The sequence below is a fragment of the Streptomyces sp. NPDC018610 genome (genome assembly GCF_044391765.1).
Taxonomy (GTDB): domain Bacteria; phylum Actinomycetota; class Actinomycetes; order Streptomycetales; family Streptomycetaceae; genus Streptomyces.
In genome coordinates, this window is record NZ_JBISAL010000003.1 from 284528 (window position 1) to 342198 (window position 57671).

General features: G+C 73.8%; 43 protein-coding genes (2 of these 43 running past the window's edge). 14 read left to right on the forward strand and 29 right to left on the reverse strand.

Annotated elements, in window-relative coordinates:
- Positions 1 to 814: the 3' portion of a D-alanyl-D-alanine carboxypeptidase family protein gene (locus tag ACH5A8_RS10780; protein WP_399000259.1), read on the forward strand. 38 nt of this gene lie to the left of the window's left edge; only the last 814 of its 852 coding nucleotides appear in the window; its start codon lies off the left edge, out of view; the stop codon is at positions 812 to 814.
- A 225-nt stretch (positions 815 to 1039) separates the two neighbouring features.
- Here ACH5A8_RS10780 and ACH5A8_RS10785 read toward each other — a convergent pair whose 3' ends face one another.
- Genes ACH5A8_RS10785 through pdhA (ACH5A8_RS10795) form a run of 3 tightly spaced genes read right to left on the reverse strand, consistent with a single transcriptional unit; the run spans position 1040 to position 4733 of the window.
- Entirely contained in the window at positions 1040 to 2479 is a 1440-nt protein-coding gene (locus ACH5A8_RS10785) for a dihydrolipoamide acetyltransferase family protein (RefSeq protein ID WP_399000262.1), read from the reverse strand.
- An 11-nt stretch (positions 2480 to 2490) separates the two neighbouring features.
- The gene (locus ACH5A8_RS10790) at positions 2491 to 3501 is read right to left on the reverse strand and encodes an alpha-ketoacid dehydrogenase subunit beta (protein WP_399000264.1); all 1011 of its coding nucleotides are present in this window, start codon (positions 3499 to 3501) and stop codon (positions 2491 to 2493) included.
- Between the two features lie 2 nt (positions 3502 to 3503).
- On the reverse strand, positions 3504 to 4733 hold the full coding sequence (gene pdhA / locus ACH5A8_RS10795; protein WP_399000266.1) for a pyruvate dehydrogenase (acetyl-transferring) E1 component subunit alpha: 1230 nt from the start codon (positions 4731 to 4733) through the stop codon (positions 3504 to 3506).
- Between the two features lie 529 nt (positions 4734 to 5262).
- Here pdhA (ACH5A8_RS10795) and ACH5A8_RS10800 point away from each other — a divergent pair.
- Positions 5263 to 6279, forward strand: coding sequence for a phosphotransferase (locus ACH5A8_RS10800; protein ID WP_399000268.1), 1017 nt, complete (start codon positions 5263 to 5265; stop codon positions 6277 to 6279).
- 117 nt (positions 6280 to 6396) lie between these two features.
- Here the strand turns inward: ACH5A8_RS10800 and ACH5A8_RS10805 are convergent, their stop codons facing one another.
- On the reverse strand, positions 6397 to 8091 hold the full coding sequence (locus ACH5A8_RS10805; RefSeq protein WP_399000270.1) for a protein kinase: 1695 nt from the start codon (positions 8089 to 8091) through the stop codon (positions 6397 to 6399).
- A 441-nt stretch (positions 8092 to 8532) separates the two neighbouring features.
- On the opposite strand from ACH5A8_RS10805, the gene ACH5A8_RS10810 reads away from it, so the two are divergent.
- Positions 8533 to 10185 carry a protein kinase gene (locus ACH5A8_RS10810; RefSeq protein ID WP_399000271.1) on the forward strand — a complete coding sequence of 551 codons (1653 nt, stop codon included), beginning with the start codon at positions 8533 to 8535 and terminating at the stop codon, positions 10183 to 10185.
- 252 nt (positions 10186 to 10437) lie between these two features.
- On the opposite strand, the gene ACH5A8_RS10815 is transcribed toward ACH5A8_RS10810, so the two are convergent.
- Together ACH5A8_RS10815 and ACH5A8_RS10820 are read right to left on the reverse strand one after the other, a co-directional pair.
- Entirely contained in the window at positions 10438 to 10977 is a 540-nt protein-coding gene (locus ACH5A8_RS10815) for a bacterial proteasome activator family protein (RefSeq protein ID WP_399000273.1), read from the reverse strand.
- Positions 10978 to 11083: 106 nt separating this feature from the next.
- Positions 11084 to 11707 carry a PadR family transcriptional regulator gene (locus ACH5A8_RS10820; RefSeq protein ID WP_399000275.1) on the reverse strand — a complete coding sequence of 208 codons (624 nt, stop codon included), beginning with the start codon at positions 11705 to 11707 and terminating at the stop codon, positions 11084 to 11086.
- A gap of 257 nt (positions 11708 to 11964) precedes the next feature.
- On the opposite strand from ACH5A8_RS10820, the gene ACH5A8_RS10825 reads away from it, so the two are divergent.
- Complete coding sequence (locus ACH5A8_RS10825) at positions 11965 to 12669, forward strand: hypothetical protein (protein WP_399000277.1); 705 nt, start codon at positions 11965 to 11967, stop codon at positions 12667 to 12669.
- Positions 12670 to 12700: 31 nt separating this feature from the next.
- Here ACH5A8_RS10825 and ACH5A8_RS10830 read toward each other — a convergent pair whose 3' ends face one another.
- From ACH5A8_RS10830 to pdhA (ACH5A8_RS10860), 7 genes are all read right to left on the reverse strand, one after another.
- The gene (locus tag ACH5A8_RS10830; RefSeq protein WP_399000279.1) at positions 12701 to 13681 is read right to left on the reverse strand and encodes an NAD(P)H-quinone oxidoreductase; all 981 of its coding nucleotides are present in this window, start codon (positions 13679 to 13681) and stop codon (positions 12701 to 12703) included.
- 168 nt (positions 13682 to 13849) lie between these two features.
- A complete protein-coding gene (locus tag ACH5A8_RS10835; protein WP_399000281.1) occupies positions 13850 to 14947 on the reverse strand; it encodes a potassium channel family protein in 1098 nt (365 codons plus the stop codon).
- Entirely contained in the window at positions 14944 to 16332 is a 1389-nt protein-coding gene (locus ACH5A8_RS10840) for a molybdopterin molybdotransferase MoeA (RefSeq protein ID WP_399000283.1), read from the reverse strand. Before ACH5A8_RS10840 ends, ACH5A8_RS10835 begins: the two co-directional genes overlap by 4 nt.
- Positions 16329 to 17387, reverse strand: a complete 1059-nt coding sequence (locus ACH5A8_RS10845) for an NTP transferase domain-containing protein (protein WP_399000285.1) — start codon at positions 17385 to 17387, stop codon at positions 16329 to 16331. Before ACH5A8_RS10845 ends, ACH5A8_RS10840 begins: the two co-directional genes overlap by 4 nt.
- 70 nt (positions 17388 to 17457) lie before the next feature.
- Positions 17458 to 18957, reverse strand: coding sequence for a dihydrolipoamide acetyltransferase family protein (locus tag ACH5A8_RS10850; RefSeq protein ID WP_399000287.1), 1500 nt, complete (start codon positions 18955 to 18957; stop codon positions 17458 to 17460).
- On the reverse strand, positions 18957 to 19961 hold the full coding sequence (locus ACH5A8_RS10855; RefSeq protein WP_399000289.1) for an alpha-ketoacid dehydrogenase subunit beta: 1005 nt from the start codon (positions 19959 to 19961) through the stop codon (positions 18957 to 18959). Before ACH5A8_RS10855 ends, ACH5A8_RS10850 begins: the two co-directional genes overlap by 1 nt.
- Complete coding sequence (gene pdhA, locus ACH5A8_RS10860) at positions 19958 to 21097, reverse strand: pyruvate dehydrogenase (acetyl-transferring) E1 component subunit alpha (protein WP_399000291.1); 1140 nt, start codon at positions 21095 to 21097, stop codon at positions 19958 to 19960. Before pdhA (ACH5A8_RS10860) ends, ACH5A8_RS10855 begins: the two co-directional genes overlap by 4 nt.
- Positions 21098 to 21288: 191 nt before the next feature.
- Here pdhA (ACH5A8_RS10860) and ACH5A8_RS10865 point away from each other — a divergent pair, with 191 nt between their 5' ends.
- A complete protein-coding gene (locus ACH5A8_RS10865; RefSeq protein WP_399000658.1) occupies positions 21289 to 21771 on the forward strand; it encodes an Lrp/AsnC family transcriptional regulator in 483 nt (160 codons plus the stop codon).
- A gap of 100 nt (positions 21772 to 21871) precedes the next feature.
- Here the strand turns inward: ACH5A8_RS10865 and ACH5A8_RS10870 are convergent, their stop codons facing one another.
- Entirely contained in the window at positions 21872 to 22462 is a 591-nt protein-coding gene (locus tag ACH5A8_RS10870; RefSeq protein WP_399000293.1) for a TetR/AcrR family transcriptional regulator, read from the reverse strand.
- The gene (locus ACH5A8_RS10875) at positions 22459 to 23973 is read right to left on the reverse strand and encodes a 3-hydroxyacyl-CoA dehydrogenase (RefSeq protein WP_399000294.1); all 1515 of its coding nucleotides are present in this window, start codon (positions 23971 to 23973) and stop codon (positions 22459 to 22461) included. The genes ACH5A8_RS10870 and ACH5A8_RS10875 overlap by 4 nt, the downstream gene beginning before the upstream one ends.
- A 193-nt stretch (positions 23974 to 24166) precedes the next feature.
- On the opposite strand from ACH5A8_RS10875, the gene paaN reads away from it, so the two are divergent.
- Entirely contained in the window at positions 24167 to 25861 is a 1695-nt protein-coding gene (gene paaN, locus ACH5A8_RS10880) for a phenylacetic acid degradation protein PaaN (RefSeq protein ID WP_399000296.1), read from the forward strand.
- A 6-nt stretch (positions 25862 to 25867) separates the two neighbouring features.
- Here paaN and ACH5A8_RS10885 read toward each other — a convergent pair whose 3' ends face one another.
- The 3 genes from ACH5A8_RS10885 to ACH5A8_RS10895 are packed head-to-tail and all read right to left on the reverse strand — an operon-like array spanning position 25868 to position 28970.
- The gene (locus tag ACH5A8_RS10885; RefSeq protein WP_399000298.1) at positions 25868 to 26641 is read right to left on the reverse strand and encodes a TrmH family RNA methyltransferase; all 774 of its coding nucleotides are present in this window, start codon (positions 26639 to 26641) and stop codon (positions 25868 to 25870) included.
- Positions 26638 to 27867, reverse strand: a complete 1230-nt coding sequence (locus ACH5A8_RS10890; RefSeq protein ID WP_399000300.1) for an HTTM domain-containing protein — start codon at positions 27865 to 27867, stop codon at positions 26638 to 26640. The genes ACH5A8_RS10885 and ACH5A8_RS10890 overlap by 4 nt, the downstream gene beginning before the upstream one ends.
- Positions 27864 to 28970 carry a DUF5819 family protein gene (locus tag ACH5A8_RS10895; RefSeq protein WP_399000302.1) on the reverse strand — a complete coding sequence of 369 codons (1107 nt, stop codon included), beginning with the start codon at positions 28968 to 28970 and terminating at the stop codon, positions 27864 to 27866. Before ACH5A8_RS10895 ends, ACH5A8_RS10890 begins: the two co-directional genes overlap by 4 nt.
- A gap of 434 nt (positions 28971 to 29404) precedes the next feature.
- On the opposite strand from ACH5A8_RS10895, the gene paaA reads away from it, so the two are divergent.
- From paaA to ACH5A8_RS10920, 5 genes are read left to right on the forward strand one after another with little or no spacing between them, the layout of a single operon-like run.
- Positions 29405 to 30439: a 1,2-phenylacetyl-CoA epoxidase subunit PaaA gene (gene paaA / locus ACH5A8_RS10900; RefSeq protein ID WP_399000304.1), complete on the forward strand. Its 1035-nt coding sequence runs from the start codon at positions 29405 to 29407 to the stop codon at positions 30437 to 30439.
- Positions 30436 to 30723: a 1,2-phenylacetyl-CoA epoxidase subunit PaaB gene (paaB, locus tag ACH5A8_RS10905; RefSeq protein ID WP_399000306.1), complete on the forward strand. Its 288-nt coding sequence runs from the start codon at positions 30436 to 30438 to the stop codon at positions 30721 to 30723. Before paaA ends, paaB begins: the two co-directional genes overlap by 4 nt.
- Positions 30720 to 31439: a 1,2-phenylacetyl-CoA epoxidase subunit PaaC gene (paaC, locus tag ACH5A8_RS10910; protein ID WP_399000308.1), complete on the forward strand. Its 720-nt coding sequence runs from the start codon at positions 30720 to 30722 to the stop codon at positions 31437 to 31439. The genes paaB and paaC overlap by 4 nt, the downstream gene beginning before the upstream one ends.
- Positions 31433 to 31984: a 1,2-phenylacetyl-CoA epoxidase subunit PaaD gene (gene paaD, locus ACH5A8_RS10915; RefSeq protein WP_399000310.1), complete on the forward strand. Its 552-nt coding sequence runs from the start codon at positions 31433 to 31435 to the stop codon at positions 31982 to 31984. The genes paaC and paaD overlap by 7 nt, the downstream gene beginning before the upstream one ends.
- A complete protein-coding gene (locus ACH5A8_RS10920) occupies positions 31984 to 33048 on the forward strand; it encodes a 2Fe-2S iron-sulfur cluster-binding protein (RefSeq protein ID WP_399000312.1) in 1065 nt (354 codons plus the stop codon). The genes paaD and ACH5A8_RS10920 overlap by 1 nt, the downstream gene beginning before the upstream one ends.
- Before the next feature lie 186 nt (positions 33049 to 33234).
- Here ACH5A8_RS10920 and ACH5A8_RS10925 read toward each other — a convergent pair whose 3' ends face one another.
- From ACH5A8_RS10925 to ACH5A8_RS10935, 3 genes are all read right to left on the reverse strand, one after another.
- The gene (locus ACH5A8_RS10925; RefSeq protein ID WP_399000314.1) at positions 33235 to 33564 is read right to left on the reverse strand and encodes a rhodanese-like domain-containing protein; all 330 of its coding nucleotides are present in this window, start codon (positions 33562 to 33564) and stop codon (positions 33235 to 33237) included.
- A 139-nt stretch (positions 33565 to 33703) separates the two neighbouring features.
- Positions 33704 to 34552, reverse strand: a complete 849-nt coding sequence (locus ACH5A8_RS10930; RefSeq protein ID WP_399000316.1) for a hypothetical protein — start codon at positions 34550 to 34552, stop codon at positions 33704 to 33706.
- A gap of 77 nt (positions 34553 to 34629) precedes the next feature.
- Positions 34630 to 36150: a DUF2252 domain-containing protein gene (locus ACH5A8_RS10935; RefSeq protein WP_399000661.1), complete on the reverse strand. Its 1521-nt coding sequence runs from the start codon at positions 36148 to 36150 to the stop codon at positions 34630 to 34632.
- 476 nt (positions 36151 to 36626) lie between these two features.
- Between ACH5A8_RS10935 and ACH5A8_RS10940 the strand changes: the two genes are divergently transcribed.
- Positions 36627 to 37517, forward strand: coding sequence for a carbohydrate-binding protein (locus tag ACH5A8_RS10940; protein WP_399000318.1), 891 nt, complete (start codon positions 36627 to 36629; stop codon positions 37515 to 37517).
- Positions 37518 to 37788: 271 nt separating this feature from the next.
- Here ACH5A8_RS10940 and ACH5A8_RS10945 read toward each other — a convergent pair whose 3' ends face one another.
- Both ACH5A8_RS10945 and ACH5A8_RS10950 read right to left on the reverse strand, forming a co-directional pair.
- Positions 37789 to 38448 carry a response regulator gene (locus tag ACH5A8_RS10945; RefSeq protein WP_399000663.1) on the reverse strand — a complete coding sequence of 220 codons (660 nt, stop codon included), beginning with the start codon at positions 38446 to 38448 and terminating at the stop codon, positions 37789 to 37791.
- Complete coding sequence (locus ACH5A8_RS10950; protein ID WP_399000665.1) at positions 38421 to 39692, reverse strand: sensor histidine kinase; 1272 nt, start codon at positions 39690 to 39692, stop codon at positions 38421 to 38423. The genes ACH5A8_RS10945 and ACH5A8_RS10950 overlap by 28 nt, the downstream gene beginning before the upstream one ends.
- Before the next feature lie 663 nt (positions 39693 to 40355).
- Here ACH5A8_RS10950 and ACH5A8_RS10955 point away from each other — a divergent pair.
- Both ACH5A8_RS10955 and ACH5A8_RS10960 read left to right on the forward strand, forming a co-directional pair.
- Positions 40356 to 41093, forward strand: a complete 738-nt coding sequence (locus ACH5A8_RS10955) for an ABC transporter ATP-binding protein (protein ID WP_399000320.1) — start codon at positions 40356 to 40358, stop codon at positions 41091 to 41093.
- Positions 41087 to 43543: an FtsX-like permease family protein gene (locus ACH5A8_RS10960; protein WP_399000322.1), complete on the forward strand. Its 2457-nt coding sequence runs from the start codon at positions 41087 to 41089 to the stop codon at positions 43541 to 43543. Before ACH5A8_RS10955 ends, ACH5A8_RS10960 begins: the two co-directional genes overlap by 7 nt.
- Positions 43544 to 43720: 177 nt before the next feature.
- On the opposite strand, the gene ACH5A8_RS10965 is transcribed toward ACH5A8_RS10960, so the two are convergent.
- The 6 genes from ACH5A8_RS10965 to ACH5A8_RS10990 form a co-directional block, all read right to left on the reverse strand.
- Positions 43721 to 44932: a cytochrome P450 gene (locus ACH5A8_RS10965; RefSeq protein WP_399000324.1), complete on the reverse strand. Its 1212-nt coding sequence runs from the start codon at positions 44930 to 44932 to the stop codon at positions 43721 to 43723.
- A 94-nt stretch (positions 44933 to 45026) separates the two neighbouring features.
- The gene (locus ACH5A8_RS10970) at positions 45027 to 45812 is read right to left on the reverse strand and encodes a thioesterase II family protein (RefSeq protein WP_399000326.1); all 786 of its coding nucleotides are present in this window, start codon (positions 45810 to 45812) and stop codon (positions 45027 to 45029) included.
- Positions 45809 to 46747 (reverse strand): beta-ketoacyl-ACP synthase III, encoded by a 939-nt coding sequence (locus ACH5A8_RS10975; RefSeq protein WP_399000328.1) that lies wholly within the window; start codon positions 46745 to 46747, stop codon positions 45809 to 45811. The genes ACH5A8_RS10970 and ACH5A8_RS10975 overlap by 4 nt, the downstream gene beginning before the upstream one ends.
- A gap of 229 nt (positions 46748 to 46976) precedes the next feature.
- Positions 46977 to 48437 (reverse strand): MFS transporter, encoded by a 1461-nt coding sequence (locus ACH5A8_RS10980; protein ID WP_399000330.1) that lies wholly within the window; start codon positions 48435 to 48437, stop codon positions 46977 to 46979.
- Between the two features lie 40 nt (positions 48438 to 48477).
- Positions 48478 to 56829, reverse strand: a complete 8352-nt coding sequence (locus tag ACH5A8_RS10985) for a type I polyketide synthase (RefSeq protein WP_399000332.1) — start codon at positions 56827 to 56829, stop codon at positions 48478 to 48480.
- A gap of 50 nt (positions 56830 to 56879) precedes the next feature.
- On the reverse strand, positions 56880 to 57671 hold the 3' portion of the coding sequence (locus ACH5A8_RS10990) for an alpha/beta hydrolase (RefSeq protein ID WP_399000334.1). Its footprint extends 72 nt past the window's final position; only the last 792 of its 864 coding nucleotides appear in the window; its start codon lies off the right edge, out of view; the stop codon is at positions 56880 to 56882.

Consider the following 57671-nt stretch of genomic DNA (forward strand, 5'->3'; position numbering starts at 1 on the left):
CACCGTGCCCGCGCAGGCCGTCACCGCGCCGTCGATCGTGGCCAAGGGCGGCTACGCGATGAACAACGCCAACGGCGCGTCGCTCTACACGAAGGCCGCGGACACCAAGCTGTCCACCGGCTCCACCACGAAGATCATGACCGCGAAGGTCGTGCTGGCGCAGAAGAACCTCAACCTCGACGCCAAGGTCACCATCCAGAAGGCGTACAGCGACTACGTCGTCAGGAACAACGCCTCCCAGGCGCACCTCATCGTCGGTGACAAGGTGACCGTCCGTCAGCTGCTGTACGGGCTGATGCTGCCGTCGGGCTGCGACGCCGCGTACGCGCTGGCCGACAAGTACGGCACGGGCTCGACGATGTCCGCGCGCGTGAAGTCCTTCATCGGCAAGATGAACACCGCCGCGAAGGACCTGAAGCTGAAGAACACGCACTTCGACTCGTTCGACGGCATCGGCAACGGCAAGAACTACTCGACGCCGCGCGACCTGACGAAAATCGCCAGCAGCGCGATGAAGAACGCCAACTTCCGCGCCATCGTGAAGACCAAGTCGTACACGGCCAAGACCATCACCAAGACGGGCAGCACCCGCAAGATGGCCACGTGGACGAACACGAACACGCTGCTGAGCAGCTACAAGGGCGCCATCGGCGTGAAGACCGGATCGGGCCCGGAGGCCAAGTACTGCCTGGTCTTCGCCGCGACCCGGGGCAGCAAGACCGTCATCGGCACGGTCCTCGCCTCCTCGTCCATCAACCAGCGCTCCACCGACGCCACCAAGCTCCTCAACTACGGCTTCGCCCGCCTGGGCTGAGCCCGAGGACGCACCGCGAAGGGCCTGTCGCCGACCGGCGGCGGGCCCTTCGCCCATCAGGCCGGATTCTCCGACCGCCGCGCCGGGCGACTGGCGGCAGCGGCACTCGACCGGTCCTGACCCGCGGCCCGCTCGGGCCGGCCCGGGAACGGGAAGGAGGGGGCGGCCGCAATCCGACGTTGCGGCCGCCCCCTCCAGGCGCTCCAGGTCACGCGGTCGGCGCCGTCACGCCCAGGTGATCAGCCTCTTCGGCTGTTCCAGGACCGCCGCCACGTCCGCCAGGAACTTCGAGCCCAGCTCGCCGTCGACCAGCCGGTGGTCGAAGGAGAGCGCCAGGGTGGTGACCTGACGCGGCTTGACCTTGCCCTTGTGCACCCACGGCTGGAGCTTGATCGCGCCGACCGCGAGGATCGCGGACTCGCCCGGGTTGAGGATGGGCGTACCGGTGTCGACGCCGAAGACGCCGACGTTGGTGATGGTCACCGTGCCGCCCTGCATCGCCGCCGGGGACGTCCTGCCCTCGCGGGCCGTCGACACCAGCTCGCCGAGCGCCTGGGCGAGCTGCGGGAGCGTCTTGGCGTGGGCGTCCTTGATGTTCGGGACGATCAGGCCACGGGGGGTGGCCGCGGCGATGCCCAGGTTGACGTAGTGCTTGAGCACGATCTCCTGGTTGGCCTCGTCCCAGGACGCGTTGATGTCCGGGTTGCGCTTGACGGCCACCAGCAGGGCCTTGGCGATCAGCAGGAGGGGGTTCACGCGCAGGCCGCTGAACTCCTTGTCCTGCTTCAGCTCCTCGACCAGCTTCATCGTCCGCGTCACGTCCACCGTCACGAACTCCGTGACGTGCGGCGCCGTGAACGCGGAGCCGACCATCGCCGCCGCCGTGGCCTTGCGGACGCCCTTCACCGGGACGCGCGTCTCGCGGGCGCCGTCGTACGGCTGTGCGGGCGCCGGGACCGCCGGGGCAGCCGGCGCCGCCGGGGCGGCCACCGGTTCCGGCGTCTGCGCGGGGGCGGACGCCGCGGCCACCGCCGCGTGCACGTCCTCGCGCGTGATGACGCCGTCCGGGCCGGAGGGCACCACCGTCGTCAGGTCCACGCCCAGGTCCTTGGCCAGCTTGCGCACCGGCGGCTTCGCCAGCGGCCGGTCCTTCACGGGAGCGGCAGCGGGCGCGGCCGCTCCGGCGTGGCCGTTCAGCTCCGGCCGGGGGGCCGCCGGGGCCTGCTCGGCGGGGGCGGCCTCAAGGCCCTTGCGCGGACGGCGCTTGGTGGCGGACGTGGAGACCCCGTAGCCGACCAGGACCGGCTGGCGGCCCTGCGGCGCCGGCTCCTCGGCCTGCTGCGGCTCGGCCGCCGCGGGAGCCTGGGCCGGGGCCTCGTCCCGGTCCTCGGCCGCCGGGGCCGCGCCGGCCACCGCCACCGCGATGATGGCGGTGCCCACGTCCACCGTGGTGCCCTCGGGGAAGCGCAGCTCGCGCACCACGCCGTCGTAGGGGATGGGCAGCTCGACGGCCGCCTTGGCCGTCTCGACCTCGCACACGACCTGGCCGTCGGTGACGGTGTCACCCGGCTGGACGTACCACTTGAGGATCTCGGCCTCGGTCAGGCCCTCGCCGACATCCGGCATCTTGAACTCGCGCACGGACGCGTCGGTCATCGTCGTCACGACCCTCTCCCTCAGTACGCCAGCGAGCGGTCGACGGCGTCGAGCACGCGGTCCAGGTCCGGCAGGTAGGACTCCTCCAGGCGCGCCGGCGGATACGGCGCGTGGTAGCCGCCGACCCTGAGGACCGGGGCCTCCAGGTGGTAGAAGCAGCGCTCGGTGATCCGGGCGGCGATCTCCGCGCCGGAGCCGAAGAACACCGGCGCCTCGTGCACCACCACCAGGCGGCGGGTCTTCTCCACCGACGCCTGGATCGAGTCGAAGTCCAGCGGGGACACCGAGCGCAGGTCCAGGACCTCCAGGGACTTGCCCTCCTCGGCGGCGGCCGCGGCGGCCTCCTGGCACAGCTTCACCATCGGGCCGTAGGCCGCCAGGGTGAGGTCGGTGCCCTCACGGACGACCTGCGCCTTGTGCAGCGGGGCGGGGATGGCCTCGGTGTCGACCTCGGCCTTGTCCCAGTAGCGCCGCTTGGGCTCGAAGTAGATCACCGGGTCGTCGCTCTGGATGGCCTGCTGCATCATCCAGTAGGCGTCCGACGCGTTGGACGGGCTGACCACCTTCAGGCCGGCCACGTGCGCGAAGAGCGCCTCGGGGGACTCGGAGTGGTGCTCCACCGCGCCGATGCCGCCGCCGTAGGGGATGCGGACCACGACGGGCAGCTTGACCTTGCCCAGCGAGCGGGCGTGCATCTTCGCCAGCTGCGTGACGATCTGGTCGTACGCCGGGAAGACGAATCCGTCGAACTGGATTTCGACCACCGGGCGGTAGCCGCGCAGGGCCAGGCCGATCGCGGTGCCGACGATGCCGGACTCCGCCAGCGGGGTGTCGATGACGCGGCTCTCGCCGAAGTCCTTCTGCAGGCCGTCCGTCACCCGGAACACGCCGCCGAGCTTGCCGACGTCCTCGCCCATGACCAGGACCTTCGGGTCCTCGTCCAGAGCGCGGCGCAACGACTCGTTGATCGCCTTGGCCAGGGGCATGCTCCTGGCCGACACAGCCTTCACCGTCACAGCCTCCGTCGCCATGCTCAGACCCCCTCTGCGTCCGTGAACGACGCCTGGTAGGCGGCGAACTGGGCGCGCTCCTCGTCGACGAGCGCGTGCCCGTCCGCGTACGCGTTCTCGAAGATCGCGAAGTGGTCCGGGTCGGGCATGGCGCGGACCGCCTCGCGCACTCGCCTGCCCAACGCCTCGCTCTCGGTCTCGAGTTCCGCGAAGAATCCCTCGTCCGCGTGGTTCGAGGCCTCCAGGTGGCGGCGCAGGCGCAGGATCGGGTCCTTCGCCTCCCAGGCCAGCCGCTCCTCGTCGCCCCGGTAGCGGGAGGGGTCGTCGGAGGTGGTGTGGGCGCCCATGCGGTACGTGTACGCCTCGACCAGGGTGGGGCCCTCGCCGGCGCGGGCGCGCTCCAGCGCCCACTTGGTGACCGCCAGGCAGGCCAGTACGTCGTTGCCGTCGACGCGCACGCCCGGGAAGCCGAAGCCCTGGGCGCGCTGGTAGAGCGGCACCCGGGTCTGCTTCTCGGTCGGCTCGGAGATCGCCCACTGGTTGTTCTGGCAGAAGAACACCACGGGGGCGTTGTAGACCGCGGAGAAGGTGAAGGCCTCCGCGACGTCGCCCTGGCTGGAGGCGCCGTCGCCGAAGTAGGCGATGACCGCGGAGTCGGCGCCGTCCTTGGCGACGCCCATGGCGTAGCCGGTGGCGTGCAGCGCCTGGGAGCCGATGACGATCGTGTAGAGGTGGAAGTTGTTGCTGTTGGGGTCCCAGCCTCCGTTGTTCACCCCGCGGAACATGCCGAGCAGGTTGGTCGGGTCGACCCCGCGGCACCAGGCGACACCGTGCTCACGGTAGGTGGGGAAGACGTAGTCGTCCTCGCGGGTGGCGCGGCCGGAGCCGATCTGGGCGGCCTCCTGGCCGAGCAGCGAGGCCCACAGTCCCAGCTCGCCCTGGCGCTGCAGGGCGGTGGCCTCGGCGTCGAAGCGGCGGGTGAGCACCATGTCGCGGTACAGGCCGCGCAGCTCCTCGGGGGTGATGCCGGCGACGTAGCCGTCGTACTCGGCGTTCTTGACGCGCTTCCCCTCGGGGGTCAGCAGCTGCACGAGCTGGGGGCCGTCGCCGTTCGCGGCGTCGGCGCCCTTCTTGGCGGTCGTGCGGGTGGTGCGCTTGGTACCGGTGGTGCCGGCTGCCTTCGTGCCGGACGAACCGGCCTTGCTCCCGGCGCTGCGTCGCGGTGTGCGCGCGGCAGTGCTCTCCACGGTCACGTGTGCTCCTCCGTCGGTCCGGCCCCCGGGGTTGCCGGTAGGCCAGTGCGGCTCACCTGTTTTGGACCACCGGGCACGGGGTGGGTGCCACTCGGCCGGGAACAGGCGTGACAGGTGCCCCGGCGAGCGCCCTGCAACAGCCACGTTACCCAGTGCTCCACATTTCTGTGAAACCCCCTCTGACCTGCGTGTTTCCTTGGATATCCAAGTATTTTCGCTTGGACGACCAAGTACTTCGCCGGACTTTCGGGGGAGCCGCTGGTCACAGCCTTGCAGGGGGCCGGAACACCGGCACGTTATCCCGCTCACCCCCTGGTCGGGAAGGGCCGGCGGGTGGCCGGAACCACTCTTGACGGTGGTCACCGGCAGGCGGTCCCGGAGCCGGGCGGCGCAGCGGGCCGCGGACCACGTCGGCGACCCTATGTGACCGATTGCGACTGCGGACGACAGCCTGTGACAACGCCCAGCTCACGGCCTCGGCGAGTGCCCTAACATCTGGCGCGTGCCGCGCTCATGTGTACCACCCCCTGTGCCCCACGCGCCCCCTCTGAACGCCTTACTGCGCCAGTACGCGGCCGGTTCCGCCCTCACCTGCGAACCGGTCGACCAGGGCCTGCTCAACCGCGGCTACCGGCTGTGCACCACACGCGGCCGCTACTTCCTCAAGCACCACTTCGATCCGGACACCGCCGACCCCGCGGCGATCGCCCGCCAGCATCGCGCCACCCGGCGCCTGGCCGACCTGGGCGTCCCGGTGGCGCCCGCGCTGGCCGCCCGCGACGGGCGCACGGTCGCCGTCGTCGGCGGCCACGCCTACGCGCTCCACCCCTGGGTCGACGGCGGGCACCGGCACGGCGGCCAGCTCACCACCGGCCAGTGCACCCGCCTGGGGGCTCTCCTCGGGGCCGTGCACGCCTGCCTGGAGCGCGTGATGCCGCCCGAGCGGCACACCCGCCCCGCCGCCGGCCCCCACCCCGTCGAGAGCGCCGATCCCGCCGACACCTTCGCCCTGATCGACGACCTGCTCGGCCACGTCCGCCGCCACCGCCCCGCGGACGCCTTCGACGAGCTGGCCCGGCACCGGCTCGTGGAGCGCCGCGCGCTGCTCGAACAGCACGCCGACCGGCGTCCCCCGCGCGGCGGCCCGACCGGCTGGGTGCACGGCGACTTCCACCCGTTCAACCTGCTCTACAAGGGCGACGCCCCGGCCGCGATCGTCGACTGGGACCGGCTCGGCGTGCAGCCGCGCGCGGAGGAGGCGGTGCGCGCCGCCGTGATCTTCTTCGTGCGGCCGGCCGGCGCCCTGGACCTGCCCAAGATCAGGGCGTACGCGCGCGCGTACCGGCGCTCGGCGGGCGCCACGCCCTCGGAGCTCGCGGCGGCCGTGCACCGCGTGTGGTGGGAGCGCCTGAACGACTTCTGGATGCTGCGCTGGCACTACGAGCGCGGCGACACCCGCGCGGACCCCCAGTTCCCGGCCGCCTCCGCGCTCGTCGTGTGGTGGACCCGGGAGTACGACGCGGTGTGCGGGGCCTTCGCGGAGTGAGGGGCGGGGCGAGGGCCGGGCGGACGCCGGGCGGGCGGACGCCGGACGGGCGGACGCCGGGAAACACGCACGCGCGCGTGGAGGCCCGATGCGGGTCCACGCGCGCGTGAAGGATGATCAGTTGCCGGTGACGCCGGTGTTCGCGGCCCCGGCGGCGGTACCGGCGGCAGCGCCGGCATCGCCGTTGCCGGCCGTGTCCCCCGTACCGCCGTCGTCCGAACCGCCGTTGCCGCCGTTGCCGGCGCTGCCCGCACTGCCGGCGCTGGTGCCCGTGTCCGTACCGCCGTTGTCGCCGCTGCCGTTCGCGTTCTGCGACGGGGACTGGTTCGACGGGGTCGACTGGTCTCCGGTGCTCGGCTCGCCCGACGGCTCGTCCGAGGCCGTCTCCGACGGCGACCACGACGGCTGCTTCGACGGCGGGTGGTCGCCCCAGCCCGAGCCGCCGTTCGATCCGTTGTCCCGGTCCGTCGACGTGTCCGACGGGCCGCTCGTCGACTCGTCGCTCGCGGAGGGGCTGGGCTGGTCGTCCTTGGTGGACTGCGAGGCCGACGGCGACTTGGTGGTGGCCGGGTCCTGCCCGCCGCCCGAGCCGCCGGAGTGGTTCAGCGCCAGCGCCACGCCCGCCGCGACGGCGATCACCGCCAGCACGGCGAGGATCCACAGCTTGCCGCGGCCGCTGCCCTGGTTGCCGTGTCCCTCGAAGCCGCCGTCGTCGCCGTTGCCGTACCCGGCGGGCAGGATCGGCTGGGGGATCTGCGTGGTGCCGGAGCCGGGGTCGCCCGCGTGCGGCAGCACGGTCGTGCCGGCGAAGCCCGCCGCGGGGGTGTGGCGGCCGTCGGGCGCCGCCACCGGGCCGGTGTTCCAGGTGCCGGTGTGGCCGCCCTGGTCGTAGAGCATCTGCAGCGCGTACTGGACCATCCCGCGCATCTCCTCGGCCGTCTGGAACCGGTCGTCCGGCTCCTTGGCGAGCGAGCGCATGACCAGGCCGTCCAGCTCCGGCGGGCAGCCGCCGTCGGAGGTCACCGACGGCGGCACCGGGATGTCCTGGACGTGCTGGTAGACCACCGACAGCGGGGTCTCACCGGTGAACGGGGGCCGCAGCGCGAGGAGTTCGTACAGCAGGCAGCCCGTCGCGTACAGGTCGGAGCGGTGGTCGACGGCCTTGCCGAGCGCCTGCTCCGGGGAGAGGTACTGCGGGGTGCCCATGACCATGCCGGTCTGCGTCATCGTCGTGGACGCGCCGTGCAGGGCCCGGGCGATGCCGAAGTCCATCACCTTCACCGCGCCGTTGTCGGTGATGATGACGTTGGCCGGCTTGATGTCGCGGTGCACGATGCCGTGCTGGTGCGAGTAGGCGAGCGCCTCCAGCACCCCGGAGACGATGATCAGCGCCTGCTCGGGGCCCGGCGCCTCGGCGTTGAGCAGCAGGTCGCGGATGGTGCGGCCCTCGACCAGCTCCATCACGATGTACGGCACGGACTGGCCGCCGACGAAGTCCTCGCCGGAGTCGTACACGGCGACGATCGCGTGGTGGTTGAGTCCGGCGACCGACTGGGCCTCACGCGTGAAGCGGGCCTTGGAGACGGGGTCCTCGGCGAGGTCGGCGCGCAGCAGCTTCACCGCGACGGTGCGTCCGAGGCGCACGTCCTCGGCCGCGAACACCTCCGCCATGCCGCCCCGGCCGAGCCGGTGGGTCAGCCGGTACCGGCCGTCGCCGACCAGGCCGCCGTTGCCCCATGCCTCCGGCGCGTCCGACATGCCGCCGCCACCCTCGGGGTCGGACGGGCCCTGGGCGCGCTGCGTCTGTGCCATCAGTCCTCGCCGTCGTTTCTGCCCGCGGTGCGCGGTGCTGTCACGGTCTCCGTCGGCCACGCTACAGGCTCGGCGCAAGCCGCCGGTCCAGGTTCGCCGCGGGGACCGGTCCGGGACGGACCGGCCATCAAACCCCGTGCGGCCATGGTCGTGCAAATCCCGTGTACCGGCCGTACGCCTGCTGTAACGCTTCCGCGACGCTTCTTTCGCGTACGGTCACGGAACGGGCACCGAGCTTGACGTGTCGGTGCCCTGGGGCAGACTTGGCCGGGAATAGCACTTTCGATCATCGGGATCCGGTCGCGCGCTCCGGTTCACACGGTCCGGCGGGCAGCCCGGCCGCGGGGCCGGCCGGTCGGCCGGTCGCGGAACGGGTCGACGGACAGCCGATCGCGCGAGCACGGCGGCCGCCGGCCCGCGCGCCTATGGGGGACGCAGAAGATGAGCCAGGACGGCGCACAGGGCCGGTTCACGGGGCGGGCGCTGGCCGGCGGCCGATATCAGCTGCGCGACTTGCTCGGCGAGGGCGGCATGGCCTCGGTGCACCTCGCCTACGACGCCGTGCTCGACCGTCAGGTCGCGATCAAGACGCTCCACACGGAGCTGGGCCGCGAGCCCGCCTTCCGCGAGCGGTTCCGCCGCGAGGCCCAGGCAGTGGCCAAGCTCACGCACACCAACATCGTCTCCGTCTTCGACACCGGCGAGGACGAGCTGGACGGCATGGCGACGCCGTACATCGTCATGGAGTACATCGAGGGCCGGCCGCTGGGCTCGGTGCTCGACCAGGACGTACGGCAGTTCGGCGCGATGCCCGTCGACAAGGCGCTGAAGGTCACCGCGGACGTGCTCGCCGCGCTGGAGATCAGCCACGAGATGGGGCTGGTCCACCGCGACATCAAGCCGGGCAACGTGATGATGACCAAGCGCGGCGTCGTCAAGGTGATGGACTTCGGCATCGCCCGCGCCATGCAGTCCGGCGTCACCTCGATGACCCAGACCGGCATGGTCGTCGGCACCCCGCAGTACCTGTCGCCCGAACAGGCGCTCGGGCGCGGGGTGGACGCGCGCTCCGACCTGTACTCGGTCGGCATCATGCTGTTCCAGCTGGTCACCGGGCGGCTCCCGTTCGACGCCGACTCCCCGTTGGCGATCGCGTACGCGCATGTGCAGGAGGAGCCCGTCGCGGCCTCCTCGGTCAACCGCTCCCTGCCCCCCGCGGTGGACGCGCTGATCGCCCGCGCGCTGAAGAAGAACCCCAACGAGCGCTTCCCGAACGCCGAGTCGATGCGCGACGAGTGCACGCGGGTGGCGGCCTCCTTCCAGGCGGCCCCGCCCAGCATCGTCCCGGGCGCCCCGACGTCGAGCGGAGCGGGCGTCGGCTCCGCCGTCTTCCCGCCGGTCGACACGGCCCCGCCGCCCGTGGGCAGCGTGCAGACCCCGTACCAGCCGAACCAGGCCCCGACGCCGAACCCGTACGGCACCCCGCCGCCGGCGACGCCCGCGCCCGCGTACGGCTACCCGCAGCACGGCGGCTACCCGGCGCCGGGTCCGGCCGGGTACGGACCGCAGCAGAGCGCCACGCCGCCGCCGTACAACCTGACGCCCCCGGCCACCGGCGCCCCGGGCCCGTCGCAGGGCGGCCGGAGCGGCAGGCCGGTCGTCATCGGCTCGATCGTGGTCGCGCTGGTGGCGGTGGGCGGGCTGATCGCCGCGCTGCTGGTCAACGGCGGCAGCGACGACGACGCCAAGGGCGGCGGGAGCGGCAGCCCCAGCGCGACGGCCTCCAGCCACGCGCCGGGCTACCGCGGGCCGGACACCTCGAAGACCATCGACAAGGCCGAGTGCAGCGAGCCGCGGGAGTCCTACGACGACCCGGACAAGGTCCGGCTGCCGAACTTCCAGTACAAGTACATCCAGTCCGTGAAGACCTGCTTCCAGGCCGCGGGCTGGAAGATGAAGATCACTCCCGTGGACGACAACACCTGGGGCGAGGGCACCGTCCTGGACCAGTTCCCGACCGCGGACTCGGACGTGGACCAGCAGCACCCGCCGACCGTCGAACTGAAGGTCTCGACCGGCAACCCGCCGGAGTGACGGGGCGGGCCTCCGGTCCGGGGCGGACGACTGAGGACAGGCCCCGGTCCGGGGTGGACGACTGAGGACAGGCCCGGGCCCGGGGTGGACGACTGAGTGAATGCCGGTCCGGCGTGGGCGTCTGAGCGGGTGCCGGTCCGGCGGAGGCGGCTGACGTGTGTTCAGGCGGCCTTCGGCGGCGGGGTCCTCCGCGTACACCGAGGGCCCGGCGGTCGCCCGCCGGGCCCTCGGTGTACGCGGCGCCTGAAGTCCCTACAGGTACGGTCCGCCCGAGCGGCCGCCCGTGCGGGGGTCGTCGCCGCCGTCGTGACCGACGCCCGGGGGAAGCGCGCGGCGCATCTGCTCCAACTGGGCGCGGGCGGCCATCTGCTGGGCGAACAGCGTGGTCTGGATCCCGTGGAAGAGACCCTCCAGCCAACCCACCAACTGGGCCTGCGCGATCCGCAGTTCCGCGTCGCTGGGGGTGCCCTCGTCCGTGAACGGCAGGGAGAGCCGCTCCAGCTCCTCCACCAGCTCCGGCGCGAGGCCGTCCTCCAGCTCCTTCACGGAGCTCGCGTGGATCTCCTTCAGACGGACCCGGCTGGCCTCGTCCAGAGGAGCGGCGCGCACTTCCTCCAAGAGCTGCTTGATCATGCTGCCGATCCGCATGACCTTGGCGGGCTGCTCCACCTGCTCCGTCACCGGGATCTCGCGGGACTCGTCGTCGCCTCCCCCGCCGAGCGCCAAGCCGTCCTGGCCCACGACCAGGACTTGCGGGTTCTCCGGCGACCGTTCGTTCCTCGGCATCTCCATGCCGCCATTCTCTCGCACGGGTGCGTCACATCTCCTTGGTGCCCCCTGCGGAAGGTGATCCACCCTGTACGCGGCGGTTCGGACACGGGTGCGAGCCGGGCGGACGTCAGGAACGGGCGGCGTCCTCGCCCCTCCCGCCGCTCTCGCCCCGCCCGCCGTCCTCGCCCCTCCCGCCGCCCTCACCGGTCTCGCCGTCCGTGAGGTGCAGGCGCAGCAGGCGGGCCGCGCAGTGGTCCAGCCAGCGTGACTCGGCCTCCGCGTGACAGATCCGCTGCTCCAGGACCAGCAGCCGGGCCACCTCCTCGGGCCGCCCCGGCCCTTCGGCCAGGACCTCGGCCCGTTGCCGCACGTAGTCCTGCAGGGCCTCGGACGCGTGCCGCCGCTGGACGTCGACGACCTCGCGCACGTCCACTCCCGGGGCCGTCACCGCCAGCACCAGCTTGACGGCGAGCTCGTCGCGGGGCGGCCCGGTGCGCGGCACGGGGCGCACGTACCAGGACCGCAGTTCCGCGCGGCCCGCCGCGGTCAGCGCGTACATCACCCGTCCGGCCTCGTCCACGCCCTGCCGGGCGACCCAGCCGTCCCGTTCCAGGCACCCGAGGGCGACGCAGACCCGGCCGGGGTCCAGCGGCCAGGCCGCTCCCGTGCGCGCCTCGAAATCGGCGCGCAGCCGGGAGCCGTTGCGGGGGCCGGCCTCCAGGAGCGCCAGCAGCCCATGGCGTATCGACATAACCGGATTGTGCGACCCGTTCGGCCCGGCGGACCAGCCCGGAGTGCCGGATCACTCCGGTGATGTGAGTGTTGTTCCACGGCACCGCCGTCGCACCGCGCCGCGTTCCCCCGCACCGCCGTCGCACGGCCTCGCCGACCTGCTGGACCACTGGACCGCCGAGCCACCGGAGCACCGATCGCCGGATCACCGGCCGGCCGAACCGCCGGGGCGCTGGGCAGCGCTCCGCCGACCGGGCACCGTGAGGGGGTCCCGAAGTGACCGCATGGCCGCGCGTCACCCTGCGTACGGCAGGAGTGCTGATGGCGATCGGGGCCGCCGGGCTGCCCGGCGGGCCCGCGGCGGCCTGCGGGGCCGTGTCGAGGCCGGACACGACCGCCTCGGCCCCGGCACCCGCCGCCCCCTCCGCGTCCGTGTCGGCCTCCGCTCCCGCCTCTTCCTCTTCCGCGGCGTCGCCCTCGGCGCACGGCACTCCCGCCGCGTCGCCGGTGGCCGGCCGCCGCCCGCCCGTCGGACCGTCCGCCCGGTCGTCCCGCCCGGCCGCTCCCACCGCCTCCGCGCCGCCCTCCCCGGCCGTCTCCGCCCCGCCCCGTTCGTCCCGGCCCGTCGCGGCCGAGGCGACGCAGGACGACAGCCCGGCGGGCGAGGACCGGCACCGGCCGGAACGGTCGCACGGACGGGGCGGGGAGGGCGGCGCGGCGCCGAGAGGGGGCCGGCGCCGTGACGAGGTCGCCGGAGGGCCGGGCGGCTCCCCGACCGCCACGGTGCCGGCCGCCGCGTCCCTGTCCGCGGCGGCTCAGCCGCCGTCCGGGGCGTCCGACCCGCGCGCGCCCGAGCCGGACGCCCGGTCCGAGAGCGCCACCGGACACGCCCTGCAGCTCCTGCCCCTGGGCAGCGGGCTGGTCCTCATCGGTCTCGGGCTGGGGCTGGCGTTCGTCGCCCTCCGGCTGCGCAGGAGCTGAGTCCCGGCCCGTTCGCGGGCGGGGGCTCCCCTCAGGACGTGACCAGCAGCACCTTGCCGATGTGGCCGCTCTCCTCCACGGCCCGCTGGGCTGCGGCCGCCTCGCTCATCGGCACCTCCCGGTCGACGACCGGACGGACGTGGCCGTCGGCGATCAGCGGCCACACGTGCTCGCGCACGGCCGCCACCACGGCCGCCTTCTCCGCGAGGGGGCGGGCCCGCAGCGAGGTCGCGCTGATGGCGGCCCGCTTGGCGAGCAGGGCGCCGATGTTCAGCTCGCCCTTGGCGCCGCCCTGAAGGCCGATGATCGCGAGGCGTCCGCTGACGGCGAGGGCCTTCACGTTGCGGTTCAGGTAGGCCGCGCCCATGTTGTCCAGGATGACGTCGGCGCCGGCGCCGTCCGTGGCCCGGCGGATCTCCTCGACGAAGTCCTGCTCGCGGTAGTTGATGAGGATGTCGGCGCCCAGCTCGGCGCAGTGGTCGAGCTTCTCCTTCGTGCCGGCCGTGACGGCGACCCGCGCCCCGGCGGACTTGGCGAGCTGGATCGCCATGGTGCCGATGCCGCTGGAACCGCCGTGCACCAGGAAGGTCTCGCCGGGGCGGAGGTGGGCGATCATGAAGACGTTGGACCAGACGGTGCAGACCACCTCGGGCAGCGCCGCCGCGTCCCTGAGGGCGACGCCCTCGGGCACGGGCAGCAGCTGGCCGGCCGGTACGGCGACCTTCTCCGCGTAGCCGCCGCCCGCGAGCAGTGCGCAGACCTCGTCGCCGACCGCCCAGCCGGACACTCCGGCGCCGAGCGCGGCGATCCGGCCGGAGCACTCCAGGCCGGGGTAGGGGGAGCCGCCGGGCGGCGGGTCGTAGTGGCCCTGCCGCTGCAGGATGTCGGCGCGGTTGACGGCGCTGGCCACCACCTCGACCAGCACCTCCCCCTCGCCGGGCACGGGATCCGGCACCTCGTCCCACACCAGAGCCTCGGGACCGCCGGGTTCGGGAATCGTGATCGCATGCATGGCGTCGACGCTACTCCTGCGCGCCACCGGTCCGCGGGTCGCGCCGCCGCGCAGGTGGTGCGGACGGTCGTGCCGGTGGTGCGGACGGTCGCGTCGGTGGTGCGGCCGGTGGTGCGGACGGTCGCGTCGGTGGCCGTCGGGCGGGTCGTACGGCCGTCCGTCGCGCCGTCAGTCCAGGGGCAGGGGACGGACGTCCGGGGTGACCTTCGTGCCCGGCGTGGCGCGGACGATGGTGATGAGACGGTCCGTCAGCTGCAGGGCGGCGGCGGCCGGGTCGTCGTAGCCGAGGACACGGTGGCCGCGTACGACGCTCACCACCAGGTCGTCGGTCTCCCGGGGGCTCTTGCCCACCTCGGCCTTTATGACCGGCCGCTCCACGATGTCCAGCCCGCTGCCCTGCTGGATCAGGTCCTCCATGACCATGCCGGCCGCCGGGCTGAGCACGGACAGCCCCAGCAGCCGTCCCGCCGCGCTGGCGCTGGTGATCACCGCGTCCGCGCCGGACTGCTTGAGCAGGGGTGCGTTCTCCTCCTCCCGCACGGCCGCGACGATCTTCGCCGCCCGGTTCAGCTGGCGGGCGGTCAGCGCCACCAGCACGGCCGTGTCGTCCCGCTGCGTCGCGATGATGATCTGCCGGGCTCGCTGAAGCTCCGCCCGTTTCAGCACGTCGCTGCGGGTCGCGTCGCCGACCACTCCGGCGTACCCCTCCGCGGTGGCCGCGTCGATCGCCTTCGCGCTCGGGTCGACCACGACGACCTGCTGCTTCTTCAGGCCGGTCGCGAGGACGGTCTGGATCGCCGACCTGCCCTTCGTGCCGAATCCGACGACGACGGTGTGATCGCGCAAGGTGGACCTCCAGCGGCTCAGGCGCCACTCCTCACGGGTGCGTTCGGTGAGGACTTCGAGGGTGGTGCCGACGAGGATGATCAGGAACAGCACCCGCAGCGGCGTGATGACGAGGATGTTGGTGAGCCGGGCGCTGTCGCTCACCGGGGTGATGTCGCCGTAGCCGGTGGTGGAGAGGGTCACCGTCGAGTAGTACGCCGCGTCGAGGAAGTCGACGGAGTCGTCGGCGTTGTCGTGGTAGCCGCCGTGGTCGGCGTAGACGATCAGCACGGTCCCGAGCAGCACCAGCAGGGCCATCGCCAACCGCTTGCCGACCTGGCGTATCGGGCGGTCGACCAGCTTGCGCGGGAGCTTCACCCGATGGGTCACGAGATGCTCGCCCGCCTGACGGGCGATCGCGTCATGGCCCGGAAGTTTCACGTGAAACACACTCCGATCCCGGCCGCGGCCCAGGGCAGGTCGATGAGTTCGGCCTCCTGCCCCGCACGAGCGCCGCCCGGCGGCACGACGGCGAGGGCGTCGGCCGCCGCGACACCGCGGAGCATGGCGGGGCCGTTGTAGCGCAGCGGGACCGCGTGGTCGCCGCGCAGCACGGCGGGCACGAGCCTGGTGTCGTACGGATGCCCGTGCACGGCGCCCTGCAACGGCAGCGTGTACGGCTCCGGGGCCGGGCGCGCCGCCAGTGTGCGCAGCAGCGGCTCGGCCAGCGTGAGCAGGCCCGAGACGGCCGCGAGGGGGTTGCCGGGCAGGCCGACGAGGTGCTGGTGCTCCTTGGTGCGGGCCAGCAGCATGGGGTGGCCGGGGCGCACCTTGACGCCGTTGACCAGCAGTTCGGCGCCGATCCGGCGCAGGGTGGGGTGCACGTGGTCGACGGGGCCCGCGGCCGTGCCGCCGGTGGTCACGATCAGGTCGGCCTCGGAGCGGCTGACGACCCTGTGCAGGGCGTTGGCGTCGTCCCCGATCCGCCGGACCGTGGAGACCTCGGCGCCGAGCGCCCGCAGCCAGGGCGGCAGCATCGGGCCGAGCGCGTCCCGGATCCGGCCGTCCTGCGGCAGCCCCTCGGTGAGCAGTTCGTCGCCGAGCACGAAGACGTCCACGCGGGGGCGGGGAACCGCGGTGAGGGTGTCGTACCCGGCGGCTGCGGCGAGGCCCAGCACGGCCGGGGTGACCAGGGTGCCGACCGGCAGCAGGTGGTCTCCGCCCCGGCACTCCTGGCCGCGTGGGCGGATGTCCTGGCCGTGGCTCATCTCCCGGGTCGGATGCAGCCGGCCCTTGGCGTCCGTCCGGCCGTGCTCGCTGCGCAGCACGGCGGTGGTGTCCTGCGGGATGCGCGCGCCGGTCGCGATCCGGACCGCCTCGCCGTCGGTGAGCGGCTCGGGCCGGGCGTGTCCGGCCAGCGCGCCTCCCTCGCGTACGTCCCAGGGCCCGGGGCCGGCGACCGCCCAGCCGTCCATCGCGGAGGCGTCGAAGGACGGCAGGTCGGTGAGCGCGGCCAGGGGCTCGGCCAGGACCAGGCCCAGGGCGGCGTCCAGCGGAACCGAGACGGGCGCGCGACCGGTGCCCGCTCGGGCGGCGCGGACACCGCGGGCGGCACGGGCGGCGATCTCGCGGGCCTGGGACCAGCAGGTGGCCTGGTGGTGGGCGTCGTCGGCGTACGGTGATCCGGCCCCGTGGGCTGCGTGCCGCCCCTCGGAGGGTGCGTGTCCGTGGGCGGAGGGGCCGCCGGGGGGTTCCTTCACGAGGGCGAGGGCCTCCTCGACGTCCAGGTCCTCGGTGTCGCCGGTGCTGACGCGGGGGGCGGTCATCCCGCGTCCGGCCGGGTGTCGGGCGTGGCGTCGGGGGCCATGTCTGGCTCGCCCCGCGTACTGTCCTCGTCCTCCCAGCGCAGGGCGAGCGCGGCGGCCTTGCGGGCGGCCTCGGCGACCGCCTGGGGGCCGCCCCCGGCCCGTGCCGCCGCGTAGCCGACCAGGAACGTGGTCAGGGGAGCCGCGGGCCGGGCCACGCCGTGCGCGGCATCGCGGGCGAGGTCGAGCAGTACGCCGGTGTCGACGTCCAGGTCGATGCCCAGCTCGTCCTTGACTGCGGAAATCCATTCATCCAACACGTGCCCATGCTCCCTGATGCGCGCCCTGGCAGCGGCGATGTCGTCCCAGGTGTCGCAGTCGAACGACGCGACGTGGTCGGGGACGCGGGTGAGGTCGAGCGCGGCCGTCAGCCGCCGCAGCGGCAGCCCGGCGAGGGAACCGCGGGGCGGGGCGGGGGCGGGGCGGGCGCCGGTGGCCGGGGCTGTGGCGGTGGCGGTGGCGAGCGATGCCAGGACGCGGTGCAGCGCCGCTGTGCGGTAGGCCGCCACGAGCGGCTGGTCGCGGCCCTCGGCGTCGGTGAGCAGGACGCCGTCGGCGCGGTCCGCGCGCAGGGCGGCCAGCAGCCTTCGGACGGTGGCCGGTTCGAGGAACGGCAGGTCGGCGGAGAGGACGACGACGTGGTCCGCCGTGGTGTGGCGCAGTCCCGCCTCCAGCGCGGCGAGCGGCCCGCCGCCGGGCGGTTCCTCGCGCGCCCACCGCACGGGCCGCGCGGTGGGCCTTCGATCGGCGACGACGACGGTGGTGCGCGCGTCGGCGCAGGCGCCGAGCACCCGGTCGAGCAGGGCCCGCCCGCCGACCCGCACGCCGGGCTTGTCCGCGCCGCCGAGCCGCCGGGCCGCGCCGCCGGCGAGCACGACGGCGTCGTAGGCCGGCGCGTGGCCGCCGCGCACGTCGTGCCGGACCGGATCGCCGGGGCCGCCGGGCACGGCGTGCGTGCCCCGGTCGTCCGGTGCGCCGGCGGTGCCGCGGGGATCGGGTGGCTCGTGGGCGGTCACCCCACGAGTATGCGTCCCGCCCGTGAGCGCGGGGCACACGGGCGGGAGGCACCCGGGCGGGGCCGGGCGGTCACCATGTGCGCAGCAGCACCGCCGGCTGTTCCACGCAGTCGGCCACATACCGCAGGAATCCGCCCGCCGTACCGCCGTCGCACACCCGGTGGTCGAAGGTCAGCGAGAGCTGCACGACCTGCCGTACCGCCAGCTCGCCCTCGTGCACCCACGGTTTGGGGACGATGCGGCCGACGCCGAGCATGGCGGCCTCGGGGTGGTTGATGATCGGTGTGGAGCCGTCCACGCCGAAGACGCCGTAGTTGTTCAACGTGAAGGTCCCGCCGGTGAGTTCCGCCGGTGTGAGGGTGCCGGTCCGGGCCGCCTCGGTCAGCCGTGCGAACTCCGCGGTCAGCGACTCGGCGTGGCGGGTGTGCGCGTCCCGCACGACCGGGACGACGAGTCCGCGCTCGGTCTGCGCGGCGAAGCCCAGGTGGACGTGGTCGAGCCGGACGATCTCCCTGGCCTCGGTGTCCACCGTGGAGTTGAGTTCCGGGTGACGGGCGAGGGCGGCCGTGCAGATCCTGGCGAGCAGCGCGAGCAGGGAGATCTTCGGACCACCGGCCGCGTTCATGGCCGCCCGGGCGCGCATCAGTTCCGTCGCGTCGGCGTCCACCCAGCAGGTCGCGTCGGGGATCTCGCGCCGGCTGCGGGACAGCTTGTCGGCGACGGCTCCGCGCACGCCCTTGAGGGGCACGCGGGAACCGGCCGTCCCGGGGACGGACGGCGGGGCAGGCGCGGGGGTGGTCCGTGTCCGCGCCGCGTCGCCTCGCAGCGCTCCCTCGACGTCCGCGCGCAGGATCAGCCCCTCGGGCCCGGAACCCGACAACCGCCGCAGATCCACGCCGTTCTCCCGGGCGAGCCGGCGCACGAGCGGGGAGATGACGGGAACGGGTCCGTCGGCCGGCGCCCGTCCGGGCGCCCCGGCCGGTGCGGCCTCCGCGCGGGTCGCCCCGCCCGAGGCCCGGGACGGCCCTCCGGCCGCCGGACGCGCCCCGCGTCCACGGTGGTCCACCGGGGCGTCCTCGGGGCCGGGGACGGCGCCGGGGACGGCCACGGCGCCGAAGCCGGGCGCGGGCCGCGCACCGTCCGCGGCGCTCACCCCGTCCATGGCCCCCGTGCCGTCGGCGGCCGCGACGCCCGCCCGTGCCACCGGCGCGGCCGGTGTCGTCGGACGCACCCTGCGGCGGCGGGCCGGGGGCGCGCCCGTGCCGTAGCCGACCAGGACGTTGCCGGAGCCGCCGGTGTCGCCCTCGGCGGGCGGTCCGGAGGGTTCGCCGACGGCGACCGTCAGCAGCGGTGCGCCGACGGGCAGTTCGGTCCCCTCCTCGCCGAAACGGGCCGTGACGACGCCGCCGTAGGGGCAGGGCACCTCGACCATCGCCTTGGCCGTCTCGACCTCGACGACGGGCTGGTCGACGGCGACGACGTCGCCCACCTCGACCAGCCAGCGCACGATCTCCGCCTCGGTGAGCCCCTCCCCGAGGTCGGGGAGCTTGAACTCCAGCACCTGTGCCATCAGCTCTCGGCCTCCCACTGCAGACGCGCGACGGCGTCCAGGATCCGGTCGACGCCGGGCAGGTGGTGCCGCTCCAGCATCGGCGGCGGATACGGCACGTCGAACCCGGCCACGCGCAGCACCGGCGCCTCCAGGTGGTGGAAGCAACGCTCGGTGACCCGCGCGGCGATCTCACCGCCCGGTCCGCCGAACCCGCCCGACTCGTGGACGACGACGGCGCGCCCGGTGCGCCGCACCGACGCGCACACCGTCTCGTCGTCGAACGGCACCAGCGAGCGCAGGTCGACGACCTCCAGGTCCCAGCCCTCGGCCCGGGCCGCCTCGGCGGCTTCGAGGCAGACGGGCACGGACGGGCCGTAGGTGATCAGCGTGGCGCTGCGGCCGGTGCGCCGCACCACCGCGCGGCCGATCGGGTCCACCGCCGGCGGCTCGTCGGGGTTCCAGGAGTCCTTCGACCAGTACAGCCGCTTGGGTTCGAGGAAGACGACCGGGTCGTCGGAGGCGATGGCGGCGCGCAGCAGCCCGTAGGCGTCGGCGACGGTGGCGGGCGTGACGACGTGCAGCCCCGGGGTCGCCATGTAGTACGCCTCGGAGGAGTCGCTGTGGTGCTCCACGCCGCCGATGCCGCCGCCGTAGGGGATGCGGACGGTGATCGGCAGGGGCATCTTCCCGCGGGTGCGGTTGCGCATCTTCGCCACATGACTGACGAGCTGCTCGAACGCCGGGTACGCGAAGGCGTCGAACTGCATCTCGACGACCGGGCGCAGTCCGTACATCGCCATGCCGACGGCGGCGCCGAGGATGCCGGCCTCGGCGAGCGGGGTGTCGGTGCAGCGGTCGTCGCCGAACTCCTTGGCGAGTCCGTCGGTGACGCGGAAGACGCCACCGAGGGTGCCGACGTCCTCGCCCATGACGTGCACGGCGGGGTCGGCGGCCATCGCGTCGCGCAGGGCGCGCGTGAGGGCCTGGGCCATGGTGGCCGGTTTGAGCGCGACGGTGGTCATCGGGCCGCGCCTTCCTCGGCCTCGGCCTCGAGCTCGGCCCGCAGCAGGTCCCGCTGCTCGCGCAGCTGCCCGGTGGGCTCGGCGTAGACATGGGCGAAGAGGTCCATGGGGTCGAGCGCCGGGTCCTGGTTCATGCGCTCGCGCAGCCGCGCGGCCATCGTCTCGGCGTCCTCGCGGACGGCCGCGACGCCACCCTCGTCGAGCAGGCCGCGCCCGGTCAGCTCCCGCTCCAGCAGCGTCACCGGGTCGTGGTCGCGCCAGGCCGCCACCTCGGCGTCGCCGCGGTAGCGGGTGGCGTCGTCGGCGTTGGTGTGGGCGTCGATGCGGTACGTCACCGCCTCGACGAGCGTGGGACCGCCGCCGGCGCGCGCGTGGCGCACGGCGTCGGCGAGCACCTCGTGGACGGCGGCGGCGTCGTTGCCGTCGACCAGGCGGCCCGGCATGCCGTACCCGACGGCCTTGTGGGCCAGGGAGGGCGCGGCGGTCTGCTTGGCGAGCGGGACGGAGATCGCGAAGCCGTTGTTCTGCACCAGGAAGACGACCGGCGCCTGCCAGACGGCGGCGAAGTTCAGTGCCTCGTGGAAGTCGCCCTCGCTGGTGCCGCCGTCGCCGACCATCGCCAGCGCGACCACGTCGTCGCCCTTGAGGCGGGCGGCGTGCGCGAGGCCGACGGCGTGCGGCAGCTGGGTGGCCAGCGGTGTGGACAGGGGGGCGACCCGGTGCTCGAAGGGGTCGTAGCCGGTGTGCCAGTCGCCGCGCAGCAGTGTCAGGGCCTCGACCGGGTCCACGCCACGCGCCACGGCCGCGAGCGTGTCGCGGTAGCTGGGGAAGAGCCAGTCGCGCTCCTCGAGGGCGAGGGCCGCGGCGACCTCGCAGGCCTCCTGGCCGGTGCTGGAGGGGTAGACGGCGAGGCGGCCCTGCTTGGTGAGGGCGGTCGCCTGTGTGTTGTACCGGCGGCCGAGCACCAGCTGCTCGTACAGACGGCGCAGCAGCTCCGGATCGGCCTTCGCGGCCGCCTCCGTCCCCAGGACGCGGTAGGGCTCCGCGTCGGGCAGCAGCGGCGCGGGGTCGGTTCGGGGCTGCCAGGCGGGCGGCGGCGATGGCCGGTACGCACCCCGCTGCTCCATGACCGTCATGACGGGCACCTCCTCGTGGGAGCGGCTACGGGAGGCGTGTCGACTGTGACCCGCCTCACCTACCGATTGTTCGGTCGTCGACGCATTTTGGCTACAGGCGACCTCAGGCTGTGGACAAACGGTTCTCCACAGCATGGGATGGACGCAGTACGTCCATGGCGAAGAGGCGGGGGGACATGGCACCTGAACAAATGGCCGACGGGCAGGACGGCGCCGTCCTGCCGCCGCCGCGCCCGCTGGACGCCATCGACCAGGACATCCTGCGCATGCTCCAGGCCGACGGACGCGCCTCGATACGGTCGGTCGCCGAGCGGACCCACGTCTCGCGCGCCAACGCCTACGCCCGCATCAACCGCCTCATCGAGGACGGCGTCATCCGCGGCTTCGGAGCGCGCGTCGACCACGAGCGCGCGGGGCAGGGCACGTCCGCCTACATCACGCTGAAGATCGTCCAGAACTCCTGGCGCACGGTGCGCGAGCAGCTGCGCCTGCTGCCCGGCGCCTCACACATCGCCCTGGTCGGCGGCGACTTCGACGTGCTGCTGCTCGTGCACACCCCGGACAACCGGGCGTTGCGCGAGGTGGTGCTCACCCGGCTCCAGGCGATCCCCGAGGTGCTCAGCACCCGCACGCTGCTGGTGTTCGAGGAGGAGGACCTGGAACCCCAGGGGTGAGCCCGTGCCGCCCCGGGCGCCTTCGCACACGCTCCCGGACGCCTTCCCGCGCGGTCCCGGACGCCTTCCCGCGCGGTCCCGGACGCCTTCCCGCGCCGCCTCAGGCGTCCTTGCGCAGGCCGGTGAAGACCAGCCGGACGACCGCGTCGCGCACTTCCCGCTCGCTCGTCCCGCGCCCGTCCGGCCGGTACCACTCCACGATCGAGTTGATCATCCCGAAGACGAGCCGGGTGGCGAGCCGCACGTCCACGTCGCCGCGCACGTCGCCCTCGGCGGCCGCGGCCCTCAGCAGCTCGGCCACCCTGTGGTCGAACTCGCGGCGCCGCTCCAGCGCCCACCGCTCGGTCTCGGTGTTGCCGCGCACCCGCAGCAGCAGCGTCACGTACGGCAGTTCGGCGATGAGCACCTCGACCATGCGCCGCACGACGTACTCCAGGCGCTCGACGGCGCGCCCCGCGCGCGCGTGCTCCTCGTCGAGGATCCCGAAGAGCCCGTCCAGCGCGCGGCTGACCGCCCGGCGCAGCAGCTCCTCCTTGCCGGCCACGTGGTGGTAGATCGACGACTTGGAGATGCCGGCCGCCTTGGACAGGTGCTCCATGGAGGTGCCGTCGTAGCCGCGCTCGTTGAAGACCCGCACGGCCACCGAGAGCAGCGTCTCCGGGGTGTACGTGTCGCGTCTGGCGGTGGTCATGAGGCGCCCTCCCGCTTCTCGCCGGCGTACGCGTGGCGGTACAGCGCGAGGGACGGGGCGTAGCGCCCCGAGGGGTCGCGCAGGTGCAGGTCGTCCAGCAGGCCGTAGGCCCAGGTCCGGCCGAGCCTGCGGCTCCATTCGAAGGGGCCGAGGGGGTAGTTGACGCCCAGGCGCATCGCGGTGTCGATGTCCTCCTCGGTGGCCACGCCCTTGGCGACGGCGTCCAGCGCCAGGTCGACGATCCGGGCGACGGTGCGGGCGACGATCATGCCGGGGACGTCGCCGATGACGCTGACGTCCTTGCCGAGCGCCTGGAAGAGGCCGATGGCGTCCGACAGGGTCTGGGGGCTGGTGTCCTGGGAGGCGGACAGGGCGACGCGGGTGGCCCTGCGGTAGTCGAGGGCCAGGTCGAAGTAGACGACGTCGCGGAACTCCACGGAGGTCTGCCCGTCGGCGAGGACCAGCTGGCCGCCGCCGGGGAGCACCAGGCGGGTGCCGTTGTCCTCGTCCTCCTCGCGGACGGTGATGCCCGCCTCGCGGATCAGCGCCGGCACCTCGGACGCCGGGCCGAGGTCGCCCTCGACGACGACGTAGGCGGGCGGCCGCCGCTTCTCGGCGGTGTGCGGTTCGGGGCGCTCGGCGCCGTCGCCGTAGTCGTACCAGCCCTGTCCGCTCTTGCGGCCGAGCCGGCCCGACTCGACCAGCCGCCGCTGGGCGAGCGAGGGCGTGAAGCGCACGTCCTGGAAGAAGGACTGCCACACGGAGTGAGTGACGGACTCGTTGACGTCCTGCCCGATCAGGTCGGTCAGTTCGAAGGCGCCCATCCGGAACCCGCCGCACTCGCGCAGCACCGCGTCGATGGTGGCGGGGTCGGCGCCCTGGGACTCCAGGACGGCGAAGGCCTCGGCGTAGAAGGGGCGGGCGATGCGGTTGACGATGAAGCCCGGGGTGTCGGCGCAGGCCACCGGCGTCTTGCCCCAGGCGCGGGCCGTCTCGTACGCGCGAGTGGCCGAGGTGACGTCGGTGGCGAACCCGGAGACGACCTCCACCAGCGGGAGCAGCGGGGCCGGGTTGAAGAAGTGCAGGCCCACCAGGCGGCCGGCGTTGCGCAGCGCGCCGCCGATGGCGGTCACCGACAGGGACGAGGTGTTGGTGGCGAGCAGGCAGTCGTCGGCGACGATGCCCTCCAGCTCGGTGAACAGGCCTTGTTTGACGTCCAGCCGCTCCAGCACCGCCTCGACGACCAGGGCGCAGTCGGCGAGCTCGGCGAGGGTGTCGGCGGGCAGGAGCCGGGCGCGGGCCGCGTCCCGGTCGGCGGCGGTGAGGCGGTCCTTCTCGACGAGCCGGTCGAGCCGGGCCCCGATCGCGGCGGCCGCCTGTCCGGCCCGTCCGGGCGCGGCGTCGTACAGGCGTACGGGGTGACCCGCGACCAGCGCGACCTGGGCTATGCCCTGGCCCATGGTGCCGGTGCCGACGACGGCCACCGGGCTGCTGAGGTCGAGTGCTGTCATGTGCGCGATCCTCCCGCACGGGGTTTTCCACAGTTGCGGCGGACCCCCTGGCCCGACTTTTCCACAGATGCGGCCGATCCCCTTGTCCCGACCGATCGTTCGGTTACTCTAGCCCTGACCGGCTGTCCCCGCCCATGTTTCTGCCAGGTCATGAGCTCGACGAGGAGCTCTCGAGACAAGGAGTTGGTCCCGCATGGCCACCGCCGAACCGACCGCGCACGAGCTCATCGCCCGGCACCGGCCCACTCTCGACCAGGCGCTGGAAGCGATCCGCACGCGCGCCTACTGGTCCCCGCACCCCGAGCACCCCAAGGCCTACGGGGAGCACGGCAGCCTGGACGCGGGCGCGGGCAAGGCCGCCTTCGACGCCCTGCTGGGCTCCCGCATCGACCTCGGCCAGCCCGGCACGGACGACTGGGTCGGCGGCGAGGTCTCGCCGTACGGGATCGAGCTGGGCGTGACCTACCCGCACGCGGACCTCGACGTGCTGCTGCCCGCCATGAGGGCCGGGCAGGCGGCGTGGCGGGACGCGGGCCCCGAGGCGCGCGCGGCGGTGTGCCTGGAGATCCTCAAGCGGATCAGCGACCGGACGCACGAGTTCGCGCACGCGGTGATGCACACCTCCGGCCAGGCCTTCCTGATGGCGTTCCAGGCCGGCGGCCCGCACGCCCAGGACCGCGGCCTGGAGGCGGTGGCGTACGCGTACGCGGAGCAGGTGCGCGTCCCGGAGACCGCCGAGTGGACCAAGCCGCAGGGCAAGCGCGACCCGCTCACCCTCACCAAGCGCTTCACCGCGGTCCCGCGGGGCATCGCGCTGATGATCGGTTGCAACACCTTCCCGACGTGGAACGGCTATCCGGGCCTGTTCGCCTCCCTGGCCACCGGCAACGCGGTCCTGGTCAAGCCGCACCCGCGCGCGGTGCTCCCGCTCGCGCTCACCGTCCAGGCGGCCCGCGAGGTGCTCGCCGAGGCCGGCCACGACCCGAACCTGGTGGCGCTGGCCGCGGAGCGCCCGGACGAGGGCGTCGCCAAGACCCTCGCCACCCGCCCCGAGATCCGGATCATCGACTACACCGGTTCGACGTCCTTCGGCGACTGGCTGGAGGCCAACGCCCGCCAGGCGCAGGTCTACACCGAGAAGGCCGGCGTCAACACGGTCGTCGTCGAGTCGACCGCCGACTACAAGGGCATGCTCTCCAACCTGGCGTTCTCGCTGTCCCTGTACAGCGGCCAGATGTGCACCACCCCGCAGAACCTGCTGATCCCCCGCGACGGCATCCGCACCGACGAGGGCCACAAGTCCTTCGACGAGGTGACCGCCGACCTCGCCAAGGCGGTCGACGGCCTGCTCGGCGACGACGCGCGCGCCAACGCGCTGCTCGGCGCGATCGTCAACCCGGACGTCAAGGCCCGGCTGGAGGCCGCGGCGGCGCTCGGCGAGGTCGCCCTCGCCTCCCGCGAGATCGCCCACCCGGACTTCCCCGACGCGGTGGTCCGCACACCGGTGATCGTGAAGCTGGACGGCGCCAAGCCGGACGCCGAGGCCGCCTACATGAGCGAGTGCTTCGGCCCGGTCTCCTTCGCCGTCGCGGTCGACTCGGCCGCCGCCGCCGTGGAGCTGCTGCGGCGCACCGTCCGCGAGAAGGGCGCGATGACGGTCGGCGCCTACACCACCGACGAGGAGGTCGAGCGGGCCGTCGAGGAGGTGTGCCTGGAGGAGGCCGCACAGCTGTCGCTGAACCTCACCGGCGGGGTGTACGTCAACCAGACGGCCGCCTTCTCCGACTTCCACGGCTCGGGCGGCAACCCGGCGGCCAACGCCGCCCTGTGCGACGGAGCGTTCGTGGCCGACCGGTTCCGTGTGGTGGAGGTCCGCCGGGAGGCGTGAGACCGCTCAGGACGCGGGCGCGCCGCCGGGCGCGCCCCAGGCGCCCCCGGTGACGCTCCAGTGGTACAGCGTCATGGCCACGCTGGTGGCGAGGTTGTAGCTGGAGACCTGGGGGCGCATGGGCAGGGCCACCAGGTGGTCGGCCCGGGCCCGCAGTCCGTCGGACAGTCCGCTGCGCTCCGAGCCGAAGGCGAGCACCGCGTCGTCGGGCAGCTTCAGGCCGCGGATGTCCTCGCCCTCCGGGTCCAGCGCGAACAGCGGACCGTGGGGCAGCTCGTCCACGGTCAGCCGCTCCACGACGGTCGCGAAGTGCAGTCCCGCCCCGCCGCGCACGACCGTCGGGTGCCAGGGGTCCAACGTGCCCGTGGTGACCACGCCGGTCGCCCCGAAACCGGCGGCCAGGCGGATCACCGCGCCCGCGTTGCCCAGGTTGCGCGGCTGGTCCAGGACGACGACCGGTGCGCCGCGGGGCGTGCGCGCCAGCGCCCCGAGGCCCGCCTCACGGGAGGGGCGTACGGCGAGCGCGGCCACGGCGGTGGGGTGCGGACGCGGCACCAGCGACGCGTACGTCTCCCGGTCCACCTCGGTCAGCAGCGCCTCCAGGGCGTCCCGCACGTCCGGGGCCAGTTCGTCGGCGAGGGCGAGGGCCGCCCGCCGGTCGACGGCGACGGCCACCGGCACCTCGGCGCCGAAGCGCACCGCGTGCTTGAGGGCGTGGAAGCCGTCGAGCAGCACGGACGTCCCGGCGCGCCGGTGCCAGTCGCGTACGGGGTCGGTCATGGGGAGAAGCCTACGCGGGCGGGCTCGCCCTCCTCCGGGGAGCGGGGCTGCCCCGGTCCGGTACCGCCCTGCCGACGGGGCAGGCCCGCACGGCGGAGCAGGCCCGTACCCGCGCGCGCCGCCGCATCGCCCAGCCGGAGCAGGAACGGGGTGGGCAGGAAGACCGCGTCCGTCGCGATCATCGCCAGCGAGAAGAACGGCAGCCCGAGGACGACGGCGATCACCGCGTGCTCCGTCATCATGGCCACCAGCAGGACGTTCTTCACCCGCCGATTGAACAGGGTGAACGGGAAGGCGACCTGAACGATCACCGTCCCGTACGTCACCAGCATCACCATCGTCCCGTTGGCGGACATCAGGTCGGCCAAGCCACGCCAGGGCGAGAAGTAGTCCAGGTGGAGCGGGTAGTACACGGCGGTGCCGTCCTGCCAGCGCGAGCCCTGGATCTTGTACCAGCCGGCCGTCGCGTAGATCAGGCAGGCCTCGACGGCGATCACGAGCAGGGCGCCGTTGTGCATGACGTCGGCGATCACGTCGAGCAGGATCCGCGGCTGGGCCGACCGCGCGTACCGCCCGACCAGCCAGTGCAGGGCGAGGCCCAGCCACACCGTCCACAGCAGCACGGGCACGAACCACTCGCCGTCCGGCCTGCCCGACGCCGTGATCACGGCCAGGGCCAGGCCGAGCACGCTCCACAGGACGGGACCGGCCCGGTCGGGCAGCCGCCGCCCGCGCTCGCGGGCCGCCCGGACGCGCGCGGCCCGCCTCGCATCCAGCGACCACACCCGGCCGCAGCGGGTGAAGACGAGGTACACCGACATCAGATGGAGGACGTTGTCGCCGCCGTCGCCCACGAAGACACTGCGGTTCTGCAGCGAGAGCACGCCGACCAGGAACAGCACGGACATCGTGCGGGTGCGCCAGCCCAGCATCAGCAGCAGGCTCGACACCGCCGCCAGCGCGTAGACCGTCTCGAACCAGAACTGGCCGCGGAACCACAGCAGCGCCGTGAAGGCGCCGTTGCCCGAGACCAGCTGGTGGGCCAGGTCCCAGCTCCACGGGGCGTCGGGCCCGTACAGCTCCTGGCGGTGCGGGAGCTCGCGCAGCAGGAACAGCAGCCAGGTCGCCGAGAAGCCGATGCGTATGACCGCCGACTGGTAGGGGGCGAGAGCCGCTCCGGTGATCCGGGCGATGCCCCGGGAGAGGGAGAGGGCGCCGGCGTTCACCGCACACCTCCGCGCGCCTCGTCGGCCGGGACGGTCCACCAGGGCAGCAGGCGGTACACGGGTGCGGTCGACACGTTCTCCCCGCTCCATGGAGGCGCGGCCACGCTGGTGGTGCGGACGCGGATCTGGACGCGTTCGAGGACGCCTCCGGAGCCGGCCGCCCGATCGCGGTGGAGGCGCAGGACGACGATGCGGCGCAGGTACTGCTCGGACAGGGCGCCGCGCAGGCCTGTCGAACGGTTCTCGCCGTCGTGCGAGGAGGAGTAGAAGTCGAAGGCGCGGCGCAGCTCGTTCTGCTCGGTGTGGCTCGGCACCGGGTTGCCTTCGATGGCGCGGCCGTCCTCGGCCGACAGGTCGTACCAGTTGGTGGTGTGGCCGGCGCCGTCCGCCGCACGGGTCTCGGCGCGCACCTGCACCCCGACGTTCTGCTGCAGCGGGTTCGGCGCGAACAGCTTCCAGTTCTGCTCGAACTCCGGGTAGATCCAGTCGTCGACGGCCTTGCCGTGGGCTTTCGTCACCGTGTTCGAGGGGGCGACGTAGAGGAACACCGTGCCCAGGTGCACACAGGCGACCGCCGCGACGGCGCCGAGCACCAGCGCCGCGACGATCCGGTAGGGGAGGGAGAGCGCGGCGACACCGCCGCGTGCGGACGCGTGGCCCTCGTCCGCGGAATCGGTCCGGGGGCCGGGGGCGAGGCCGGGGCCGGAGGCGGGGCCCGGGCCGGGGGCGGGGATGACCTCCGGGCGGGGGTTCGGCAGGGAGACGGCCGCGGAACCCGAGCCCGGTCCGGGAGCCGAGCCCGCGGCGGAACCCGAGCCCGGTGGAGGACCGGGAGCGGCATCGGCGCCGGTGGGGTCCGCCGGATCCGCGGTGTCCTCCGCCGGCCCGGAGTCGCCGGACCCACGGGAGTCGCGGTGGTCACGGGAGTCGCGGGGGTCACGGCGGTCGCGGGAGCCGCCCGGCTCGGCCGGGGCGCCCGGGGCGCCCGGGCGGCCGGCCGCGTCGTCGGTCTCAGCGGCCCCGGGCGCCCGGCCGAACTCGTCGGCACGGCCGGGGCCGTACCGCCCGCCGGGCCCGTTCGAGCCCCTCTCGTTCGCGTCCATTCCGCCCGCTCCCCGGTCCCGGTCCGTCATCGCGCCCGGCGTCCGCCCGGCCGCGAGGTGGGGCGGCGCACCACCCGCACCGCCCGCGCGCACCGTTCCCGGGCGCCGCACGGAACGGTACTCACGCCCGGCCGCCGGGCACAGCCCCGGTCCGCGAGGCCGTGGGGCCCCGCCCGCGTTTCGTACCGCTCTGTGACCGTTCACCCGAACGGGCGGGGAGGCCGGACGCCGCGCGGCGCACCCTCCCGCCGCCCGACCGGCCCGCAGGGGCCGTCCACAGCGGCCCCGGCAGAGGTTCCGCGGTCCGTCCACAGGGTGTGGCCGCGGTTGTCCACAGCGGTTGACACCCTACGGCGGCGGGCCGCACCATGGAATCCGCCGGACCGAACGATCGGTCGGGAGACAGGGAACAAGTCGAGGTCAAGGGGGACCGCATGGCGACAGCAGCCGCGCACCGGACAGCCGGCACCCCGGCGTACGGCGCCTCGGGCGCGGAACCGGGCGCCGACGAGGGCGGTGACGGCCGGCAGCGCGCTTTCGACGCCGCGGTGGCCGCCGACGAGCGCATCGAGCCGCGGGACTGGATGCCCGAGGCCTACCGCGCCACGCTGGTCCGGCAGATCGCCCAGCACGCCCACTCCGAGATCATCGGCATGCAGCCCGAGGCCAACTGGATCACGCGCGCGCCCTCGCTGCGCCGCAAGGCGATCCTCATGGCCAAGGTCCAGGACGAGGCCGGCCACGGCCTGTACCTGTACAGCGCGGCCGAGACCCTGGGCGTCAGCCGGGAGGAACTGCTCGACAAGCTGCACAGCGGCCGCCAGAAATACTCGTCGATCTTCAACTACCCGACGCTGACCTGGGCCGACGTGGGCGCGATCGGCTGGCTGGTGGACGGCGCCGCGATCACCAATCAGGTCCCGCTGTGCCGCTGCTCCTACGGCCCGTACGCGCGGGCGATGGTCCGCGTCTGCAAGGAGGAGTCCTTCCACCAGCGGCAGGGGTACGAGCTGCTGCTCGCCCTGAGCCGGGGCACCGACGCCCAGCACGCGATGGCGCAGGACGCGGTGGACCGCTGGTGGTGGCCGTCGCTGATGATGTTCGGACCGCCCGACGACGCCTCCCAGCACTCCGCGCAGTCGATGGCCTGGAAGATCAAGCGTCATTCGAACGACGAGCTGCGCCAGCGCTTCGTCGACATCTGCGTCCCCCAGGCCGAGTCCCTCGGCCTGACCCTGCCCGACCCGGACCTGAAGTGGAACGAGGAGCGTGGCCACCACGACTTCGGCGCCATCGACTGGACCGAGTTCCGGGACGTCCTCAAGGGCAACGGCCCGTGCAACGACCAGCGGCTGGACCAGCGCCGCCGGGCACACGACGAGGGCGCCTGGGTCCGGGAGGCGGCCGCCGCCCACGCCGCCAAGCACACCGCGAAGCACACCGGTCCGACGGGAGTGAAGCAGGCATGACCAACACCGACTGGCCCCTGTGGGAGGTCTTCGTGCGCTCCCGGCGCGGGCTGTCCCACACCCACGCCGGCAGCCTGCACGCCCCGGACGCGGAGCTGGCCCTGCGCAACGCCCGCGACCTGTACACGCGGCGCGGTGAGGGCGTCTCGATCTGGGTGGTCCCCTCCACGGCGATCACCGCCTCCTCCCCGGACGAGAAGGACCCCTTCTTCGAGCCGTCCGCCGACAAGCCCTACCGGCACCCGACCTTCTACGAGATCCCGGAAGGGGTGAAGCACCTGTGACGGCGACCCTGCCCACGACCGCCGCCCTCGCCCTCGGCGACGACGCCCTGGTGCTCTCCCACCGCCTGGGGGAATGGGCCGGACACGCGCCCGTGCTGGAGGAGGAGGTCGCCCTCGCCAACATCGCCCTGGACCTGCTGGGCCAGGCCCGGTTCCTGCTGTCGACGGCCGGGGACGAGGACGAACTGGCGTTCCTGCGCGAGGAGCGCGCCTTCACCAACCTCCAGCTGGTGGAGCAGCCGAACGGCGACTTCGCGCACACGATCGCCCGCCAGCTCTACTTCTCCACCTACCAGCACCTGCTCTACGCGCAGCTGGCCTCCTCGGACGGCGAGTTCGCCCCCCTGGCCGGCAAGGCCGTCAAGGAGGTCGCCTACCACCGCGACCACGCCGAGCAGTGGACGCTGCGGCTCGGCGACGGCACCGACCTCAGCCACGAGCGGATGCGCCGGGCCTGCGAGGCGCTGTGGCGGTTCACCGGTGAGATGTTCCAGCCGGTGGCGGGCCTGGACGCCGACTGGGCCGGTATGGAGGCGGCCTGGCTGGAATCCGTGGGCGACGTGCTGCGCCGGGCCGGCCTCACCCTGCCCGAGGGCCCGCGGTCCGGGGCCTGGTCGGCGGGCGCCGGCCGGCAGGGACTGCACACCGAGCCGTTCGGGCGGATGCTCGCCGAGATGCAGCACCTGCACCGCAGCCACCCGGGGGCGTCATGGTGACCGCGACGACCCCGCTGGAGACGGAGCTGCTCAGGCTGGCCGGCTCCGTTCCCGACCCCGAGCTGCCCGTGCTCAGCCTGGCGGAGCTGGGCGTGGTCCGCGCGGTGCGCCTGGGCGACGGGGACGCGGTCGAGGTCGAGCTGACGCCGACCTACACCGGATGCCCCGCCGTCGAGGCGATGGCCCTGGACATCGAGCGGGTGCTGCGCGAGCACGGCGTGCGGGAGGTCTCCGTGCGCACGGTGCTCTCCCCGGCCTGGTCGACGGACGACATCACAGCCGAGGGGCGCCGCAAGCTGCGGGAGTTCGGGATAGCTCCCCCGCGGGCGCGCACGGCCGCCGAGCCGGTCCCGCTCGAGCTGGGCCCGACCCGCACCCGCACCACCGAGGGGGACCCCGCCGCCCCCGGCATCGCGCCGGTGCACTGCCCGCACTGCGGGTCCGCCGACACCGAGCTGCTCAGCCGGTTCTCCTCCACCGCGTGCAAGGCGCTGCGGCGCTGCCTGGCCTGCCGCGAACCGTTCGACCACTTCAAGGAGGTGTGATGGCCCGCTTCCACTCGCTGCCCGTGACAGCGGTCGACCGGCTCACCGACGACTCCGTCGCCCTGACCCTCGCCGTTCCGCCCGAGCTGCGCGAGGAGTACCGCCACGCGCCGGGCCAGCACCTCACCCTGCGGCGGGTGGCCGACGGCACGGACGTACGGCGGACGTACTCGATCTGCTCGCCCGCTCCCGGTCCGGACGGGGAGGGGCCGCGGACGCTGCGGGTCGGGGTGCGGCTGGTGGAGGGCGGCTCCTTCTCCACGTACGCGCTCAAGGAGATCGACGTCGGTGACGAGCTGGAGGTGATGACCCCGGCGGGCCGCTTCACGCTCCAGCCCGCGCCCGGTCTGTACGCCGCGGTCGTCGGCGGCAGCGGCATCACGCCGGTGCTGTCCATCGCCTCCACCCTGCTGGCCCGGGAGCCCTCGGCCCGCTTCTGCCTCATACGCAGCGACCGCACGACCGCCTCGACGATGTTCCTGGAAGAGGTAGCCGACCTGAAGGACCGCTACCCCGAGCGGTTCCAGCTGGTGACGGTGCTCTCCCGGGAGGAGCAGCAGGCGGGGCTGCCGTCGGGACGGCTCGGCCAGGAGCGGCTCACGGACGTGCTTCCGGCGCTGGTGCCGGTGCCGCGGGTGACGGGCTGGTTCCTGTGCGGACCCTACGGGCTGGTGCAGGGGGCCGAGCGGGCGCTGCGCGGACTCGGGGTGGACCGGTCCCGGATCCACCAGGAGATCTTCCACGTGGCCGCCGGCACCGGGTCCGAACCGGTGGCCGCCGCCCCCGCGCACAGCAGGGTCACGGTCCGGCTCGACGGCCGCGGCGGCACCTGGCCGGTCCAGGAGGGGGAGACGCTGCTGGAGACGGTCCTGCGCAACCGCCCCGACGCGCCGTACGCCTGCAAGGGCGGCGTGTGCGGGACGTGCCGGGCCTTCCTGGTGACGGGCGAGGTGCGGATGGACCGCAACTTCGCGCTGGAACCGGAGGAGACGGAGGCGGGGTACGTCCTGGCCTGTCAGTCGCACCCGGCCACGGAGACGGTGGAACTGGACTTCGACCGCTGAGGCCCCGTGAGGAAGGCCCGCACCCCGGGCTCGGTCTCCGGCTCGGTCTCCGGACGGCTTGATCTCCGTGAGCCTGCGGGGTGGCGGGCCGTCGTGAACGAGCCCCGCCCCCTCGGACGCGGTCTCCGGTGGACCGGCGGCCTCCGAAGGGGTCGGGAAAGGGCGGGGCGGCGGTTCAGCGGTGGTTCACAGGACGTGGCCCGGCGTGCCCTCGTCGGTCACCACGGGACGGCCGGAGGCCGCCCAGACCTGCATGCCGCCGTCGACGTTCACCGCGTCGACGCCCTGCTGGACCAGGTACATCGTGACCTGGGCCGACCGTCCGCCGGAGCGGCAGATGACGTTGACGCGCCCGTCCTGGGGCGCGGCCTCGGTCAGCTCGCCGTAACGGGCCACGAAGTCGCTGAGGGGGATGTGCAGCGCCCCCTCGGCGTGCCCGGCCCGCCACTCGTCGTCCTCGCGGACGTCCAGCAGGAAATCGTCGTCCTTGAGGTCCGTGACCTCGACTGTGGGCACACCAGCTCCGAAATGCATGGCTCCGACGCTACCCGAAGGAACGGCCGGGATGCCGCCGGCCGCTCGGCGCCCAGGCTCCGGCCACCCGGAGGCCCCATCCCGGCGCCGTCAGCTCCGGGATGGGGCGGCTCGGGGGTCGTCAGCTCTGGGACAGCAGTGCGGCCAGCTCGGACTCGCGGGCCGTGACCTCGTCGCGCAGTTGCCCGGCGATCTCGTCGAGGAGGCGGTCGGGGTCGTCGGGGGCCAGTCGGAGCATCGCGGCGATCGCGCTGTCCTCCAGGTGCCCGGCGACGACCGTGAGCATCTCCTTGCGCCGGGACAGCCACTCCAGACGGGCGTAGAGCTCCTCGGCGCGGCTCGGGGCCTGTGCCGCGGGCGCCGGGCCGGCGGCCCACTCCACGGCCAGTTCCCGCAGCTCCTTCTCGTCGCCACGGGCGTAGGCGGCGTTGACCCGGGTGATGAACTCCTCACGCCGGTGGCGTTCCTCGTCCTCCTGGGCCAGGTCGGGGTGGGCCTTGCGGACCAGGTCGCGGTAGAGGCCGCGGGCCTCCTCGCTCGGGCGCACCCGCTGCGGGGGCCGCACCGGCTGCTCGGTGAGCATCGCGGTGGCCTCCGGGAACAGGCCGCCCGCGTCCATCCAGCCGTGCATCAGCTCCTCGACACCCGGGATGGGGGTCAGCCTGGCCCGTGCCTCCTCGGCCCTGCGCAGGTCCTCGGGGTCGCCGGTGCGCGCGGCCCTGGCCTCGGCGAGGCGCGCGTCCAGCTCCTCGAGGCGGGCGTAGAGCGGGCCGAGGCGTTGCTCGTGCAGCCGGGAGAAGTTCTCGACCTCCACCCGGAAGGTCTCCACCGCGATCTCGTACTCGATGAGCGCCTGCTCGGCGGCCCGTACGGCCCGCTCCAGCCGCTCCTCGGGCCGCGCCGCCGCTCCGTCGGACGTCGCCCGAGCAGCTCCGGCGACGTCACCCTGCTCTGCTTCCGGGGTCGTCACCCGACCAGCGTAGGCCACGGCGGCCGCACCCCCGTCCGCCCCCGCGACCCCGCCGCTTCCCCATCCACTCGCTTCCCCTACACCCCCGTCTCCGCCGCGAGCCGGCCGGAGCGCACCGCGGTGAGCAGGTCCGCGTGGTCGGCCTCGGTGCGGTCGGCGTAGGCGACGGCGAACGCGGCGACCGCTTCGTCGAGTTCCTCGTTCTTGCCGCAGTAGCCGGCGATCAGGCGCGGGTCGGCGCTGTGGGCGTGGGCACGGGCCAGGAGGGCGCCGGTCATGCGGCCGTAGTCGTCGATCTGGTCGGCGGGGAGGGCGGCGGGGTCGACGCTGCCCTTGCGGTTGCGGAACTGCCGCACCTGGAAGGGACGCCCGTCCACCGTCGTCCAACCGAGCAGGATATCGCTCACCACCTGCATGCTCTTCTGGCCGAGGACCACGCGCCGTCCCTCGTGCGTCGCCTCCGGCACGGGGAAACCGGCGGTCGCCAGGTGCGGCAGCAGCGCCGACGCCCGGGCCTCCTTCACCTGGAGCACCAGCGGCTCGCCGCGATGGTCCAGCAGCAGCACGACGTAGGACCGGGTGCCCACGCTGCCGGTGCCGACCACGCGGAACGCGACGTCGTGCACCGCGTGCCGGGCCAGCAGCGGGAGGCGGTCCTCGGAGAGCGTGGCGAGGTACTGCTCCAGCGAGGCCGCCACCGCCGCGGCCTCCGCGTCGGGTATCCGCCGCAGCACCGGCGGGGCGGGCACGAAGCGGCGTCCGCCGTCCTCGGTCCGCTCGGTCGACTTGGCCGCGAACCGCCCGCTGGTGTTGGCCCGCGCCTTCTCCGAGACCCGTTCCAGGGTGCCGAGCAGGTCGTGGGCGTCGGTGTGGGAGACGAGCTCCTCGTCGGCGATGGCGTTCCAGGCGTCCAGGACCGGGAGCTTGGCCAGCAGGCGCATGGTGCGCCGGTAGGCGCCGACCGCGTCCCGGGCGGCCTCGCGGCAGCGGTCCTCGTCGCAGCCCGCCTCCCGGCCCGCGAGGACCAGGGACGCGGCGAGCCGCTTGAGGTCCCACTCCCAGGGGCCGTGCACCGTCTCGTCGAAGTCGTTGAGGTCGATCACCAGACCGCCGCGGGCGTCGCCGTACAGGCCGAAGTTGGCCGCGTGGGCGTCGCCGCACAGCTGGGCGCCCACCCCGGTCACCGGGGTGCGCGCGAGGTCGTACGCCATCAGGCCCGCCGAGCCGCGCAGGAAGGCGAACGGCGTCGCCGCCATCCGGCCGACCCGGATCGGCGTCAGCTCGGGGAGGCGGCCCCGGTTGGACTCCTCGACGGCCGCGACCGCGTCCGGCCGGCCGGCGTCCGGCTCGAAGGCGGCGTGCGCGGACCGCGCGACGCGCTCCCGCAGCGCCTTGCCCTCCGCTTTCGGCGATCCCCCGCCCGGCCACCGGGCGAAGCCCGGAACGGCGGGCACCCGTCCACCCGGCCGCGTCCCTCCGCCCGGCCCGCCGTCTCCGACCGGCCCACCGTCTCCGGCCCGTCCGGCCCGTCCGGCCCCTCCGGCCCCTCCGGCCCCTCCGGCCCCTCCGGCCGCCGTCGTGCCGTCCCGCCCCGCCATGTCCCCGGCCATCTCGACCGCCCTCCCCGACCCGCGCATGCCACGTCAACGGGCCGACCGTACAGCGGGCCGACCCACGCGTACATCCGGACGGAACGCACCGGCCCGGACACAGGTCCACGAGGTCACCGCCCCGACCGCCACACATAACGCCGGGCAGGGGGCGGAACGGTATCTCCACCCCCGGCCATCCGCGCGATTACAGTCGTCCGCGATCACCGCCGGAGCGTGCCCGTCCGCACACAGCCTGCCCCGCGCGGCAGGCGCGCTCCGGTCCTCTCGGACACGCACGCCGGACCCGCACGCCGCACCGCGCACGCAGGACACGTACACCGCACCACGCTCGCCGACCACGCACACCGGACACGCAGGTCGCTCACGTACGTCGGTCGCACACGTCAATCACGCACCCAGTCCACGCACGCCAGTCATGCACGTCCCGTCCTTCCCCCACCGAGGAGACCGAGGAACCCGCCATGACACCTACCGATCGCGACGACACCGGCCCCGGCTCCGGGCCCAGCCCCAGCCCCGGCCCCAGCCCCAGCCCCAGCACCAGCCCCGGGCGCATGATCAGTCGCAAGAGCCTGCTCAGGGCCGCCGTCGCCGCCGGGGCCGCCGTCCCGCTGCTCTCGGGCACGGTGGCGCTCGCCCGGGACTCCGCCGGCCAGGGGCGGGTCCTGCCCGCGACGCCGGACTGCGACGACGGCGACGGGCCGACGCACGACCAGATCGAGGGCCCCTACTTCAAGCCGAACTCCCCGCTGCGCACCAACCTCGTGACGTCGGGCGTCACCGGCACCCCGCTGACCGTCAGCGGCTACGTCTTCGGCCGCACCTGCGCCCCGCTGTCCGGAGTCCTCCTGGACTTCTGGCAGGCCGACGGCGCCGGCGACTACGACATGGCCGGCTACACCCTGCGCGGCCATCAGTTCACGGACGCCAAGGGCGCGTTCACCCTCACCACGATCGTTCCGGGCCTCTACCCGGGACGCACCCGGCACATCCACGTCAAGGCGCAGGCGCCCGGGCAGCCCGTCCTCACGACCCAGCTGTACTTCCCCGGCGAGCCGCGCAACAACACCGACACGCTGTTCGACGCCACGCTGCTCATGAACGTGCGCGCGGCCGGCGGCGGCAAGGAGGGCACCTTCGACTTCGTGCTGAACGTCGCCGGGACACCCGGCCCGGGCGACCCGACCGACCCGCCCACCGACCCGCCGAGCGGCGCCTGGGCGCCGGGCCGTTCCTACGCCGCCGGCGACCGGGTCACCTACGGCGGCGCCGCCTACCGCTGCGTCCAGGCCCATACGTCCATGGCCGGCTGGGAGCCGCCCAACGTGCCCGCCCTGTGGCGCCGCGAGTGACCGTCGCGGGCAGCGGAGAGGCGGTGCGCCGTTCCCCGGCCACCGCCTCCCGACCTGGCCGGCCCGGCTCGTCGACCGGCTCCCGGCCGGGACAGCCCGGCTCCGCCGCCTCCCGGCCATGCCGGACGCATGCCGCGGCTGTACGCCGAGCCGCGAGGAGGCCGACGCGGCAGGGGATCCCGGCAAGGGAACCCAGGAGGGAACCAAGAGAGCGCACCGCGCACGTGCACCGTGCACGCCCGTTGCGCACCACGCCCTTCCCGGGCGCGCCTCACGCCCTCAGATACGCCAGCACCGCCAGCACCCTGCGGTGCGTCTCGTCCGTCGGGGGCAGGTCGAGCTTGGTGAGGATGCTGCCGATGTGCTTGCCCACCGCCGCCTCGGACACCACCAGTTCGCGGGCGATCGCGCCGTTCGACTTGCCCTCCGCGATCAGGCCGAGCACCTCGCGCTCGCGCGGGGTGAGCCGCTCCAGCGGATCCCGGCGGCGGCGCAGCAACTGCCGTACGACCTCGGGGTCCACGACCGTCCCCCCGTCGGCGACCTCGCGCAGCGCGTCCACGAACTCCTCGATCTGGCCCACCCGGTCCTTGAGCAGGTAGCCGACGCCGGTGCCGTCGCCGGAGTCCAGCAGGTCGGACGCGTAGGCGCGCTGGACGTACTGGCTGAGGACCAGCACGGGCAGGGTGGGCCGCCGTTCGCGCATCCGGACGGCCGCGTGCAGGCCCTCGTCCTGGAAGCCGGGCGGCATGCGCACGTCCGTGACCACGATGTCCGGGACGTGTTCGTCGACCGCGGCGACCAGTGCCTCGGCGTCGCCGACGGCCGCGACGACCTCGTGGCCGCAGCGCGTGAGGAGCCCGACGAGCCCTTCACGCAACAGCACGCTGTCCTCGGCCAGCACTACGCGGAGCGATCGGTCGGCTCGCAGGGAACGCAAGGGATCTCCACACGCAACAGGGTTGGTCCGCCCGGCGGACTGGACAGGGAGAGTCTGCCATCGAGGACGGACACCCGGTCCGCGAGTCCGGTGAGCCCGGTGCCGGCCGAGGCGTCCGCGCCGCCGCGGCCGTCGTCGCGCACCCGCAGGTGCAGCCGTCCGTCGCGGTGGCCGCCGCTGACCTCGGCGCGGCGCGCGCCGCTGTGCTTGGCGACGTTGGCCAGGGCCTCGCACACCACGAAGTAGGCGGCGGTCTCCACCGACTGGGGCAGGCGTCCGGGCAGTTCCAGGTCGACGTCGACCGGGACGGGCGAGCGGTCCGCGGCGTCGGCGACGGCGGCCTGGAGCCCGTAGTCGGCGAGCACCTTGGGGTGGATGCCGTGGATGAGGTCGCGCAGCTCGGCCAGCGCTCGCCCGGCCTCCTCGTGGGCCTTGGCGAGCTGGTCGGCCAACGGTCCCGGCGGCGCGTCCAGCCGGGCCAGTCCCAGTGCCATCGTGAGGGCGACGATGCGCTGTTGGGCGCCGTCGTGCAGGTCGCGTTCGATGCGGCGGCGCTCGGCCTCGAAGGCGTCGACCAACCGCACGCGGGAGCGGGTGAGTTCGATGACCCGCTCGCCGAGGTCGCCGTCGCGCGGGGCGATCAGCAGCCGGGTCAGTCCGGCCCGGGCGCCGGCCGCCAGGCCCAGGGCGTAGGCGCCCGCGCACAGCAGGACGACGCCGAGGAGGGCCACGCCGAAGGCGGCCGGCCAGCTGGTGACCGTCCACTGCTTGAGCACCTTGGCCTCCCGGCCGCCGCCGACCGTGGCCATCAGCAGCGGGGTCAGCGCCATCGACGACGGGAACAGCAGCGCGACCACGAACGCCAGCGCGTCGACCGGCCACAGCAGGCCGGCGAACAGCAGGGCGTAGCCGAGTTCGCGCCAGGTGGCCTGCTCGCGCAGCCGGGTCGTCAGCCAGGCCCACGGGCCGGGAACGGCGGGCGGCGCGTGCTGGTGGGGGGCGGGGTCGAGGTCGACCAGGCGCAGCCGGCGCCGTTCCGCCCAGGCCACCGGCAGGCCCGCCAGCGCGGTGAGGACGAGCAGCGGCAGGCCGACCAGCGCGATGGCGAGGACGCCGCCCAGCGCCACCGCGACGACGATCCCGACGAGGGCGGCCACGCCGGCCACCGCGCCGGTGAGGAGGTACCCGGCCGAGCGCCACGGCCAGGGCGAGGCCAGGAAGCCGGGCCGGGACATGGCCTGCCACACGTTGCGAGGGTGCATGGGCTCACCGTAGGAGTTCCGCCACGGCCCGGACCATCGGTTCAGGGGGCGGATGGAGGGTAGGGCCGGCCCTACCCCGCCCTGTCCCTGCCGGGCTGCCGCACGACGTGGGGCGAAGGAGGTCACGGCCCGCTCGCGGCAGGCTCTCGCCACCTCAGGCCGCCGCAAGCTCGAAGACGGAATTCCGCCGAGGTGCGGCCCGAACGATGGCTTGAAGGACGTTTCGGCGTTTCCGAGCCGGCCGGGCCGCACCCGCTACCGGTTCCACGACCTGTTGCGGCCGGTCGCCGCGGGTCCGGCGGGCTGTCACGCGGACCCGGTGTTCACCGGGGCGGGCTGAACGGAGCGCGGCGGGTAGGCCTGGCCCTACCCCAAGTGTCCTTCCTGCCGCACTGCGCCGGACCCCTCTCTCGCGGTTCCGTGGAGACACCGGGAGGACGAGAGGGGGCGGCCTGCGATGACGGACTGGCTCGCGGAGCACGTGGTGGCCCACGGCGCCCCCGGCATCCTCGCCGCGGTGCTGCTGCTGCCCGTGCCGGCGGCGCCGCTGCCGACGACGGCCCGTCCGGCGCCGCCTCTTCGAAGGACTCCGTCCCGCGAGGCGCGGGAGGACCGACACCGAGCGAGTGGGGACAGATGAATCACGACGCGGTCCAGTTGCGCACCGTCAGCAGGCGGTACGGGTCCGGCGACAGCACCGTGACAGCGCTCGACGAGGTCTCGCTCGCCTTCCCCAGCGGCACCTTCACCGCCGTCATGGGTCCCTCGGGCTCCGGCAAGTCGACCCTCCTGCAGTGCGCCGCCGGCCTCGACCGCCCCACGTCCGGTTCGGTCACCGTGGGCGGGACCGAACTGACGAAGCTGAGCGAGACCAGGCTGACGCTGCTGCGCCGCGACCGCATCGGGTTCGTCTTCCAGGCGTTCAACCTGCTGCCGTCGCTGACCGCCGAGCAGAACGTGGCGCTGCCGCTGCGCCTGGCGGGCCGCCGGGTGCCCAAGGCGCGGGTGCGCGAGGTGCTCGAACAGGTGGGGCTCGGGGAGCGGGCGCGGCACCGGCCGACGGAGATGTCCGGCGGCCAGCAGCAGCGCGTCGCGCTGGCCCGCGCCCTGATCACCCGGCCCGAGGTGCTCTTCGGCGACGAGCCGACCGGCGCCCTCGACTCGCGGACCAGCCGCGAGGTGCTGGCGCTGCTGCGCGGCATGGTCGACCGCGAGGGCCAGACGATCATCATGGTCACCCACGACCCGGTGGCCGCCTCCTACGCCGACCGCGTGGTCTTCCTGGTGGACGGCCGGGTCAACGGCGAACTCGTCGGGGCGGGCGCCGACGGGATCGCCGCCCGCATGACGAAGCTGGAGGGCTTGCCGTGCTGAGCGTCGCCCTGCGCACCCTGCGCACCCGCTGGGTCACCTTCGTCGGCAGCTTCGTCGCGCTGTCCCTCGGCGTGGCGCTGCTCGCCGTGATGGGCCTGGCCCTGGCCTCCTCGCTGGACGCGCCCACCCGCATCCCGGAGCGGTTCGGCGCCGCGCCGGTCGTCGTGAAGGGGCAGGACACCCTGTCGGTGCCCACCCCGATCGGCGACCGCACGCAGGACCTCGTCCAGCCGCGCGCGGTGCCCGAACCAGCCGTCGCGAAGCTGGAGAAGCTCGGCACCGTCGTCCACGACCGCTCGTTCGCCGTACGGGCCGAGGGCGGGCCCGGCGACCTGGTCGGCCACCCCTGGTCGACGGCCGCCTTCGCCCCGTACCGGATCGACGCGGGGCGCGCGCCCCGGGCCGCCGACGAGGTCGTCGTGAGCGGCGGCTGGGCCCGGCCCGGCGAGCGGCTGCGCACCGACCACGGTGCGGTGCGGGTCGTCGGCGCCGTCGCCGACCGCGGCTTCGAGCACGCCGTCTTCTACACCGACGCGCAGGCCGCCCGCCTCTGTCCCGCCAGTGTCCAGCTCGTCGTCGACGCCGACGCGGCGGCCGTGCGGAAGGCGGTGCGCGGCAGCGCGGGCGTCCAGGTCCTCACCGGGGAGGCGCGCCGCTACGCCGACGCCGACCCCGACCGCGACGACGAGGCCCTGACCGCGATGAACGCCATGTTCGGCACGGCCGGCGGCGTCACCGCCTTCGTGTCGGTGTTCGTGGTGGCGTCCACCTTCGCGTTCGCCGTCGCCCAGCGGCGCCGGGAGTTCGGCCTGCTGCGCACGGCCGGGGCGACCCCGGGACAGATCCGCCGCATGGTGTTCGCCGAGGCGCTGGCGGTGGGCGTGCTCGCCTCCGCGGCCGGCTGCGTGCTCGGCTCCTACGGCGCGCCGCGGCTGGCCCGCCGGGTCGTCGACGAGGGGCTGGCCCCGGGCTGGTTCGCCATCGGCGACTACACGTGGCCGTACCACATGGCGTTCTGGACGGGCCTGCTCGTCGCGCTGTGCGGTGTGGTCGCCGCGTCCTGGCGGGCCGGCCGCACCGGACCCACCCAGGCGCTGCGCGAGGCGTCCGTGGACAGCGAGGCGTTGACCTGGGGCCGCCGGCTGTTCGGCGCGGGACTGCTGCTGGCCGCCGCTGTCACCCTGGGCCTCGCCCTGGTGGCGGGACCGGGCGACCTGCTGCACCGCAAGACCTATGTGAGCCGGCCGATGCTGTCGATCACCGCGGTCGCGCTGCTGGCGCCCGTGGTGGTGCGTCCGCTGGCCCGGCTGCTGGCCTGGCTGCCGGCCCAGCTGCCCGGCGCCGGGGGCATGCTCGTGCGCGAGAACGCCGCGGCCGGGGTGCGGCGCACCGCCGCGATCGCGGCGCCGGTGCTGGTCACCGTCGCGCTCGCGGGGTCGTTGCCGGGCGCCACGTCGACGCTCGACGAGGCCAAGGCCTCCGAGACGCGCGGGCAGTCGGCCGCCGTCTACGTCGTCGCCCCGGCCGGCCGGTCCGGCTTCGACGCCGCCACGCTGGACAGGCTGCGGGCCGTGCCCGGCGCGACGGTGTCGGCGACCGCGTCGACCGGCGTCTACGTGCTGGAGGACGGCGTCGCGCTGATCAAGTCGGAGGCCCGCGCCGCCGACGCCCGCACCCTCGCCGCCACCACCCGCCTGCCGGTGGTCGCCGGCAGGGTGAGCGACCTCGACGACGGATCGATCGTCGTCAACGAGGAGTGGGAGCGGCACTCCGTGGGCCGGAGCGTGCGGGTGTGGCTCGGCGACGGCACGGAGAAGACACTGCGGATCGCCGCGGTGACGGCGGTCGGCACCGGCGACAACGGCGTCTACGTCACGCCCGCCAACGCCGCCGGCGCGGCCGTCGACCGGGTCGACGTCGCCCTCGCCCAGGGCGCCGACCCGGCCGCGGTGGCCGCGGGGCTGCGCGCGGCGGTGGGCGCGTCGGGCGGGCAGGTGCTCACCGAGGACCAGTGGGTGTCGGCCACGTACCCCGGGACCGACCGCACGACCCGGCTCGGCTTCATGCTGGTCCTCGGCATCGCCCTGCTGTACACGGGCATCTCCCTGGTCAACACCATGGTGATGGCGACCTCGGACCGGGTGCGGGACCTGGCCGTGCTGCGGCTCGCCGGGGCCACCCAGTGGCAGGTGCTGCGGCTGGTGGGCGCCGAGGCGCTGATGGTGGTCGCGGTCGGCGGACTGCTCGGAATCCTCGTCGCCGGGCTCAACCTGGCGGGCATGTGGGCGGCGCTGGGCCTGCTGTCGGTGCGTACGACGATCCAGCTGCCGTGGGAGGCCATCGGCGCCGCCGTGGGCGCCTGCGCGGTGCTCGCCGTGGTCGCGTCGGTCGCCCCCGCCTCACTCGCCCTGCGCCGCCGGCCCGTGGAACTGGCGGGTATGCGCGAGTGACCCCGACCCGGCGTCGGCGGCCCGTCCCCGCGTCCCGTCCGGCGCCGTCGTTCCCACGCTGTCGATGCGATCGTCCCGCGCCCCCCGGAGGATCAGGGGCGGCGACGGTTCACCTGGCCGGGGGCCCGAGCGGGACCGGCCTGGGGGGCCGTGTTCCGGGTCGGTCGCGGCGCCCCGCTACACCGCTGTGAAGCGCAAGGGCAGGGTCACCGGGCCCTGGATGGTGTCGGGGCGGCTCCACAAGGTCTCGCCGTCGAGCGTCAGACCGGTCAGCCGGCGGGACAGAACGGTCAGCGCCTCGCTGAGCTCGGCTCGTGCCAGTACCGACCCGACGCAGCTGCGCAGTCCCCAGCCGAACCCCATGTGAGGGTGCCCGGACGTGCGTTCGATGTCGAAACGGTCCGGATCAGGGAACACACTGCCGTCCCGATTGGCGAGCGTGGACATGACGATCACGGGGGTGCCCTCGGGAAGCAGCAGTCCGTCGAGCTCCACGTCCTCGTTGGTGACGCGCTTCATGGCGTAGGCCGTCGGCGCGTAGCGGACGACCTCCTCGACGGCGTTCGGCACCAGTTCCGGCTGCCGGCGCAGCCGCTCCCAGTCCTCGGGACGTTCGGCGAAGCAGTGAAGAGCGATGGCGAGCTGGTTGCGCGTGGTGTCGGTCCCGCCGACGATCAGCGAGGTGATGACGGTCATCACCTCGCTGATCGTCACGCTCCCCCCTTCGGCCTCGGCGGCCGCGATGAGGTCCGTTATCAGGTCCTGTCCGGGCTTCCCACGCCGCCGCTCGATCAGGTCCCCGATGTAGGAGTCGATCTTCTCGGTGGCCGCCATGGCCGCCGGCACGGTGCCCGGGTCTCCCGAGAACAGGGCGGTCGACGCCTCGGCCACCTCGGCGAAGAACTCCGCTTCCCGGCGCGGCACGCCCAGGACCCAGCAGATCACCGAGATCGGCACGGGGTTGCAGAGGTCCACCACCGCGTCGCACCGTCCGCGGCGCGCCACGCGGTCCACCAGGTCGTTCATGACCTGGGCCATCGCGGGCCGGAAGCGTTCGAAGTTGCGCGGCCGCAGGGCCGGGATCGCCAATCGGCGCAGTCGCGTGTGCCGTTCCCCCTCCTCCAGCAGCAGCGAACGTCGGCGCCGCTCGACGAACTGCGGATCGATGTCCGGCATGGCACCGATCTCCGCCCTGAGACCGTTGCCGAATCTCCTGTCCGACAGCACGGCCCGGCAGTCCGCGTACCTCGTCACGACGACGGAGGAATGCCAGCGCAGGAACCGGTGACCCCGTGCCAGCTCGGGCAGCCACCGCCAGGCCGGTCCCGTGCTGTCGGCCGTCTCCTCGTCGATGGAATGAAGATCCGCCGGACGGATCGATGCGGACATCGTTGTCTCCTTCCCCTTGCTCGTTCGCCGGACGATGTTCGGCATGTCGACCGGCGGCCCGTCGCCGGTGTGCCGACCGCGGGGCACGCGGTCGTCACGTCGCCCGACACGTCTCCAGCGCGCGCGTGAGGAGGCGCGCGACGCGGTCGCGGTTGCGCTCCTCCAAGAGCGCGAAATGCCCTCCGGGCAGCAACTCCAGCTCGCAGACGCCCTCGGTGTGGGCGGCCCACAGCGGCAGTCTCTCCGCCGGTGCCAGAGCGTCCGCATCCCCGCCCAGGACGAAGAGCGGTGCTGCCAGGCGGACTTCGTCGAAGTCCTCGGCAGCTTCCCGGCTGAGCTCCAGATCGGCCCGGAGCACGTGCAGCAGCAGTCTGCGGAGCTGCGGATCGTTCAGCAGGTGCGCCGGCGTGCCCTCGCCGCTGACCAGCAGCGCGATCAGGTCCGTGTCCGACGACGCGCTGTGAGCCGGGCGTTCCTCACGGCCCGGCAGCTGACCGCTCGGGATCGCTGCGACACAGCTGTCGCCCAACAGAGCGGCGATCCGGACGGCCAGCAGTGCGCCGAGGCTGTGTCCGAAGCACACGGTCGGCAGCGGATCCCGGTCCATCAGCTCGTCATGGACACCACGAAGGACGTCGCCGAGTCCACAACCGGGCGATTCGCCGAACCTGCGCTCGCGGCCGGGAAGGCAGAGACCGACGATCTCGACGTCCGCCGGCACCGCGGCGAGGAGAGGGAGCAACGAGTTCGGCCCGGCCCCCGAGTGGGGCGCCACCAGCAACCGGGCCCGCGCGGGGACCGCCCCCGTCCGACGCAGGGTGGGTGACCACAGGTACGGGCTGGGCCCGCTCGCGGGCCGGGCCGCGGGGTGACCCGTCACGGGCAACGGACGACCTGGCCGGCGTACGACAGACCGCCGCCGAACCCGAAGAGCAGCACGGGGGATCCCGGGACCAGTTCTCCCCGTTCCACCAGCTTGGAGAACGCCAGCGGGATGCTCGCGGCGGAGGTGTTGCCGGAGTCCACGACGTCGCACGCGATGACCGCGTTCACCGCGCCGATCTTCCTGGCGACCGGCTCGACGATCCGGAGATTGGCCTGGTGCAGGACGACACCGCCGAGTTCCTCCGGCTTGACACCGGCGCGCTCGCACACCGTCCGGGCGATGTCCGGCAGAGTGGTCGTCGCCCACCGGTACACGGACTGGCCCTCCTGGGAGAAGGTGCCCGCCCTGCCCTCGATGAGCACAGCCCTGCCCATCTCGGGCACGGATCCCCAGACCACGGGGCTGATCTCGGCGGTGTCGGCCTCGGTGACGACGACGGCACCCGCTCCGTCGCCGACCAGGACGCAGGTGCTGCGGTCGGACCAGTTGACGAAGTCGGTGAGCTTCTCGACCCCGATCACGAGGGCCTTCTTCGCGGAGCCGCCCTTGATGGCGAGGTCCGCCATGGCCAGGGCGTGCGGGAAGCCGGAGCAGGCGGTGTTGACGTCCAGTGCCGCAGGCGACTTGATGCCGAGCCGATGCGCCACGCGCGCTGCCACATTGGGAGAACGATCGTGTGAGGTGCAGGTGGCGACGATGACGAGGTCGATCTCCGCGCCCATCAGGCCGGCGTTGGCGAGGGCCTTCTGAGCCGCTTCGGCCGCCATGTCCGCCACCGACTCGTCCGCGGCCGCCACATGCCTGGTACGGATGCCTACCCGGCTCCGGATCCACTCGTCACTGGTGTCGACCATCTCCGCGAGAGCGTCGTTGGTGAGTACCTTCTGTGGCTGGTAGTGGCCGAGTGCCACGAGACGAGACCCGGACATAGTGAAGTTCTCCTTGTTCACCGGCGGTTGACTCTCCATCAGCCTAGTCGCTCGCCGGTGCGCGCTGGGGCGGGAGGAACGGTTGACACTCACCCGATGACTTCGGACATCCGGACAGTCGGGCCGGTGGAACTCAGGCTGTGGACACCGCCGCGGAGGAGGACGGGAACCAGGGCCTTGCTCTTCCCGGGACGCGTCCACCGCATCCGACGGCTCGGACCTGAACGCGTCAGACGACGGTCTCCTCGGTCGGGTCGCTCTGCTGCGCGACGGGCTTCCCCGAGTTCACGGGGGTACGGATCGCGAGAGGGGCCACCGCGGCGACGAAGCAGCCGACGGCGGTGATCCAGAACGCTTCCTGATAGGCGCCCAAGGTGGGCAGCGGCAGGCCCTCGATCGTGTCACCGGCCAGCACGGAGCCGAGGACGGCCGTCCCCACAGCGCCGCCTACCGTGCGGAACACCGCGTTCATGCCGTTGGCGATGCCGCTCTGCTCGATCGGGACAGCGGAATTGATGGCGGCCGGCATGGCCGTGTAAGCGAGGCCGACGCCGAAACCGAACACCGCGGAGGCGAGATAGAGGTCGACCGGATGCCCGTTCAGCACGGCGAGGAAGGCCATCGCGACCGCTGCGAGCAGTCCGCCCAGTGAGAGGGGGATCCGCGGCCCCCGCGAGGCGACCAGCTTGGCGCCGACCGGGGCGGCCGTCATGCTGCCGATGGCGGACGGCAGCAGCATCACGCCGGCGTGCAGGACGTTCGCGCTGAACCCGTAGTGCGCGATCTTCTCCGGCGTCTGGGCGAAGTTGCTGATCACCATGAAGCACCCGTACATGCCGAACCCGATCACCGCACCCGCCACGTTGGTGACGGCCACGACGGGACTCACGAGCATCCGGATGCTCACCAGGGGGTGCTGCACGTTCATCTCGATGACGACCCACACGGCCGCGATCACCACGGCCGCGATGAAGAGGCCGACGATCCGGCCGGAGCCCCAGCCCCAGGCGTTGCCCTTGCTGACCGCGAGCAGCAGGGCGCAGAGCCAGCCGGCCAGGGTGAGGGCGCCCAGCGGGTCCACCTTGGCGGCCTGATCGGAGCCCTGGTCCTTGGGGACGCCCACCACGCACCAGGCGATGGCGACGAGGCTGACGAGCAGTCCGGCCCAGAAGACCGACTTGTAGCTCCACTGCTCCATGAGCAGACCGGTGACCACCAGGCCGAGGGCGCTGCCGATGCCCATCGCGGCGCTGACCGCCCCGATGCCGCCCGGGATCTTCCGCGGCGGAAGCTGGTTGCGCACCACGCTGATGGCCAGCGGGAGGACACCGCCGCCGGCGCCCTGCAGCACGCGGGCCACCACGAGCCAGGTGAACGACTCGGTGGTCACCGCGAGCACCGAGCCCAGCACCAGGCCGCCGAGCGAGACCAGCAGCATCGGCTTGCGGCCGTAGAGGTCCCCGAAGCGGCCCAGCAGCGGGGTGAGGACCGCGGCCGCGAGCAGGTTGGCGGTCATCAGCCAGGCGACCGTGCCACCGGAGACGTGCACGGCCGTCGCGAGGGCGGGGAGGATCGGCACCACCGCGGTCTGCACCATGCTGAAGGCCAGCATGGACAGCACCAGCGCCGGAAGGATCTGTCCGCGGTCGGACGCCTCGGGCGGCGTGGCTGCGTCGTGATTCGGATTCATACTCACTGCTTCTGTCGAAGGATGGCCGGGGAGAGGGGGGTCACGGCTGCGTCGCTACGGACTCCCTGGCCAGCACCTCACCGAGGTACTGCGCCAGGGCGACGGCGGAGGGGTGGTCGAAGGTGAGGGTGGCCGGCAGCCGCAGGCCGGCCGCGGTGGACAGCCGGCTGGTCAGTTCCAGCGCGGTCAGCGAGTCCAGGCCGAGCTCCCAGAACTCCCGCTCGGGCTCGACGGCGTCCGCCGAGGCGTACCCCATCGCCGCGGCGATCTGCTCCCGGACGAACGCGAGGAGCGCGGCAGGCCGTTCCGCCTCCGGCAGCGCCGTCGTCCGGTCCCGGAGCGAGACGCGAGGCGCCGTCCCGGGCCGTGCCACCCCGGCCGGCGCCAGCCCGGCCAGTACCTTGGCCAGGCCACCGGACCGGGTGCGCAGCGCCTTGGCGTCGAGCGCGGCGGGCACGAGTACCGGCTCGTCGCAGGTCAGGGCGGCGTCGAACAGCTCGATGCCGCGCTCCGCGGACAGCGGCGCCAGACCGGACCGGGCCATGCGGGCGATGTCGACGTCCGACAGGCTCGCCGCGAGACCCGCGTCGGGGTTCCACAGACCCCAGGCCAGTGAGACGGCGGGCAGTCCGAGCGCCCTGCGCTGGTGTGCCAGCGCGTCGAGGACGCAGTTCGCCGCGGAGTAGTTCGCCTGTCCCGCGCCCCCGAGCATGCCGATGACCGAGGAGAAGAGGATGAACGCCGACAGGTCATCTCCCCTGGTGAGCTCATGGAGATTCAGCGCCGCCGTGCTCTTGGCCCGCAGGACCCGTCGCAGCCGCTTGGGCGTCAGCCCCGTGACGGTCCCGTCGTCGAGGACCCCCGCCGTGTGCACGACGGCGCCCAGCGGAGCGTCCTTCCGCAGCCGCGCCAGTGCCTCGGCCAGTGCCGGGCGGTCGGCCACGTCGCAGGCCAGGACGGACACCTCGGCGCCGAGTGCGCCCAGTTCGGACACCAGGCCGGCGGCGCCGGGCGCCGCCGGGCCGCGCCGGCTCAGCAGCGCCAGCCTCCGTACGCCGTGCCGCCGCACCAGGTGGCGGGCGAGCAGGCTGCCGAGCATGCCGGTTCCGCCGGTGATGAGCACGGTGCGGTCCGGCGTCCAGGGTCCGCTGCCCGCCGTGGCCGGGGGCCGCCTGCCGCGGACCGCCGCCAGACGCGGTTCCCGGACGGCACCGGAGCGGACGGCCGTCTGCGGCTCGCCGGACCGGATCGCGCCGACCAGCTGGTCCACCTCGCCCTCCCCCGGTTCGATGTCGACCAGGACGAACCGCCCGGGGTGCTCCGTCTGGGCACTGCGGATCAGGCCCCAGACGGCCGCGCCCGCCGGGTCGGACACTTCCTCGTCCGCGCGGGTGGGGACCGCGCCCGATGTGACGAGCACCAGCCGGGTGGCGGCCAGCCGTTCGTCGGTCAGCCATTCCTGGACCAGCCTGAGCGCCCGCCGACTCGCCGCGGCGACCGCCTCGTCGACCGTGTCCTTCTCTCCCGCGCAGGTGACGACGACTGCCTCGGGCGGCGGCTCGGGGGCCCCCACCAGGCTGTCGAGAGCCAGCAGGTCCGGGCAGACGTCCAGCGGTATCCCGGCGCTCTTGAACATCCCGGTCAGGCCGAGGTGGTCGCTGCCCAAAAACGCCCACCGGCCGTCCGGCCCGCCGGCGACCGCCGGGGCCGTGACGGGCGGCCACTCCAGCCGGTACAGCTCCCCCTGCCGCTCCCCGAGCGCCCGGCCGAGGTTCTCCGGCGTGGTCCGCTTCAGCAGCAGTGACTCGACCGATGCCACCGGGCGGCCCTCGCCGTCCGCGAGGGCGAGGGACACCGACAGCTCGCCCGACCTGCCCTCCTCGCGCAACGGAGTCGCACGGACCCGCAGGCGCCGCCCGCTCGGTGCGTACGTCTCGATCCCTTGCCAGGTGAAGGGCAGGGCGGGGTCCGACTTCCGCTCCGGCGCCAGGACCGCGTGCAGCGCCGCGTCGAGGAGAACCGGGTGGAGCAGGAAGCCATGGGCCTCCTCCACCTCGTCGCCGGGGAGTTCGACGTCGGCGAGGAGCTCGTCCCCGAGCCGCCACAGGGCACGCAGTCCGCGAAACCCGCTGCCGTACCGCAGGCCGCGTTCGGCCAGCCGCTCATAGACACCGGCGAGTTCCACCTCGACGGCCCCGGCGGGCGGCCAGCTCTGCTTCGGCGCCGGGACGGCGGCCGGGCGCCCGGCGTCCCTCGCCTCCAGCTGGCCGGTCGCATGCAGGGTCCACTCCCCGCGGGACGCGTCCTGCGGCCGTGCGTGCACGGTGAAGGCGCGGCGGCCGTCCGCCCGCGCACCGCCGACACTCACCCGTACGTCGAGCGCGGCCCCCTCGTGCAGAGCCATGGGCGCTTTGAGCACCAGCTCGCCGACCCGGCCGCCACCCGCCTCCACGGCGGCGTGCACGGCCCACTCCGCGAACACCGCGCCCGGGACCAGGACCGTGCCGAGCACGACGTGGTCGGCCAGCCAGGGGTGGGTGTCCAGCGACAGCCTGGCGGTGTAGACGACGCCCTCGGCGGCGGGCAGTTCGACCGCCGCTCCGAGCAGCGGATGGTCCGCCCCTTCGAGGCCGGCGTCGCCGAGGTCGGTGCCGCTGCGGGCCGGTGCGGTCAGCCAGTAGGACTGCCGGTCGAAGGCGTACGTCGGCAACGCGACGGCGCGCCCCCCGGTCCGGGACAGCCCGGCCGCCCAGTCGACGGCCGCCCCCTGGACGTACAGCGCGGCGAGCGCGGCGAGGAACGTCCGCTCCGCGGGCCGGTCGCGGCGGGCGGCGGCCGCCACCACGCCCGTCGGGGCCGCCGTCAGGCAGCGCCTCGCCATCGACGACAGCACCCCGTCGGGACCGACTTCGAGGAACTTGGTGACTCCCGCCGCCTCCAGCGCCCTGATGCCGTCCAGGAACCGCACGGGCTGCCGCGCGTGCCGGACCCAGTACCCGGCGGAGCACAGCGTCGTCTCCTCGACCGGCCGACCGGTCAGGTTGGAGACGACGGGCAGGGTCGGCGGACGATATTCGAGGCCCTCGGCGATCCGGGCGAACTCGTCCAGCATCGGCTCCACCTCGGCGGAGTGGAAGGCGTGGCTCACGGCCAGCCGCTTGGCCCGACGGCCGCGCCGCCGCCACTCCGCGGTGACGCGTTCCACCGCGTCCACGTCGCCCGCGACGACCGTCGCATCCGGGCCGTTGAGCGCCGCGACGTCCAGCCGGGCACCGTGCTCCGCGATCCACTCGGTGACCTCGTGCTCGGCCGCCTCCAGCGACACCATCGCCCCGCCGTCCGGCAGCCCGCCCATCAGCCGTGCCCGGCTCGCCACGAGGAGACAGGCATCCGGCATCGACAGGACTCCGGCCACATGCGCGGCTGCGATCTCACCGACGGAATGGCCCAGCACGGCGTCCGGGGAGACACCCCAGTGCTCGAGCAGGCGGAACATCGCCACTTCGAAGGCGAACAGGACCGGCTGGGTCCACTCGGTGCGGTTCACGAGCGCCGCTTCCCCGTCCGCCTCGTCGGCGAACATCACCTCGCGGAGCGGCTGTCCGAGGTGGGGGTCCAGATGCGCGCAGACCTCGTCCAGGGCCTGGGCGAAGGCGGGGTACGCCGCGTACAGGTCGCGGCCCATTCCCGGGTACTGGCTGCCCTGGCCGGTGAAGAGGAAGGCGACCCGGCCGGGGGTCGACGCGCCCTGGATCACGTTCCCGGCGAGAGCACCGTGGGCCAGGGCCTCCAGACCGAGGCCGAGCTCGGCACGGTCCGCCGCGAGCACCACGGCCCGGTGTTCGAACGTCGATCGGGTGGCCGCCGCGCTGTAGCCGAGGTGCACCAAAGCGACGTCCGTGGCCGCCACGTGGGCGCGGAGCGCGTCCGCCTGAGCGCCCAGCGCGGTCGCGCTCCGGGCCGTCAACGGCACCGGCACCGGCCCCCTCGTCGGCTCCGGGGCCGGGTCGTCGGTGCCGTAGTCCGGCGCTTCCTCGATCACCACGTGGGCATTGGTGCCGCTGATGCCGAAGGACGACACGCCGGCCCGTCGGGGGCCTTCGGCCCGCTCCCAGGGCCTCGCCTCCCGCAGCAGCCGTACGTCTCCCGCGGACCAGTCGACGTGGGAGGTGGGGCGGTCGCTGTGCAGCGAGCGCGGCATGACGCCGTGCCGCATCGCCATGACCATCTTGATGACGCCGCCCACGCCGGCCGCGGCCTGGGAGTGGCCGGTGTTGGACTTCAGCGAGCCCAGCCACAGCGGACGCCCCGCGGGACGGTCCTGCCCGTACGTGGCCAGCAGCGCGCCGGCCTCGATGGGATCGCCCAGGACGGTGCCGGTGCCGTGCGCCTCCACGACGTCGACCTGACCCGGGGTGAGCCGGGCCGCGTCCAGCGCGTCCCGGACGACCCGCTCCTGCGCGGGACCGTTCGGTGCCGTCAGCCCGTTGCTCGCGCCGTCCTGGTTCGTCGCCGTGCCCCGTACCACGGCGAGCACGCGGTGGCCGCGGCGGCGGGCCTCGGAGAGCCGTTCCAGCAGCAGCACGCCGGCGCCCTCGCCCCATCCCGTGCCGTCCGCGTCGGCGGAGAAGGCCTTGCACCGGCCGTCGGGCGACAGGCCGCGCTGGCGGCTGAACTCCAGGAACATGCCGGGCGTCGCCATCACGGTCACCCCGCCGGCCAGGGCCATCGAGCACTCACCGCGCCGCAGGGCATGGACGGCCAGGTGGAGCGCGACCAGCGAGGACGAGCAGGCGGTGTCGACCGTGACCGCCGGCCCCTCCAGGCCGAAGGTGTAGGAGAGCCGGCCGGACAGCACGCTCGGGCTCGAACCCGTGAGCAGATAGCCCTCCAGGTCCTCCGGTGCCTCACCGAGCGGCGGTCCGTACCCGGAGGGCATCGCGCCGATGAAGACGCCCGTGCGCGTGCCGCGCAGCGTCTCGGGGACGATGCCGGCCCGTTCGAACGCCTCCCAGCCGATCTCCAGCAGGATGCGCTGCTGGGGATCCATGCCCAGCGCCTCACGCGGGCTGATGCCGAAGAACGCCGCGTCGAACCGGGCCGCGTCGTGCAGGAAGCCACCGGCGCGCGCGTACGTGGTCCTCCGGTGCTCCGGTGAGGGGTGGTACAGGCCCTCGACGTCCCAGCCGCGGTCGGCCGGGAAGTCACCGACGGCGTCCTCGCCCTCCGCCACGAGACGCCACAGGTCCTCCGGGGAGGCCACCGAGCCGGGATAGCGGCAGGCCATGCCGACGATCACGACCGGGTCGTCCTCGGCCGCCGGGGCGGCCGTCGTGGCGGCCGCGCTGTCGGCGGACGACGACAGCAGCTGCCGGATCCTGCGGGCCAGCGCGAGCGGCGTCGGGTGGTCGTAGACCGTGCTGACGGGCAGCTTGAGGCCGGTGGCCTCGACGAGCCGCTGGCGCAGCCGGACGGAGCCGAGGGAGTCGAACCCCAGGTCGCGGAAGGCCAGCAGGCCGTCGATCGCCTCGGGGTCGTCGTGTCCGAGCAGCAGAGCGGCGTGCCGGCGGACGAGGTCCAGCGCGTCCTGCTCGCCGAGCGGACCCGGCCGCGGCCGCTCGGCGGTCTGCTGCTCCCTCTCCGGCGCCGCTTCGGCGGCGACGGCCGGGGGAGCGGCGGGGGCGGGCGTGCCGGGGGCGGCCAGCCAGTGCCGACGGCGCTGGAACGGATAGCCGGGCAGCTTGACCCGGCGGGCGCCGGTCCCGGCGTACCCCTTCGACCAGTCGACCGGGACGCCGTGCACATAGGCCTCGGCGGCAGAGCGAAGGAAGCGCCCGACGCCGCCCTCACCCCGCTGCAGGGTCCCGACGACGGCGACTTCCACGGATGCGTCGGGGGACACCCGCGCCGCGTCCTCGATGGTGTCCAGCATCCCGGCCACCAACACCGGATGCGGGCTCACCTCGATGAAAACGGTGTGGCCCGAGTCCAGCAGCGCCCTGGTCGCGCGCTCGAACTGCACGGCCCCGCGCAGGTTCCGGTACCAGTACCCGGCGTCCAGGCGGCGCGTGTCCAGCGACCCGCCGTCGGTGCTGGAGTAGAACGGGATGTCCGAACGACGGGGCGAGACGTCCTTCACCGCGTCGAGCACCTCGTCGCGGATGGCACCGACCTGAGGCGAGTGCGATGCGTAGTCGATCAGGATCAGGCGGCTGCGCACCCCGTCCCGCTCGCAGGCCTCGGCCAGTGCGGCCAGCGCCTCGGGAGATCCGCCGACGGCCGTCGAGCGGGGGCTGTTGACCACCGCCACGGACAGTTCGTCCGAAGAGCGCTCCAGATAGGGCAGGACGCGGTCGGCCGGCAGTGCCACGGACAGCAGCCCGCCGGTCCCGGCGATCCTGGCGATGGCCCTGCTGCGCAGGGCGACCGCGCGGGCGGCTTCCTCCAGGGTCAGGGCGCCGCAGACGTAGGCGGCGGCCAGTTCACCCTGGGAGTGGCCCACGACGGCGTCGGGTTCGACGCCGTGCGCGCGCCAGACAGCGGCCAGCGAGACCATGACCGTGAACAGCAGGGGCTGGACGACCTCCACGTCGTCCAGCCCGGGCGCTCCGGGGGTGCCACGCAGCACGTCGGCCGGGGACCAGTCGACGTACGGGGCCAGCGCCCGTCCGCACGCCTCCAGTTCGTCCCGGAAGGCCTGGGAGCTCTCCAGCAGGCCGAGGGCCATGCCGGCCCATTGCGACCCCTGGCCGGGGAAGACGAACACGACCTTGGCCGGGTGCCGCGCGACGCCGCGCGCCGTGGTGACCCCCGCCTGACCTGTCGCGAGCGCGTCGAGCGCCGCGCCGAACTCGGCACGGTCGCCCGCGACGACCACCGCCCGGTGGTCCATCGCCGTGCGCGTCGTGGCCAGCGAGCGGCCCACGTCCTCGGGCCTCAGATCCGGGAAGCGGGCCAACTGCCCGGCGAGGTCGCGTGCCTTGGCCTCCAGCGCCGGCCGGCTCTTGGCGCTGAGCGGCCAGGCCATGGCCTTTGGTGCCGGCGCCGTCCGAGGCGCGTCCCGCTCGGTGGCCTCGGGGGCCGGGCCGAGGACCACGTGACAGTTGGTCCCGCCGATGCCGAAGGAGCTGACTCCGGCCAGCCGCCGCTGGTGGGGGCGCGGCCAGGGGCCGCGGTCGCGCTGGACCTCGAGGTCCGCCTCGCCCTGGAGCGGGCGGGGCCCGGGCGACGCGTAGTTCAGGCTCCCGGGTATCTCGCCGTATCTGATGCTCAGGGCGGCCTTCAGCAGTCCGACGGCGCCGGCCGCGCCCTCCAGGTGCCCCACGTTGGTCTTCGCCGAGCCCACGAGCAGGGGGACGCCGGGCTCCCGCGATCCGGCGAACACCGAGGCGAGGGCGGACGCCTCCAGCTCGTCGCCGCGTGCGGTGCCGGTCCCGTGCAGCTCGACGTACTGGATTTCGCCGGGCCGGACCTGTGCGCGGCGCTGGGCCGCTTCGATGACCGCGCTCTGGGCCGCCGGGTTGGGCACGCCGACGGCCTCGCCCCGGCCGTCGTTGTTGACCGCGCTGCCGAGGATCAGGCAGAGGACGTCGTCGCCGTCGGCGACCGCCCGGGACAGCGGCTTGAGGGCGAACACCACGCCGCCCTCGCCGCGGACGAACCCGTTGGCCCGGGAGTCGAACGCATAGCACCGGCCGTCGGGTGAGAGCACCCCGAACCGGTCCGCGCGCAGCGCCGACTCCTGCACCAGGTTGAGATGCACCCCGCCCGCGAGCGCGAGGTCGCACTCGCCGGAGCGCAGGCTCTCGCAGGCCATGTGGACGGCGACCAGCGAGGAGGACTGGCCCGAGTCGATGGTGAGGCTGGGGCCCGTCAGCCCGAAAAGATGCGAGACCCGGTTGGCGATCATGCCGCGCTGCAGCCCCGTGAAGGAGTGCCGCGTGATGCTGTCCGCCCCGTACTGGTTCAGCAGCGCGTCGTAGTCACCGGCGATGGCGCCGAAGAAGACTCCGGCAGTGCTGTCCTGCCCGCCCGGCGCGGACATGCCGGCGTCCTCGACGGCCTCCCAGCTCAGCTCCAGCATCAACCGCTGCTGCGGGTCCATCGACGCGGCCTCCCGCGGCGAGATGCCGAAGAAGCCCGCGTCGAAGTCGCCGACGCCGGCCACGAATCCACCCCGGCCGACGCCGCCGGGCTGCGGCGCGGACGAGCCGCCCGCGGGTCGGCGGTCGGAGGGCACCTCGGTGATGGCGTCCCGTCCCTCGGTGAGCAGCTCCCAGAAGCTGGTCGGCCCAGCTGCCCCGGGCAGCCGGCAGGCCACGCCGACGACGGCGATCGGTTCGCTCCGGGGACTCTGCGCGGGACGTCCGGTGGATTCGGGCTGGCTGGTCATCGCTCTCACCTAGGTGTGTGATTACTGGTTGCCGGCGAGTGGGGGCAGTGCTAGTCGCCAGGTGTCGCTTCGGCGTCCACGGCGAACGTCAGCACCTTGGTGATCACGGTGCTGTCGCCCAGGATCCGGCGGTGTCCGAGCCCTTCCGTCAACAGGAACTGGGCCCGGTCGCCGTACGCGGCGGCGATGCGGCGGCCCTGCTCCACGCCGACCTCGCGGTCGTTCAGGTCGTGCACCACGAGAACCGGCTGCTCGATCTCCTCCGGGCGGTGCACGGGCGAGAAGGCGCTCCACGGGTCCGTCTCGGACGCGAAGAGCAGCTCACTGCGGCGCCGCAGCTCCCGCGCGTACCCCGCACGCAGGCCCAGCTGCTTGCAGAACGTGCTCGGCAGGGACGCGAACTCGCCCACGGAGCCGATGGACACCAGCCGGCCGGCCTTGATGCCGCGCCGCACCGCCAGGTATCCCGTGGTGCCGCCGAACGAGTGCCCGATGATCGCGCGGAAGGGCCCGTAGCGGTCCTGCAACTGCCGCAGCACGGCCAGGTGGTCCAGGATCGTGACGCCCTTGCCCTCGGAGTCACCGTGGCCGAAGGCGTCGTACGCCAGCGCGGTGACGCCGAGCTGCTGGAGCCCGTGGACGAATCCGGCGAAGTTGGCCGCCCGGCCGCCGAAGCCGTGGATGAGCAGCACGGGATTGCCACCCTCGCCCCAGCGGTAGGTCGCCACCTTCTTGCCGTCCACGGTGATCTTCTCGACCACGGCCTGGTCGTGGATCGGCTGCTGGGCGCCGCGCACCTTGTCGCGCGCGACGGGCTCGCAGAACAGCCGCCACACGTGACC

Coding starts and splice junctions, on each gene's coding strand:
- ACH5A8_RS10850 (WP_399000287.1), bottom strand. CDS start 18,957: ATGGCACAGGTGCTGGAGTTCAAGCTCCCCGACCTCGGGGAGGGGCTC.
- ACH5A8_RS10950 (WP_399000665.1), bottom strand. CDS start 39,692: ATGTCCCGGCCCGGCTTCCTGGCCTCGCCCTGGCCGTGGCGCTCGGCC.
- ACH5A8_RS10870 (WP_399000293.1), bottom strand. CDS start 22,462: ATGACCACCGCCAGACGCGACACGTACACCCCGGAGACGCTGCTCTCG.
- ACH5A8_RS10935 (WP_399000661.1), bottom strand. CDS start 36,150: ATGGCGGGGCGGGACGGCACGACGGCGGCCGGAGGGGCCGGAGGGGCC.
- ACH5A8_RS10865 (WP_399000658.1), top strand. CDS start 21,289: ATGGCCGACGGGCAGGACGGCGCCGTCCTGCCGCCGCCGCGCCCGCTG.
- ACH5A8_RS10855 (WP_399000289.1), bottom strand. CDS start 19,961: ATGACCACCGTCGCGCTCAAACCGGCCACCATGGCCCAGGCCCTCACG.
- ACH5A8_RS10810 (WP_399000271.1), top strand. CDS start 8,533: ATGAGCCAGGACGGCGCACAGGGCCGGTTCACGGGGCGGGCGCTGGCC.
- ACH5A8_RS10815 (WP_399000273.1), bottom strand. CDS start 10,977: ATGGAGATGCCGAGGAACGAACGGTCGCCGGAGAACCCGCAAGTCCTG.
- ACH5A8_RS10895 (WP_399000302.1), bottom strand. CDS start 28,970: ATGGACGCGAACGAGAGGGGCTCGAACGGGCCCGGCGGGCGGTACGGC.
- ACH5A8_RS10985 (WP_399000332.1), bottom strand. CDS start 56,829: ATGACCAGCCAGCCCGAATCCACCGGACGTCCCGCGCAGAGTCCCCGG.
- ACH5A8_RS10820 (WP_399000275.1), bottom strand. CDS start 11,707: ATGTCGATACGCCATGGGCTGCTGGCGCTCCTGGAGGCCGGCCCCCGC.
- paaB (WP_399000306.1), top strand. CDS start 30,436: ATGACCAACACCGACTGGCCCCTGTGGGAGGTCTTCGTGCGCTCCCGG.
- paaA (WP_399000304.1), top strand. CDS start 29,405: ATGGCGACAGCAGCCGCGCACCGGACAGCCGGCACCCCGGCGTACGGC.
- ACH5A8_RS10885 (WP_399000298.1), bottom strand. CDS start 26,641: ATGACCGACCCCGTACGCGACTGGCACCGGCGCGCCGGGACGTCCGTG.
- ACH5A8_RS10875 (WP_399000294.1), bottom strand. CDS start 23,973: ATGACAGCACTCGACCTCAGCAGCCCGGTGGCCGTCGTCGGCACCGGC.
- ACH5A8_RS10840 (WP_399000283.1), bottom strand. CDS start 16,332: ATGACCGCCCCCCGCGTCAGCACCGGCGACACCGAGGACCTGGACGTC.
- ACH5A8_RS10920 (WP_399000312.1), top strand. CDS start 31,984: ATGGCCCGCTTCCACTCGCTGCCCGTGACAGCGGTCGACCGGCTCACC.
- ACH5A8_RS10940 (WP_399000318.1), top strand. CDS start 36,627: ATGACACCTACCGATCGCGACGACACCGGCCCCGGCTCCGGGCCCAGC.
- ACH5A8_RS10805 (WP_399000270.1), bottom strand. CDS start 8,091: ATGGCACAGACGCAGCGCGCCCAGGGCCCGTCCGACCCCGAGGGTGGC.
- paaN (WP_399000296.1), top strand. CDS start 24,167: ATGGCCACCGCCGAACCGACCGCGCACGAGCTCATCGCCCGGCACCGG.
- ACH5A8_RS10790 (WP_399000264.1), bottom strand. CDS start 3,501: ATGGCGACGGAGGCTGTGACGGTGAAGGCTGTGTCGGCCAGGAGCATG.
- ACH5A8_RS10830 (WP_399000279.1), bottom strand. CDS start 13,681: ATGCATGCGATCACGATTCCCGAACCCGGCGGTCCCGAGGCTCTGGTG.
- ACH5A8_RS10955 (WP_399000320.1), top strand. CDS start 40,356: ATGAATCACGACGCGGTCCAGTTGCGCACCGTCAGCAGGCGGTACGGG.
- pdhA (WP_399000291.1), bottom strand. CDS start 21,097: ATGACGGTCATGGAGCAGCGGGGTGCGTACCGGCCATCGCCGCCGCCC.
- paaD (WP_399000310.1), top strand. CDS start 31,433: ATGGTGACCGCGACGACCCCGCTGGAGACGGAGCTGCTCAGGCTGGCC.
- ACH5A8_RS10975 (WP_399000328.1), bottom strand. CDS start 46,747: ATGTCCGGGTCTCGTCTCGTGGCACTCGGCCACTACCAGCCACAGAAG.
- ACH5A8_RS10980 (WP_399000330.1), bottom strand. CDS start 48,437: ATGAATCCGAATCACGACGCAGCCACGCCGCCCGAGGCGTCCGACCGC.
- ACH5A8_RS10965 (WP_399000324.1), bottom strand. CDS start 44,932: ATGTCCGCATCGATCCGTCCGGCGGATCTTCATTCCATCGACGAGGAG.